Below are 54319 nucleotides of genomic sequence, written 5' to 3' on the forward strand. Positions count from 1 at the left end.
AGGATGTTCAAGCGTAGAATTCGTGCATTCGTCAGTGATATCGGCGGTAATTTCGGGATCATGACGGCGGTGCTGATGCCGGTTCTGATCGGATCGGCGGGCGTCGCCGTCGACTTCTCCAATATGCTGCTGACGAAGCAGAACCTGCAGAACTACGCCGATGGCGCGGCACTCGCGGCATCTTCGGCGCTGGCATCGAACGGCATTACCGAGGCGCAGGCGAAATCGCTGGCGACGGACTATCTGAAGGGCCAGATGACCGGCGAGGGCCTGACTGTCTCGCCGCAGATCACCGTCTCGACGGTCACCGGCGTCAACAACAGCAAAACCTATACCGTCGATCTTGCCTTCGATCTTTCCATGGCGCTGTCGCCGATGATGAGTGTCTTCAACCAGCAGACTGCGAAGATCTCGATCAGCAGCCGGTCCACCTCGTCGCGCGGCGCAAGCAATTCGCTGTCGATGTATCTGGTGCTCGACCGCTCCGGCTCGATGCAGACGAGCACGACCTCGATCAAGTCGACGACGCAGCCCTGCCACTATTACTACATGCCGAATGCCAGCACGATCAAAGACGGCGGGAGCAAGACGCCCTGCTACTATCAGCGCATCGAGGCGCTGAAGCTGGCGGCAGACACGCTGTTCAGCACCTTTGCGACCGCCGACCCGAGCGCCGGCCTGATCCGCACCGGCGCCGTGTCCTACAATTCCGCAAAGCAGACCGAGACGCCGCTCGCCTGGGGCTGGTCGGCAACCGACAATTATATCGATGCGTTGACCCCGACCGGAGGCACGAGCTCGACGGGCGCGTTCAAGGTGGCGCTGGATGCGCTGAACTCGACAAGTGAAGACACGATCCACAAGAACAAGAACGGCCTGACGCCGAACAAGGCGATCGTCTTCATGACCGACGGCGAAAACTCCTCGTCGTCCGACGACACGACGACGCTGACCCATTGCGCCACGGCAAAGAGCAAGGGGATCACCGTCTATACGGTTGCCTTCAGCGCCTCCGATCAGGGTAAGAACCTGCTGTCGAAATGCGCGACATCTGCGGCGACTTTCTTCTACGCCGAGAACGCCACCGACCTCACGGCGGCCTTCAAAACCATCGGCCAGGTGGCCGCAACAGGTCTGCCGCGCCTGACACAATAATTTGCTCCATACGCCCGTCTTGAGCCGGGCTCGGCGTGCTCCATTTTTAGCTCCGGCCGCCTTCGCAAGAAGGTGGCCGTTTGTGCAGGAATGTGAGACGTTGCTTTTGCGCCGGGCGGCTGCCCGGTTCGATGCCGTCTTCTGAAACGCGCGAGTTGCAGCGCAATGGGGAAAATAATGGCTGATGCAAAAATGATGTCTCAGATGGCTGACAAAGCGGGTTTCATCGCAGCGCTCGACCAGAGCGGCGGCTCGACGCCGGGGGCGTTGCGCCTCTACGGCATCGCCGATAGCGATTATAGCGGCGAAGACGAAATGTTCCGGCTGATGCACGAGATGCGCGTGCGCATCATGACGGCACCGGCATTTTCCGGCGACAAGGTGATCGGCGCGATCCTCTTCGAAAAGACCATGGATGGCGAGGCCAAGGGTAAGCCTGTGCCGACATTCCTCTGGGAAGAGCGCGGTGTCGTGCCGTTCCTCAAGGTCGACAAGGGACTGGCGGCCGAGGTCAATGGCGTCCAGGTGCTGAAGCCGATGCCGGAGCTCGACGGGCTGCTGGAGCGGGCGGTCAAGAAGGGCATCTTCGGCACCAAGATGCGCTCGGTCATCGCTGAAGCGAACCGGGCGGGCATTGCCGCCGTCGTGCATCAGCAGTTCACGGTCGGTCAGCGCATCCTCGAGCACGGTCTCGTGCCGATCATCGAGCCTGAAGTCTCGATCAAGAGCCCGACCAAGCGCGAGGCGGAGGTAATCCTGCGCGAGGAAATCCTGCGCGAGCTCGATGCGCTTCCGTCCGGCAAGAAGGTGATGCTGAAGCTTACGCTTCCGAGTGTCGCCGATTTCTATAAGCCGCTCAGCGACCACAAGTCGGTCATCCGCGTCGTGGCGCTCTCCGGCGGCTACACGCGCGCCGATGCCTGCGACAAGCTCAGCCATAATCACGGCATGATCGCCAGCTTCTCACGCGCGTTGACCGAAGACCTGCGGGTGACGATGGCGGATGCTGAATTCGACACCAGCCTCGGCAAGACGATCGACGAGATCTATACCGCGAGTACGACAAAGTCCTGAGCGGGTAGCGAGGTCAGCGGGCTCCTTCCGGGAGCCCGCATCCCCTGCGAAAACGCGAGCTTTTCTCCCGCGCAGCAAGGCCGGACGCTTTCTTTCCGGCTCCCGGAAATGATATAGCTAGCGCATGAAAATCCTCATCGTCGAAGACAACAGAGAGCTGGCCGACTGGCTCGCAAAGGCTCTCCGCCAGGCGCAATATGCAGTCGACATAGCCTTCGATGGCGAGGATGCCGAATTGATGCTGAAAGTGGCGAGCTATTCGGCGGTGATCCTCGATCTCTCGATCCCGAAAATCGACGGCATGACGCTTCTGAAGCGGCTCCGGCAGAGCGGCGAGAGGGTTCCCGTCATCATCCTGACGGCCAATGCCAGCCTCGACGGCCGCGTCGCCGGCCTGGATGGCGGTGCCGACGATTATCTCGCCAAGCCCTTCGAGATTGCCGAGCTGGAGGCGCGCATCAGGGCGATCGTCCGGCGCGGGCAGGATCGTGCGGCGCCCGAGGTGGTGGTCGGCGATCTCACCTTTGCAGGCGCGACGCGGCAATTTTCTATCAATGGCGAGCCGCTCGCCCTGACGCCTAGGGAACATGCGGTTCTCGAGCATCTGATCACCCGGGTCGGAACGACGGTGTCGAAGGCGGCGCTGTCGGAAAGCGTCTTCGGTTTCGATGATGAGGCGGACCCGAGCGCCATCGAGATCTACGTCCACCGGCTGCGGAAGAAACTTGAGACGAGCTCTGCCCAGATCGCGACGCTGCGCGGGCTTGGATATCTGCTGCGGGACGCGTCCTAGGATGAGCCGTCTGCGGAGTGTGTTGGCGGGTGTCTGGAGCTTGCGGCAAAGCCTGCGAGCCCAGCTGCTGGCCTGGGTCGTGCTGACGCTCGTCGGGGCGATCTGCTTCAATCTCTATGACAGCTATCGGACGGCCGACCAGACGGCGAAGCTGGTCTCTGACCGCACGCTGCTGAGTTCGGCGCGGGTGATCGCGGAAGCGGTTCGGGTTGATGAGGGCGGCAATATCGAGGCGGATATTCCGCCTGCAGCGCTCGAGATGTTCGATACCGGCTATGGCGATCAGGTCTTCTATCAGGTGATCACCGCCTGGGGAAACCTGGTCAGCGGCTTTCCCGATCTGCCGCTGCCAACCGTCGATCGCACTGGGCAGGACGTGACGTTCCGCAACTCGACCGTTCGCGCCTTGACGCTCAATCACCCGGTCGTCGGCCTGCCTGACGATGGCGATATCTCGGTCACCGTGGCGATTACCCACAACAGCCAATATGCGCTGCGCCGGCGGCTGTGGCTCGACGATTTTAGCAAGCAGTTCATTCTCGTGCTGCTCGCGGGCGCGGTCACCATCATCGGCCTGCAGCGGGGGCTGGCACCGGCGCTGCGCCTGCGCGATGCCGTGCGTGCCCGCGGGCGTGAGCGGCTCGATCCGCTGTCGCCGGCCATGGTCCAGACCGAATTCCAGCCGCTGGTGCGGGCGCTCAACGATCACATGGAGCGCGTCCAGAACCAGATGGCGGCGCAGCGGCGGTTCGTGTCGAATGCTGCGCATCAGCTGAGGACGCCGCTGGCGCTGATGTCGACGCAGGCGAGCGTGGCAGCGCGCGAGACGGATGAGATGAAGCGCGACGAGGCGCTGCAGGCGTTGCGCAGCAGCACGCGTCATATGTCCCGTCTGGCAAGTCAGCTTCTGACGCTGTCGCGTGCCGAGCCCGGAAGCCGGAGGCCGCGCAGCGATACGATCGATCTTTCCACTGCTGCCCGCGATATCGTCGCAGCCCATGCGGAGCAGGCCCTGCAGCGCGATATCGATCTCGGCCTGGAGGTTTCGGGCCCCGTGCCGGTGGAAGGCGACGGCACGATGCTGCGGGAAATGCTCGTCAATCTCGTCGACAATGCGATCCGCTATACCCGCCGCGGCGGCCGGGTGACGGTTTCGGTGAGCAGGGCAGGGGATCTTGCCGTTCTCGATGTCGAGGACAACGGTCCGGGCATTCCGGCCGATGAGCGCGAACAGGTGTTCGAGCGCTTCTACCGGGTGCTCGGCACCGAAGGCGACGGCAGCGGCCTGGGTCTGGCGATCGTCCGCGAGGTGGTCGACGGCGCCGGTGGCACGGTTGCCCTTGCCGAGGCCTATGGCGGCGGTCTCGTCGTCAGCGTCCGGCTTCCGGTCGCGGCTGCGGGATCGGCATGAAAAAGGCCGGATCTCTCGATCCGGCCTTCCGAAGCCTTGGGAGGATGGCCTCTTTTATTGCACGTCCATCTGCTGCTGCGGACGCCATTTGGCGAGACGGTTCTCGATGATGGTCATGATGTATTCGGCAACGAGCGTCACCACCATGACCAGCAGGATCGCGGCAAACATGCCGGCAGCGTCGAAGGTGCCCTTGGCGATCGAGATCAGCTGGCCGATGCCGAAGCGGGCGCCGACGAACTCGCCGACGATGGCGCCGATGATTGCAAAACCGAACGAGACGTGAAGGCTGGCGAAGATCCAGCTCATCGCCGAGGGAATGACGACGGTGCGCGTCACCTGCCAGTCGGAGGCGCCGAGAATGCGGGCATTGGCGATCATGTTGCGGTCGGCTTCGCGCACACCCTGGAAGGCGTTGGCGAAGACCACGAAGAACACCATGATGAAGGCGAGCGCTACCTTGGAGGGAAGGCCGAGACCCATGATCATGATGAAGATCGGCGCGAGAACGACGCGCGGGATCGAGTTGATCGCCTTGATATAGACCGAGAAGATATCCGAGAGGAAACGATTGCGGCCAAGGCCGATGCCGACGAAGACGCCGGTGATCGAGCCGGCGAAGAAGCCGATCAGCGCCTCTTCCATGGTGACCCACAGATTGTACCAGAGCGAGCCTTCGGTCGTGCCCTCGGTCGCCCATTCGTAGAGGCGCTCGATGACGCCGCTCGGGCTCGAGTAGAAGAACGGATCGATCCACTGCATGTTGGAGGACAGCTCCCACATGCCGATGACGAAGACGAGGATGGCGATCTGCCAGAAGCGGACAAGCGCGGTGCGCCGCTTCATCGCCTTCATCGCGGATGCCTCGATTTCCGCATCCGAGGTTCCCGGGCGAAACAGCGCGGCCGAGCCTGCGCCCATTGTCGTATCAGTCATTATCCCCTCCCTCAGGCGGCTTCGCTTGTGCGGCGGTAGCTGGTTTCCACCTCTTCGCGCAGGTCGTCCCAGATGGTCTTGCAATAGTCGATGAAGTTCTGCTCGTAGCGGATCTCGGACACCACGCGCGGCCGTGGCAGATCGATGGTGTAGACCGATTTCACCGTCGCCGGGCCTGCCGTCAGCACATAGACCTTGTCGGCGAGAGCCACGGCTTCCTCGAGGTCGTGGGTGACGAAGATCACCGATGCCTTGCGCTCGGCCCAGAGCTTCAGCAGCTCTTCATGCATGACGGTGCGGGTCTGGACGTCGAGCGCCGAGAAGGGCTCGTCCATCAGCAGGATTTCCGGTTCGTTGATGAAGGTCTGCGCCAGCGAGACGCGCTTGCGCATGCCGCCCGAAAGCTGATGCGGATAGTGATGCAGGAATTTCGACAGGCCGACGCGGGCCAGCCAGTCCTTGGCGCTCTTTTCGGCTTCCGCCTTCGACTTGCCGCGAAACAGCGGCCCGGCCATCACGTTGTCGATGACGTTCTTCCAGGGGAAGAGCGCATCGGTCTGGAAGGCGAAGCCGACGCGGCGGTCGATGCCGGTGATCGGGCCGCCCATCAGGCGAACTTCTCCAGCGCTCGGCCGGGCAAGCCCGGTCACGAGGTTGAGCGTCGTCGACTTGCCGCATCCCGTCGGGCCGACGACGGCAACGAACTCGCCGCGTTCGACGGTCATGTTGAAGTCGCGGAGAGCGGTGAGGGACTTGCCGGTCGGCGAGACAAAGCGGCGGCTGACATTGATCAGCTCCACCGCAGGCGTCTTCATGTTTTCCTGCTGCATGGCGATACCTATGCGTGCCTCTGCGGGCGTGCACGCAGTGCCCATAGCGCGCTGCGCTCCCGCCATCCGGCGGGAGCCGTCGCGACAGAAGTTACTTCGCGTTCTTGACGAACTCGGTCGTGTAGGTCTTGGAGAGGTCGATCTGCTTGCCCTTCACGTTCTTCGAGAACTCGGACAGCACGGCCAGAACCGTCTTCGGGCCATCTTCCGGCATCACGCCATCCGGCGTGAACATGCCTTTGCCTTCTTCAAGCGCCTTGATGTACCCATCCTTGTCGCCGACGTAGAAATCCTTCGGCATCTTGTCGGCGATTTCGGCCGCAGAATGCGTATTGATGAACTTCAGCGTCTTCACGAAGGCGTTGGCGAGCTTCTGGGTTTCTTCCTTGTGCTCGTCCACCCAGGAGCTTTCGAGATAGAGCGAGGCTGCCGGATAGGTGCCGCCGAGCGCCTGGCGCGTCGCATCGACCGTGCGCATGTCGACGAGAACCTTGGCTTCGCCGGTCTTCAGCATGCGCGAGATGGTGGGCTCGGTGGTCATGCCCGCCTGGATCTGGTCCTGCTGCATGGCGGCGATGAAGGTGCCGCCGGCGCCGACCGGAACCGTCACGACGTCGCCCGGCTGCAGACCGGCCTTGGATGCCATGAAGAGGGTGAGGAAATTGGTCGAGGAGCCGAGGCCGGTGACGCCGAGACTCTTGCCCTTGAAGTCGGCCGGCGACTTGATTTCGGGATGCTTGGTGGAAACGAGCTCCACTTCGCCCGGCGCCTGGCTGAACTGGACGATGGATTCGACGAACTTGCCCTTGGCCTGCAGGTCTACGCAGTGGTCGTAGAAGCCGACGACGCCCTGAACGGCGCCAGCCAGCAGCTGGTTTTCGGCATCGACGCCGGCGGCTTCGTTCAGAAGCTCGACATCCAGGCCTTCATCCTTGAAATAGCCGAGGCTCTCGGCAAGCTTGGCGGGCAGATAGATCTGCTTTTCGTAGCCACCGACCATGATGGTGATCTTGTCGGCAGCATGCGCGGCGGATGCGCCAAGCGATGCGGCGGTGACGACGGCAGAAAGGGCGATTCCATTGAATAGATTGCGTGTGAAACGCATGAAGGTCTCCTCCGGGATAAAATGGGCGCATCGCATTTCGCCACGAACATTGTGCCTCCTCCACGATGCGGCCTTGTAGGTATCCGGTCGAAGCTTTCAACCAGCTTTCAGTTGCAGAACCCGTTCGGCTGTTTCTGTGGAGCGCCGGATTTCGGCTTTCTCAGGGAATTTTTTTCTCACTTCACCGTGATAATCGCAACGATCGGGCCTGATGAAAGGTGAGGCTGCGCAGTAAGTTGCACTTGTTAGCGTGCGGCGCTCTGCCGGGTCCAACGCGCATATAAATATAATCAGGAGACGAAAATGTTGCTGCAATCTTGGCGGGGAGCGCTCCTTGGCGCCGTATTCAGCCTTGCGCTCGGTCCGCTTGCCGCCCACGCCGAAACCCCGAACGACACGCTCGTCGTTGCCCAGTCGATCGATGACGCGACGAGCTTCGATCCGGCCGAAGGTTTCGAGCTGACGACGGTGCAGTCCTTCAACAACCTCTACCAGCGCCTCGTGCAGTCCAACCGCGACGATGGCACGAAGATCGAGCCGGCGCTCGCCGCCTCCTGGGAAGCCGGCAGCGATGGCAAGAGCCTGACCTTTGCGCTCGCCGATGCAAAATTCGCCTCCGGCAATCCGGTTCGTCCCGAAGATGTGGTCTTCTCGCTGACGCGCGCCGTCAAGCTCAACAAGTCTCCGGCCTTCATCCTCAACGAACTCGGCTGGAAGCCCGAGACCGTCGACAGCGCCGTGACCAAGGTGGACGACAAGCATGTGAAGCTCACCTGGAGCGCCGATGTCGGTGCCGGTTTTGCGCTCTCGCTGCTGACCGCCCCGATTGCCTCCGTCGTCGACGAACAGACGGTGTCTGCCAACGTCAAGGATAACGACTTCGGCAATGGCTGGCTGAAGACCAACTCGGCCGGCAGCGGCGCCTTCTCGATCGCTGCCTACACGCCGCATGAAGCCCTCGTGCTGCAGGCGAATGCCAATTCGTCGGACAAGCCGAAGCTCGAAAACGTCATCATCCGCAACGTGCCTGACGTCGGCGCCCGCCGCCTGCTCGTCGAGCAGGGTGATGCCGATATCGCCCGGGGTCTCTCTGCGGACCAGATCGAAGCGTTGAAGGACAAGAGCGGCATCAAGGTTCTCTCTGTTCCTTCCGCCCGCACCGATTATATCCTGCTCAACACCAAGGCGAACCCGACGCTCGGCAATCCGGCCTTCTGGGAGGCGGCACGCTATCTCGTCGACTATGACGGTATCGCCAAGAACCTCCTGCGCGGCCAGAGCAGCGTCCACCAGTCCTTCCTTCCGGTCGGCTTTCCGGGCGCCCTGACGGATACGCCGTTCAAGCTCGACCCTGAGAAGGCGAAGAAGATCCTGGCCGACGCTGGCATCAAGACGCCGTTCAAGATCGAATTCATCGTCTTCAACGATCAGCCCTATCTCTCGATTGCCCAGTCGCTTCAGTCGACCTTTGCGCAAGCCGGCATCACGCTCGACATCCAGCCGGGTGTCGCGAGCGACATCTATGCCCGTGGCCGCTCCGGCAAGTTCGAGATGACGCTGCGCTACTGGATCCCGGATTATTTCGACCCGCATTCCAACGCCAGCGCCTTCGCGATCAACAAGGACAACTCGACCAACACCGCAGCGAAATATGCCGGCTGGGTTATCCCGGAACTGACGGACGAGACGCTTTCTGCCGTCAAGGAACAGGATCCGGCAAAGCGCATCGCGCTCTATCAGGATCTACAGAAGAAGATCCAGGCGAGCTCGCCCTTCATCTTTACGCTTCAAGGCAACGATCCGGTCGTGCTAAGCGACAAGGTGAAGAACTACGCGCAGGGTCTGAACGCAGACCAGGTCTATTACGACAAGGTAGAAAAATAAGTGCCGCAAACGGCAACGAACAATAATGCCGGCATGACCGACTCCCGTCAGCGAAACAGCTGGCGGGAGTTGTCTTTCATCTGGCCTCTTTTCAAGTGGTTCTGGTCATTCGCACTGACCCTGTTCGGCCTGGCGCTGGTGACGTTCGCGATGACGCGGCTTTCGCCGATCGACCCGGCGCTGCAGCTCGTCGGCGATCACGCAAGCAAGTCGACATACGAGCAGGCGCGCGTCGAGCTCGGGCTCGACCAGCCGCTGCCGCTGCAGTTCCTGCGTTATGTCGAGACGGCGCTGTCGGGCAATTTCGGGCAGTCGATCTCCACGGGCCAACCCGTCGCCAAGGATATCGCCCGTACCTTTCCCGCAACGATCGAGCTCGCCACAGCAGCGATCGTCATCGGCGCAATCGTCGGTTTGTCGCTCGGCATCGCCGCCGCGATGCGGCAGGGGACATGGGTGGATAGCCTGGCGCGGTTCGTTTCGCTCTTCGGCTATTCCGTGCCGATCTTCTGGCTGGGGCTGCTGATGCTGCTCCTGTTCTATGCCCGGCTGCATTGGGCGCCGGGACCCGGCCGGGCCGACGTCGTCTTTCAATTCACGGTCAAGCCGGTCACCGGCTTTGCGCTGATCGATACCTGGATGTCGGGCAAGGCGGGCGCCTTCCGCGATGCGCTGGCGCATCTCGTGCTGCCTGCGACGGTGCTTGCCTTCCATGCGCTTGCCGCCATTTCGCGCCTGACGCGCGCGGCAGTGCTCACCGAACTCGGGCAGGAATATGTGACGACGGCGCGTGCCAAGGGCGCGAGCCTGCGCCGCATCGTCTTCGTCCATATCCTCCCCAATATTTCAGGGACGCTGCTGACGGTGATCGCGCTTTCCTATGCCAGCCTTCTCGAAGGCGCGGTGCTGACCGAAACCGTCTTCGCCTGGCCCGGCATCGGCCGCTATCTGACGACGGCGATGTTTTCCGGCGACATGCCGGCCATTCTCGGCGCCACACTGATCGTCGGCGCCTCCTTCGTGCTGCTCAACGCGCTGACCGATCTCGGCGTCGCACGGCTGGAAGCGGGGAAGAAACGATGAGCGAGATCGTTCAGCCGCCGCTCGGCGGATCCGTCTTTCTGCAACGTCTCCTGCGCTCACCGGCCGCTGCCGTAGGATGTGTGGTCGTTACCGTCATCCTCGCGCTGGCGCTCTTCGCGCCCTGGATCGCGCCCTACGATCCGAATCTGCAGGAAACGGCCAATCGGCTGATGCCGCCGGATGCGGTCCATTGGCTGGGCACCGACGGTTTCGGCCGGGATATTCTCTCACGCATCATCTACGGCGCGCGCCCGACCCTGCTGCTCGTCCTCGTCGTCGTGCTGCTGATGGCGCCGCTTGGAATACTCGTCGGCATTCTCGCGGGCTTCTTCGGCGGCATCATCGAGCGCGTGCTGATGCGGCTGACCGATATCGTCATGTCCTTCCCGCGCCTGCTGCTTGCCTTTGCCTTCGTCGCGATCATGGGGCCTGGGCTGATCAACGGGGCGCTGGCTCTCGCGCTGACGAGCTGGCCCGCCTATGCGCGCCAGGCCCGGGTCGAGACGGCAGCGCTGAGACGCAGCGACTATCTGGCCGCCGCCGAAATGGTCGGCATTCGCGGCATCAGGCTGCTCTGGGGGCATATCCTGCCGCTCGTCCTGCCTTCGGCGATCATTCGCCTGGCGCTCGATCTCTCGGGCATCATCCTTGCCGCCGCGGGCCTCGGCTTCCTTGGCCTCGGCGTGCGTCCGCCGACGGCGGAATGGGGCTCGATGGTTTCGGAGGGCACGCAGGTGATCTTCGACCAGTGGTGGGTGGCCGCCGTTCCAGGCATCGCCATCCTGATCACGTCCTTTGCCTTCAATCTGCTGGCCGACGGCCTGCGCGACATTCTGGATCCCCGCCATGACTGATCCCTTGCTTCAGGTCGAGGATCTGTCGATCTCCTTTCCATCGGCGAACGGACCGGTGCGGATCGTCGACGGCGTATCCTTCTCGGTCGGCCGCGAGGTCGTGGCCCTCGTCGGAGAATCCGGTTCCGGCAAATCGATGACCGGCCGCGCCATCATGGGTCTGCTGCCGTCACGGGCACAGGTCGCGGCCGCGCGCCTTTCCTTCGACAGTCAGGATCTGACGGCCCTCCCCGAAAAGGGCTGGAACAGCCTTCGCGGCAGCGGCATGGGCCTGATCCTGCAGGATCCGAAATACTCGCTCAACCCGGCACACAGGATTGGACGTCAGGTGGAGGAGGCCCTGCTTCTTCACACCAAGCTCTCGGCCGCCGAGCGACGGGAGCGGGCGCTCGACATGCTCGACAAGGTCGGCCTGCCGGATGTCGGCCGTATCTATTCCAGCTATCCGGCAGTGCTGTCCGGTGGCATGGGGCAGCGCGTGATGATTGCCGCGATGCTAATCAACCGCCCGAAGCTTCTGATCGCCGACGAGCCGACCTCCGCGCTTGATCGCGGGCTGCAGGATCAGATCCTCACGCTGCTGCGCTCGCTGAGCGAGGAGCTTGGCATGGGCCTGCTGCTGATCAGCCACGACCTGCAGCAGGTCTCGCGTTACGCCGATCGTGTGATGGTGATGCGCCGCGGAAAGATCGACGAACAGATGGTGTCGGCCGATCTCGCAAATGCCAAGTCGGACTATACGCGTGCCCTCTGGGCCGCCCGTCCGTCGGCCGCGACTTACGGAACGAGATTGCCGGTCTATGGAGAGCAGCCATGAGCGCGCTGTCCGTCACCAATCTCTCCGTAACCTTTCAAGGGCGCGACAAGGGCTTCACCGCGTTGCGGGATGTCAGCTTCGATGTCGGCGCGGGCGAGACCTTCGGGCTGATCGGTCCATCGGGTTGCGGCAAGACGACAGTGCTTCGCGCCGTCGCCGGTCTCAACACCAACTGGCAGGGCTCGATTGCCGTTTCCGGTGAGCCGCTGCAGCCAGGACGGAAGATCACCGGAGCGCTACGCGCCAGCATCCAGATGGTGTTTCAGGATCCCTATTCCTCGCTCCACCCGCGCCATCGCATCTCCCGCATTCTCGGTGAGCCGCTGTCGCTGCGTGGCGAACGCGATGTGGAGGGTCAGGTGCGGACCGCGCTTGAGCGAGTCGGTCTTCCGGCAACTGTTACCGGCCGCTATCCGCATCAGCTTTCCGGCGGTCAGCGCCAGCGTGTGGCGATCGCCCGGGCACTGCTTTTGAAGCCGAAGCTGCTGCTGCTCGACGAGCCGACTTCGGCGCTCGACGTTTCCGTACAGGCCGGAATTCTCAATCTGCTGAACGATCTCAAGGCATCCGAGGGCATGACATTCGTCCTCGTCAGCCACGATCCCGGCGTTGTCGCGCATATGTGCGACCGCGCCGTCATCATGGATGCCGGGCGTATTGCCCGCTCGATGGACCGGGCGCAGATCGCCGCTTCCTGGAGCGACGCTGTGGCGATTGCCGGGTAGCTTTCAATATGGATTGCGCCGGCGCGACTAGCCGCCCCGGCGCCATTGTGCTCACGATCAGCCGATCGTCATCAGGCTGGCATTGCCGCCGGCCGCAGCCGTGTTGATCGATGTCGAGACTTCCTCGACCAGCCAGTTCAGGCAATAGGCCTCGACATCGTTCTCGATCTCCGCCGTCGTTGCCGATTGCACCAGAACGAGAGGACCGTCGAGCGCGGCGATCGCCTTGTTGATCTTGAGAATCCGCTCAGCATCGCCTTCGACGAGAGCCGAGGCGAAGGGGCCATCCTTGTTCCAGTCCGACGTCCAGCTGATGCGGTGCGCGACGCTGGCCGGCAGGTCTTTCAGCACCTGGCAAAGGCCGGAGGCCTCGTCGATGACGAGCTGGTTGCCGGTCGCGAGGCCCGCAGCGATCTGCCGGTAAAGCCCGCGTTCGCTGGACGGGGCGAGAAGCACGCGGCCGCGCGGATGGAGGGCGTAGAGATTGCGCTCGCCGACCGGGCCGACGAGCTCCTTCTGCAGGCCGACGGCCGAGAGGCTGCCGAGTTCGCGGGCGGCTTCGGCATCGTCCGTCTTGCCCTTGCCCGAAAGCCAGACGGCAAAATCGGCAAGCGCCGGATCGGTGTGGACCGAGCTGTGCTGCGGCGGCACCGGTGCCTTCTGCACGAGGCGGCCGATATAAAGCGGACCGCCCGCCTTCGGACCCGTGCCGGAAAGGCCGCGCCCGCCGAAGGGCTGGACGCCGACGACGGCGCCGATGATGTTGCGGTTCACATAGAGATTGCCTGCCTGCACCCGGCTCGTCACATGCGCGATCGTCTCGTCGAGGCGCGTGTGCAGGCCGAAGGTCAGGCCATAGCCGGAGCCGTTGATATCGTCGATGAGACGATCCAGATCGGCGCGGCGATAGCGGATGATGTGAAGCACCGGTCCGAACACTTCCTTCTCGAGATCGGAGAGCTTCTTCAGTTCGATGATCGTCGGCGGCACGAAGGTGCCGAGGTTGGCCGTCTCGGGAAGCGGCAACTGCTCGACCTTGCAGCCGAGCGCCTTCATCTTCTCGATATGGCCGTCGATGCCGGCCTTCGCCGCTGCGGTGATGACTGGGCCGACATCGACGCTCAGCCGGTCGGTGCGGCCGATCGACAGCTCCTGCAATGCGCCCTTCAGCATAGTCAGCGTGCGATCAGCGATATCGTCCTGCAGGCAGAGGACGCGAAGCGCCGAGCAGCGCTGTCCGGCGCTGTCGAAGGCCGAGGCGATGACATCACCGACGACCTGCTCGGCGAGAGCCGAGGAATCGACGATCATGCCATTCTGGCCACCAGTTTCGGCAATCAGCGGGATCGGCTTGCCCGAATTCGAAAGCCGGTTTGCGAGCTGCGCCTGGATGAGGCGGGCAACGCCGGTGGAGCCGGTGAACATGACACCAGCCGTTTCCGGCGCGTCGATCAGCGCGGCGCCGAGCGGGCCGTCGCCGGGCGTGAACTGCAGGGCATGACGGGGGATGCCTGCTTCGTGCAGGATCTTGACGCTTTCGAAAGCGACGATCGGCGTGACGCCGGCCGGCTTTGCGATGACCGAGTTACCCGCGACGAGGGCCGCAGCGACCTGGCCGGTGAAGATCGCCAGCGGGAAGTTCCACGGGCTGATGCAGACGATCGGGCCGAGCGGGGCGTGCGAGGGGCCGAGCGTGCGACGGGCCTGCTCGGCGTAATAGCGAAGGAAGTCGATCGCTTCACGCACTTCGCCGATCGAATTCGCCGCCGACTTGCCGGCTTCCCGCATGATCACGCCCATCAGCGTTTCGATGCGCGACTGCATGATATCGGCTGCGCGATCGAGGCAGGCTGCGCGGTCGGCCGGGGAGACCTGGGCCCATTCGGTGGCGCCGATCGCCGCAAGCTTGGCGATCTTCGCAACGGCTGCCGGTTCGACCTCGGTCACCTCCCCGACGGCATCGCCGTGATCGGCGGGGTTCAGGATCGGGCGCGTCACACCCTGCGTGTCGCCGTCTGCCAGAAGCGGCAAGGCATGCCAGGTCATCGTGACGGTCTTCGACAGGTTGCCGCCCAGGCGCGCCAGTTCCGCCTCGTTTGCCAGATCGATACCGGCGGAATTACGACGTTCCGCGCCGTAGAGATCGTCGGGCAGGGAGATCAGATCATGCGGCTTGCCGGGCGGCGTCATCGCCTCGACGAGGTCGACTGGATCCGCCGTCAGGTCGTCGACCGAGACCTTCGGGTCGGAAATGCGGTTGACGAAGGAGGAGTTTGCGCCGTTTTCGAGAAGGCGGCGGACCAGATAGGCGAGCAGCGTTTCATGCGTACCGACAGGTGCATAGATGCGGCAGGGGCGGTCGAGCTTGTCCTTGCCGACGACTTCGTCGTAGAGCGGCTCGCCCATGCCGTGCAGGCATTGGAACTCGTACTTGCCGACCTGGAAATCATTGCCGGCCAGATGATAGATCGTTGCCAGCGTCTGGGCGTTGTGCGTCGCAAATTGCGGGAAGACCGCATCGGTGGCCGCAAGCAGCTTGCGGGCGCAGGCGACATAGGCGACGTCGGTGTGGATCTTACGCGTATAGACCGGGAAATCCGAGAGACCATCGAGCTGCGAGCGCTTGATCTCGGCATCCCAATAGGCGCCCTTCACCAGACGCACCATCATCCGGCGGCCGGAGCGGCGCGACAGGTCGATAATATAGTCGATCACGAAGGGGCAGCGCTTGCCATATCCCTGGACGACGAAACCAAGGCCGTTCCAGCCCTTCAGCGCCGGATCGAAGCTGAGCTCTTCCAGGAGATCGAGCGAGAGCTCCAGGCGGTCGGCTTCTTCGGCGTCGATGTTCAGGCCGATATCGTATGTGCGGGCGAGCAGCGCCAGCTTTTGGACGCGGGGAAGCAGCTCTTCCATGACGCGCTTCGACTGCGCGCGCACATAGCGCGGATGCAGGGCGGAGAGCTTGATGGAAATGCCGGGGCCTTCATAGATGCCACGGCCGGCGGCCGCCTTGCCGATGGCGTTGATGGCGTTCTCGTAGTCGCGATAGTAGCGCTCGGCATCCTTCGCCGTGGTCGCGGCTTCGCCCAGCATGTCGTAGGAATAGCGGAAGCCGCGGGATTCCAGCGGGCGGGCGCGCTTCAGCGCCTCGTCGATGGTCTCGCCGGTGACGAACTGCTCACCCATCATGCGCATCGCCATGTCGACGCCGCGGCGGATTACCGGTTCGCCGCAGCGGGCGATCAGACGGGTCAGCGCCGCCGCCAGGCTGCGATCGTTGACCGTGGAGGTCAGCTTGCCTGTGACGACGAGGCCCCAGGTCGCGGCATTGACGAATAGCGAGCGACCTCCGCCGACGTGGGACTTCCAGTCGCCTTCGGAAATCTTGTCGCGGATCAACGCATCGCGGGTCGCGGTATCGGGAATGCGCAGCAGCGCTTCGGCAAGGCACATGAGGGCAACGCCCTCCTGGCTCGACAGCGAATATTCCTGAACCAGCCCTTCGACGCCGGTGCCCTTGTGCTTGGCGCGCAGCGCCTCGATCAGCTTGCGCGCGGTGCCGCGGATCGTCGTCTTCAGATCGTCGGGAACCTTGGCGGCCGCGACCAGCGGCGGCAGGCACTCGGTCTCAGGACGCCGGTAGGCCGCGGTGATCGCCTTGCGAAGCTCCGACTGCTCGCGGATCGGCGGGGCAAACTGGGCAAAGGGCGAATTCGGGTTCGATCCGGAGGCGTTGTCGGCGACGTCTTTGAGCATGGAAGGTCCTAGCGGCGAAGGTTGTTGAACGTCCAAAAGCCGGCGCCTTCGGGCTTCTCCAAAGCCCTCTGTCACCAGCAAGCGCAGCATAACATGACCGCTTCAGGTCGATCTAACTTGCTTTCGGCATCATCCAGTGGCAATCGTCTATTCTAGTCCCATTCGAGAAGGCGTCATGACTAGAGAAGCGGCAAATTTTAGTGAACTTGACCAGTTCGATAAGAAGATACTGGAGGCCCTCTCGGAAGACGGCCGAATGTCCATTACGGACCTTGCTGCCCGCGTCGGCCTGTCGAATACACCCTGCCAGATTCGCTTCAAGCGCTTGCTGGCGGAAGGCTATATCGAAGGTTTCAGGGCGGTGCTCAATCCTGCCAAGATGGAACTCGATCACGTCGCCTTTGTCGAGGTCAAACTCTCGAATACCACCGAAGGTGCGCTGAAGAGCTTCAACGATGCGGTCAAGAAGATCAAGGAGGTCGAGCAGTGCCACATGATCGCAGGCCGCTTCGATTATCTGCTGAAGGTCCGCACCCGCGACATCGCCAAATACCGCCGTGTCCTCGGCGAAAAGATCTCGACGCTGCCGCATGTCGCGAGCACATCGACCAACCCGGCCATGGAAACCGTCAAGGACGGCTGGGACCAAACTCACCTGTGATCGGCTCCGAAGGCTCTTGAGGCGCCGCTCTCATGTGTCCTGCTGGCTGCCTTCCAGCACCTTCGCGATCTCTTCGCCGCTTGCCCGGATGTGCTTGCTGAGGGCCGACGTTGCGACAGCGATGTCGCGCGTGCGGCAGGCTTCCAGAAGCCCGCGATGTTCCTCATCGGCGCGGCGCCGGTAATCCAGTGCGCCGACGTGAACATTCGAGTATCGCGCCAGCGCCACATACTGGCCGGCAATCAGCGTCTTCAGGCGCGGCGACGCCGTGCCAGCGTAGAGGCTGTTGTGGAACTGCTCGTTCAGCGCCGTCCACTTCGCGGCATCCTGGCATGCCTCCATCCGGTCGAGTATCGCTTCGGCCTCCTCGAACTGGCGGTCGGTGAGGAGGGGTAGCGACAGGCTGAGGGCAAGCGTTTCCAGCGCCGAGCGGATCTGGTCGATCTCGCGGACTTCGGCAGGCAGCAGCTCGGCAACAACGGCGCCGCGGTGAGGTGCCGAAAGCACCAGCCCCTCGGCTTCCAGCTGCCGCAGCGCCTCGCGGATCGGCATCCGGCTTACCCCGAAAACCTTTGCGAGCTCTTCTTGGCGAAGCGGAGAGTCGGCCTTGATCGCCCCTTCCAGAATCGCTTCGCGGAGGCCTTCGACGGCGATTTCCATCGCGGTCTTGAAGCGGGCGCGGGGTCGTGCGGCAATCTCGGCAAGGGTTGGCATTGGCTCGTATGTCGCCTCGGTCGGTGTCTGGATGGGTCTGTCTAACAATTTTCAAAAACGTTCTTGACACGCTCCGGCTACACTGTCAACATTGGATCCAATGTATCCGATCGTGGATTTTTAAGGAGATTGCCAGTGGAAAATTCGTCTAGAAAGCCTTCGGTTGCCGCTATCCAGGGCCGCATCTCCGACCGTAGCCCCGGTGGCATGATCGGCGCCGGCTTGCTGGCGAAGGCGCTGGAGCGCGAGCTTGGTGTTCCGGCTGCGCTGCACGGCACGCCGTCGAAGCCACTGGACGATCACTGGACTTTCGCGCTCGAACGGGCGCGGCCGCTGATCGCCAAGGCCGCTGCCCATATCGAGGACGGCCTCCTGGGCAACAAGTTTCCGATCCTGTGCCTCGGCGAGTGCGCCACCAGCCTCGGGACGATCCCCGTCGTTCACCGCCTGCACCCGGATGCGCGGATCGTCTGGTTCGACGCGCATGGCGATTTCAATACGCCGGAGACCACGACCACGCGCTATCTCGGCGGCATCACGCTGACCGGCGCGAGCGGCTACTGGCATACGGGTTTCGGCACGGAGATGCGCCCGGATCAGTTCGTGCTGGTGGGTGCCCGCGATCTCGATCCGCCCGAAGAAGAACTGCTGCGCGAAGCCGGCGCGACGATCATCCCGCCGGGTCCGGGTCTCATCGAGAAGCTGCAGAAGGCCATCGGTTCGCATCCGATCTGGGTTCATATCGATTGCGACGTCATGGATCCCTCGACCTTCCCGACCGAATACGTCGTTCCGGGCGGCCTCCAGCCGTCGGAACTGCGCGAGGCGCTTTCGGCGATCGGCGCGAGCAACCGCGTTCTTGGTCTCGAAGTCGCCGAGTTCGAGGCGCCGGAGAGCATCGACGCGCGCCAGGCGGCCGTCGCGACGGCGCTCGATGTTATCGAGCCCCTGATCTCCCCCTTCCGTCCGCAGGCTTGAAGCCATGTACATCCCCGATGAATACCGGTGTTCCGATCGCCAGAAGCTCGGACAGGTCATCCGCGACAACGGCTTCGGCACGCTGGTTACGGGTGGCGGGAGCGGGCTGTTTGCGACGCAGATCCCGTTCCTTGTCCTGTCGGAGGGGCCTGATACGCTGATCCTGGAATCGCATCTCGCCAAGGCCAATCTGCAATGGAGCGCTTCCGATGCGGACAAGCCGGCGATGGCGATCTTCAACGGTCCTCACGCCTATATCTCGCCGACATGGTACGGCGTGCGCCCCTTCGTCCCGACCTGGAACTACGTGACGGTGCAGGCGACCGGCAAGATCGAATGGATCCACGACGTCGGTGAGATCATCGGCGTCCTGATGCGCACGGTTCACTACTTCGAGGACCAGTATCAGACGGCGTGGGATCCGGGCCCGTCCGCTGAATATATCGACCGCATCGCCTCTGGGGTCGTTGCCTTCCGCATGGAAGTCACCGCCCTCGAAGGCGCCTTCAAGCTCGGGCAGGACAAGGCGCCCGAGCTGCAGGACAGGGTCATCTCAAATCTCAAGGCGTCCGGATCGACTGCGGCGGAGGGGGTCGCCCAGTTGATGGCGTCGGAGAACAATCGTCCGTTCTAAGGCGCTATGCCTTGAACGCATCCACGGGAGGTTAAACTACATGCGAAACTATATCGTTCTGGCCGCAATGCTCGGCCTGATCGCGTCGCCGGTCGTGGCGCAGGAGTGCAAGGAAATCCGCTTCGGAACCGATGCCGGATTTGCACCCTTCGCGTTTCGTGACGAGAGCGGCGAGCCCAAGGGCTTCGAGATCGACCTCATCAAGGCGATCTGCACCCAGCAGAACGCGACCTGCAGCTTCGTGATCAATGACTTCGACGCTCTGATCCCGAGCCTGGTGACGAGCCGTATCGACGCGATCTCGGCGGCGATGTCGATCACCGACGAGCGCAAGAAGCAGATCGCGTTCAGCCAGTCCTACGCCAATCCGCCGGCGCGCTTCGTCGGGCAGAAGGATGCCGAGTTCCAGCTGACGAAGGAATTCCTGTCCGGAAAGACCGTCGGCGTGCTGCGCGGCCAGACCGGCGAAACCTACATGAAGACGTCCTTCGGCGATGCGGTGACGCTGCAGCTCTACGACAGCCAGGACAGCATGACCCAGGACCTGGCGACAGGCCGTCTCGACTTTGCCCTGAACGATGCCCCTGGCCTTTCTGAAGGCTTCCTGAAACTCGCCGGCGGTGAAGACTACGCCTTCGTCGGACCGGAACTGCACGACAAGCTCTTCGGATACGGCTACGGCTTTGGCCTGCGCAAGGACGACGAATGCCGCCTGCGTGTCATCAATGACGGCCTGGCCGCCATCCGCAAAGACGGCACGTACGACAAGGTCCGGCAGCACTGGTTTGCCTATAACATCGAATAGGCCAGATCGCCGTGGTTGATATCCTCAAATATGCGCCGCTGCTTGCAGACGGTGCATTGGTAACGGTCAAGGTTTCGGTGACGAGTCTCGTCATCGGAACCGGCCTGGGCGTCGCGGCGGCAATTGCGGCCGTGTCGAACAATATCTGGCTGAAGCGCCTCGTCGGTGCCTATGCCGGCATCGTCAGAAGCTTTCCGGAACTGCTGATCATCTTCGTGCTGTTCTACGGCGGCACGGTTGCGCTCAGCCGCCTCTTCGGCGGCCATGTCGAGATCAGTGCTTTCTGGGCCGGCTCTGCTGCGCTTTCCATTGTCTTCGGCGCCTATGCCTCGGAGATCTTCCGCGGCGCGATCTCATCCATTCCCCGCGGCCAGTTCGAAGCGGCACAGATCCTCGGGCTCAGCAAAACGCAACTCTGGAAAAGCATCCTGTTGCCGCAGGTCGCCTATCGCGCCTTGCCCGGTATTGGAAACCAGTGGCTGATCCTTCTGAAGGACAGCTCTCTCGTCTCCATCGTCGGCATCGAGGACGTGATGCGCAGTGCGGCAGTGGCGGGCAACGCGACGCGCAGCCCGTTGACCTTCTATCTGGTCGCCGCCGCCATCTATCTCGTGATCACCGCGATATCGGTGCTGTCGATCGCCCTTCTCGAGCGATCCGTCAAAGCACGCTTCGTCTAGGGGATGCAGATGAATTTCGACATTTTCGCTTCCACATTCATGCCGCTCCTGGCAGCCTTCGGAACGACGATCGCGCTGACGATTTTCGGCTTCGCGTTCGGCCAGATCCTCGGATTGCCTGTCGGCATCGCACTCAGCTCAAATTCGACCACCGCCAAGACGCTGGCCCGCATCTACACGTTCGTCTGGCGCGGCACTCCGCTGCTGGTGCAGCTGCTGATCATCTACTACGGCCTTCCAAGGCTGACCTTCCTCAAGGGGACTGTCATATGGCCGTTCCTGATCGCTCCGCTGGTCTGTGCGACGATCGGCATCGCGCTGAATTCCGCGGCCTATACCGGCGCCCTCGTCGGTGGTGGCATCCAGCGCGTTGCGGCGGGACAACGCGAGGCCGCGCAGACGCTCGGTTTCAGCAAATGGCAGACGCTGCGTTACATCATTCTGCCGCAGGCCTACCGCTCCATCTTTCCGGCGATCGGCAACGAATTCATCCTCGTCATGAAGGCCAGCACGCTCGCCAGCGCGATCGCGGTGATGGATGTCACGGGCGCCGCCCGCTCGATCGTCGCGCAGACCTACGCGCCTTTCCAGGTCTTTGCCGTCGCCGGCCTTCTCTATTTCGTGTTCGGCTCGATTGCCGGACAGGTTTTCCGTTTCCTCGAAGCGCGCAGGCTCGGTCCCATCGGCCCCGGTGCGGCAAGCGCTTCATAATAAGCCCTATTGGGAGGCAAGATCATGAGCCCTGCTGCTCGGCAAGCAACCGATGCGCCCGTCGTCACCGTGCGCGACGTCAACAAGAAGTTCGGCACGTTCGATGCACTGTCCGATATCAATGTCGAGCTTGGCAAGGGCGAAAAGCTCGTCATCTGCGGGCCTTCTGGATCGGGCAAGTCGACCTTGATCCGCTGCATCGCCGGACTTGAGAAGCGGGTCTCGGGCGAGATTTCGATCGCTGGGCGCCGGTTGGACAGCGACTGTGCGAATGCCAGCGTTCTGGCCGGCGTGATCGGAATGGTCTTCCAGCAGTTCAACCTGTTTCCGCACCTGACCGTTCTCGAAAACCTGACGCTGGCACCGCGCAAGGTTCTGAAGACCAGCAAGACCGAGGCCGATGCATTGGCCCGCAAGATGCTCGAGCGCGTGCATCTTTCCGCTCATGGCGGCAAATATCCGGGGCAGCTTTCCGGCGGGCAGCAACAGCGCGTGGCGATCGCCCGCGCGCTTTGCATGAAGCCCCAGGTTCTGCTCTTCGACGAACCGACGTCGGCACTCGATCCGGAAATGGTTCACGAGGTTCTCGACGTCATGGCGTCGCTGGCGTCGGAGGGAATGACGATGATCGTGGTGACCCACGAAATGAGCTTCGCACGAAGCTTTGCCGATCGCGTCCTCTTCCTGGAAAGCGGCAAGATCGTCGAGGCGGCGTCTGCCGCCACCTTCTTCAACGCCCCGAGCCATGAGCGCTCGAAAGCCTTCCTGCGCAAGTCCTTCCCGGGATGGTTCATCAATGACCGGCATCGGTTCCAACGCGAATTCCGCGCCGCGGGCGAGCGTGCTTCTGGTCGGCTGCGGCAACATGGGCTTCGCCTTTCTGAAGCGATGGCTCGATCGCCGTGATGCTACGGGCAATGACTATCACGTCGTCGAGCCCAACGCGGATCTCGCTGAGCGCGCCAAACAGGCCGGAGCGACGGTTTATGCCGGGGCGTCGGAGCTGCCGGAGGGTTTCGACCCCATCGCGGTCTTCTTCGCCGTGAAGCCGGATATGCTGGCCGCCGTAGCGCCGCCTTACAGCGTGATGCGGTCTGCCGTCTTCGTCAGCTTTGCAGCCGGCGTCCCCGCCGCTTTCTTCGAGGAATGCCTCGGGCCTCGGCCGATCGTCCGCGCCATGCCGAATATTCCTGTTGTTGCCGGATGCGGGACGACGGTGTCGTTCTCGAACTCATTCGTCACGCCCGGGCAGAAGGCTTTGGTGCAGGACCTGCTGGCGCTCGGCGGTTTTTCGCATGCGGTCGACCGCGAAGAGTTGATCGACGTGGCAACGGCGGTCTCCGGATCCGGCCCTGCCTACATCTTCCTTATCGTCGATCTCATCGCCGAAGTTGCGATGCAGCTCGGGCTCTCCGAAGAGCTTGCCTTCGCGATGACGAAGGAGATGGTCGTCGGTGCCGGGGAACTCGCGCTGAAGGAGCCCGGCAGTCTTGCAGGGCTGCGCAAGCAGGTGACGAGCCGCGGCGGGACGACCGAAGCCGCGCTCGCCGTGCTCAACGGCGGCAACCGGCTTGCCGATGTCCTGCGCGAAGCGGTGACTGCCGCCCACGCGCGCGCCCTGGAATTGCGACCGGCATCGGCCGCTTCTTCGTGAGGCGGTCCACCCTGCTGGCGATTGCTGGGGAATCGCCAGCAGGGAATGCCGGTTTGGGCTGATTAAGGCGGGAGGCGAAGTGGTCTACCAGTGGGGTCATTCAGCCCCTGAGGACACAACCCATGAAAACCTGGTTCATCACCGGAGCATCGCGCGGCTTCGGATCGCTCTTCGTCAAGGAAGCGATTGAGCGCGGAGACAATGTCGTCGCCACGGCGCGCGATCCGAAGGCCATTCTCGATCGGTTCGGCGAGCGCCCGAACCTCCTGGCCGTCAAGCTCGACGTCACCGACGAAGAGCAGGCGAAGGACGCGGTCGCGCAGGCCGTTTCGCGGTTCGGCCGTATCGACGTGGTGGTCAACAATGCCGGCTTCGGCGTGATCGGCGCCATCGAGGAAATCTCCGGCAAGGAGGTCGAGGCCGTCTATCGCACCAATGTCTTCGGCCTGCTGGCCGTCACGCGTGCGGTTCTGCCGCAGCTGCGCCGCCAGCGCGCCGGCCATATCCTGAACGTGTCGTCGATCGGTGGATATCGCAGCTGGGCGGCCTGGGGCGTCTATGCTTCGACCAAGTTTGCAGTCGAGGCGATCAGCGAGGCGCTGGCGATGGAACTCAAGCCGCTCGGTATCAACGTCACGATCGTCGAGCCCGGCTATTTCCGCACCGACTTCCTCGACGCGCAGTCGCTGACGACAACCGAAAGCACGATTGCAGATTATGCCGAAACCGTCGGCGAAATCCGCAAGCTCGCGGTCTCGCTGAACCACAACCAGCCGGGAAATCCGGCGCTGCTGGCCAAGGCGCTGCTGACGATTGTCGATGCCCCGAACCCGCCGCTGCGCATTCCCTTCGGTTCCGATACCGTTGCGGCGATCGAAGCGAAGCATCAGCAGGTGAGCGCCGAGCTCGAGAGCTGGCGGGCGCTATCGGTTTCCACGGATTTCGCCGCCTCGCAATCGTAGCGCCGGCGCTGCCTCAGGCATGCCTCGATCTGCGCTGGACTTCCTTGATGAGGTCGACGAAGGCGCGCAGGCCGGGCGGAACCAGGCGATGGCTTGGATAATAGAGGCACTGCCCGGCAAAGGGCGGTGTCCAATCCGTGAGCACGGCGACGAGTTCGCCCTTTGCCAGGGCTTCCCGGGCGATGTCGGCCGAGACATAGGCGATGCCGACGCCCTGGATCGCTGCGCGCACCATCAATCCCATATGGTCGATGGTCACCGGCCCCGGCACATCGATCTTCAGCGAATGCTCATGCCGCTCGAATTCCCAGCGGTACATCTTGCCGCTCGGAAGGCGAAAGCGCACGCAGCGATGATTGTGCAGGTCGTCGGGGGTGCGGGGCACGCCGAATGTCTCGAGATAGGCCGGAGACGCCACCACGAGGAACTGCCCTTCGGTACCGAAGGGCACCGCGATCATGTCCTGCGGCACCGCTTCGGCAAGCCGGACCCCGGCATCGAAACCATCCGCCACGATATCCACCAGCTTGCCTTCGGTGACGAGGTCCAGATGCACGTCCGGATAACGCTCGACGAATGCCGGAACGATCTCCTGCATCATCATCTGCGTCGCCGATTCCGACGCGTTGATCCGCAGGTTTCCCGAGGGGCGCGAGCTGAACGTATCAACATCGGCGAGTGCGGCATCGAGTTCGCTGAGGATCGGCATGAGGCTGCGGAACAATCTGGTTCCCGCCTGGGTCGGCGCGACGCTGCGCGTCGTGCGGTTAAACAGGCGCACTGCCAGCCGCTCCTCCAGTCCGCGCATCATGTGGCTGAGGGTCGATGGCGACATGGCGAGCTCGTCGGCCGCGGCGCGAAAGCTCGCATGACGAACGATCGTCGTGAATGCCGTGAGTTCGGTGAGGGTCGCTCGCTTGCTATTCATGGGAAAAAGCCAGTATCCCATGCAGATATTGCTGCATAGACCCAGTAATCACCCCTCACTAAATTTCCTTTCACAGCAATGCGGATCCCACGGCAGCGGTGCCGCGCATTGCATCGACGGGATCTTCAACAACGGGGTATCGCATATGTCGAACTACTTCGCTCGAACCATCGCTGCCAGCGCGCTGGTGGCACTGATGGGGCTCGCTCCGGCAGCCGCTACCGAACCGGCAAAGACTTCAGCGGTGCAGACAAGGAACCTGGACATGGAAACGAAGAACAAGGCAGCGGTCGAAGCCGTCCTCACGGCCTGGAAGAACGGCGATGGCGGCGCCCTGCAGCCGCTGCTGTCCGACGACATCGAATGGACGATAACGGGCAACTCGGCGGCCTCAGGCACCACGAAGGGCCGGGCCGAGCTGATGCAGAAGGTGCTTGGCCCCTTCGGCGCCCGCTTCAACAAATCGAGCGACCGCTTCCGGCCAACCAAGATCTACGGCGTCTATGCCGACGGCGACATGGTCACCGCCTATTTCGACGGCGCCGGCACGGCCAATAACGGCTTCTCCTACGAGAACAGCTATGTCTGGCTGCTGACCCTGAAGGACGGCAAGGTGGTGAAGGCAACGGCATTCTTCGACAGCATCGCTTTCAACGAGCTCTGGGACAAGGTCGAGCCGGCGCAGAACTGAGGCATGTCTCTGGTGACCTCGGCTGCGGATTGCGGCCGGGTTTCGCTGGCGACGACTATCTGGTCCTTATCCGCCGTTTGGACAAGGCTTAGCATCGTTCAAAGCAGGATCGAGTTTACCGGCTTCGGCAGTTCTGGCAGGTCCTTTTCGCCGAGTGCTTCGCGCAGCGAAAGCTCGATGGCCTTGGCGATTGCGGCGATCGGCAGGTCGTTCGGCAGGGTGCCGAAGGGCTCTTCGAGCTCTTCGCTCAGCGCATCCAAGCCAAAGAACGTGTAGGCGACGACGCCGGCGGCGAGGGGTGTGACGTAGCCGAGCACGTCGGCGAAGCCGAAGGGCAGCATGAAGCAGAAGAGATAGGCTGTGCGGTGGAGCAGCAGCATGTAGCCGAACGGCACCGGCGTATTGCGCAGCCGCTCGCAGGCGGTCAGCACGCCGTTCATTTCGCTGACGGTGCGGTCGAGCAGCGTGAATTCGATATCGCTGATCCGCCCGGCATGGCGCTCGGCGGCGAGCAGGCCGCCCATCAGTCGCAGCAGATAATCCGGCTTATTCCGCTGCTTGCGAAGTTCGGCGGCCTCTTCCGCAGTCAGCCGTGTCGAGCCGGCCGGCTCCGCGCTGGTACGCAGGTGGCGCACGAGCTCTGCGGCGAATTCGATATTCAGATTGAGAAGATGCTGGCGCAGCTTGCTGCCGGTCTTGCTTCCTGAGAGCAGCAGGCTCTGTCTCGCGAAGTCGCGGCTGACGGCAAGGAGGTGGCCCCAGAGCTTGCGGGCCTCCCACCAGCGGTCGTAGCAGGCGCTGTTGCGAAAGCCGAGAAACACCGACAGCGAAATGCCGATCAGCGCGAAGGGGGCGCCGATCACCGATGGAATGATGCCCGGGTCGTTGTTGTGCCCCCAGACGATCACCGCCGACAGCAGCATGACCGCCAGGACCTGCGGATAGATGCGCTCGATCACCGATCCCCGGAAGATGAAGAACAGGACGAGGAAACTTGGCTTGTCACGAACAATCATCGGCGGATCGGGTCCAACGCGGGGTCTGGTGATTTCCCCTACGACGCGGTTTTCCGTCTCGCAAGGGACAAAAGGGCGCGGCCGGGCGACTGCTCGCGCTTCGAAAAACATGCGCAGGCGCCGTTGGTTCACATTTTGGTGTGATCACCGCGACGTGTGTAACAAACGGCAGGCTTCTCACGTAGATGCAGGCAGCGCTATATTCAGGAAAATATAGCGTAATGGAATGAGAACGCCCTCCAGCGTGTCTTATGTCTCGTTTGGTAGACCAGGTGAGGAGACTGAAACCATGGTCAGAAGACGTCATGTCCTTTTTGGCGCCGGGCTTGGCGCCCTTGCGCTCCGCTTCGGCTTTTCGGCCCGGCCGGCCGAAGCCGCCCAAGATTTTCCGCTGACCCATACGGATGCGGAGTGGCAGAAGCTGCTCACTGCCGACCAGTATCAGGTCCTCCGCAAGGAGGGGACGGAATATCCGTTCACCAGCCCGCTTCTCAACGAGCATGGGAAAGGCAAGTTTGCCTGCGCCGGCTGTGATCAGGATGCGTTCTCGTCGGATACGAAATTCGAGAGCGGAACCGGCTGGCCGAGCTTCTGGGCGCCGCTCGACGGCGCGGTCGGTACGACGAGAGACAGCTCGATGGGCATGGTCCGCACCGAGGTTCATTGCAGCCGCTGCGGCGGCCATCTCGGCCATGTCTTCGAAGATGGACCGAAGCCGACCGGGCTGCGCTACTGCATGAACGGCGTTGCCATGACATTCCATAGGGCTTCGGCCTGATCGACCAGAGACAGTTCCATGATCCTTTTCGTCCTTGCCTATCTCGGCGGCGTGTTGACGATCGTCAGCCCCTGCATTCTGCCCGTGCTCCCCTTCGTCTTCGCCCGCGCCGGGCAGCCCTTCATGCGCAGCACCCTGCCGATGCTCATCGGGATGGCGGCGACCTTCGCGGCGGTCGCCACACTTGCCGCCCTCGGAGGCGGCTGGGCGGTGCAGGCGAACGAGTATGGCCGCTATGCCGCGCTGGCCCTGCTTGCCGTCTTCGGCATCATCCTGTTGTTTCCCGCTTTGTCGGATCATCTGACGCGGCCGCTGGTTTCGCTCGGCGCGCGTCTGTCGCAGTCCGCCGACAAGGGAGCCCGCGCCGGCGGCTCCAGCGTCGTCGCCTCGCTGCTTCTCGGCGTTGCCACAGGCCTGCTCTGGGCGCCCTGTGCGGGACCGGTTCTCGGCCTCATCCTGACCGGGGCGGCACTTCAGGGTGCCAGCGTCGGCACCACGCTTCTGCTGCTTGCCTATGCGCTCGGCGCGGCGACCTCGCTTGCGCTGGCGCTGCTTGTCGGCGGCAAGGTCTATCAGACGATGAAGCGGTCGCTCGGCGTCGGCGAATGGCTGCGCCGCGGGGTCGGTGTGGCGGTTCTCGTTGCCGTCGCCGCAATCGGCCTCGGCCTCGATACCGGCTTCCTGACACAGGCGTCGGTCGCCAGCACCGCATCGCTGGAGCAGGGACTGATCGACAAGTTGCAGCCGCAGAAACCGTCTTCCGTCGTGATGAACGGCAATGATGGCGGCGCGATGATAATGAGTGGCGGCAGCAACCAGATGATGATGAGCGGCGCCAACACGATGATGCAGGCAAAGCCGCAAGCAGCCGCGGACACATTGCCGGTCGAAGGCAAGATGCCGCCGCTGGACGGTGCCATCCAATGGCTGAACTCGCCGCCGCTTTCGGCCGAAGCGCTGAGGGGCAAGGTGGTGCTCGTCGATTTCTGGACCTATTCCTGCATCAACTGCATTCGCGCCATCCCCTACGTCAAAGCCTGGGCGGAGAAATACAAGAATCAGGGGCTGGTGGTCATCGGCGTTCATGCGCCGGAATTCGCCTTCGAGAAGAATGTCGACAACGTCAAGAAGGCGATCGGCGATCTCGGCATTACCTACCCCGTTGCCATCGACAACGACTATGCCATCTGGCGCGCCTTCGACAATCAATACTGGCCGGCGCATTACTTCATCGATGCCGAAGGCCGCATACGCCATCACCATTTCGGCGAGGGCGAATATGATCAGTCCGAGCGGGTGATCCAAGAGCTGCTCGCCGAGGCCGGAAAGCAGAATGTCGCGGGCGGCATCGTCGATGTGAAGGCGACCGGCACGGAGGCGGCCTCGAACCAGAACGACATGCAGTCTCCCGAAACTTATGTCGGCTGGCAGCGTTCCGAGAATTTCGTCGATACCAAGGGTACCGTCAACGACGCGCCGCATGTCTATAGCGCGGCGGAGCCGAAGCTCAACGAATGGGGGCTGACGGGCAACTGGACGGTCGGGCCTGAAAATGCCGGGCTCAACGACAAGGATGGCAGCATCTACTACCGCTTCCATGCCCGCGACCTGCATCTCGTTCTCGGTCCGAATGCGGACGGAAAGCCGATCCGCTTCAAGGTCACGGTCGATGGCAAGCCGCCGGGGGATAGCCATGGTGTCGATACCGATGCCGACGGCAACGGCACGGTGACCGGCCAAAGGCTCTACCAGCTGGTGCGCGAGGCCGGCCCGGTCGGCGACCACACGTTCGAGATCCATTTCCTCGATCCCGGCGTGCAGGCCTACGCCTTCACCTTCGGTTGAGGGGATCGCCACGCGCATTGGACGTCTTGCCGCAACGCGCCGCAAGGCGTCCATGAAACCTTTTGATTTTTGCGCCGTTGTCGGCTCATGGCCGAAGCTCAATTGAAACCGAAATCGGTCGATGGCACCAAACCGGAAGGTGCCGCGAAGTCGCACCAAGGGGAGGGATCGACTGTTGAGGCCCCTCCGCCGCCGGATATTGCCGAACCCGATCCGGGCCTGACGCCGGAAGAAGCCGAGCATGCGCGCAAGCGATATTTGCTGCGGCGCTTCTGGATCAGCGCGCGCGGCTATTGGAGCCATCATGGCGACAGCTTTGCCTGGCCCTGCACGCTCGGGCTGCTGGCGATGATCGTCCTCAATGTCGGCTTCCAATACGGTATCAATCTCTGGAACCGGAAAATCTTCGACGCGATCGAGCGCCATGATGCCGGCACCGTCTATTATCTGAGCGCAGTGTTCTTGCCGCTGGTGCTCGGAAGCGTGGCACTCGTCACCGCGCAGGTGCTGGTCAGGATGATGATCCAGCGGCGCTGGCGCTCGTGGCTGACGAAGGCGGTCATCCAGCGCTGGCTGGCGAATGGCCGCTATTATCAGCTGAACCTGATCGGCGGCGACCACGCCAACCCCGAGGCCCGTATCTCCGAAGACCTCCGGATCGCCACGGAATCGCCGGTCGATTTCATCGCCGGTGTCATCGTCGCCTTCCTGTCTGCCTCCACCTTCATCGTTGTCCTCTGGACGATCGGCGGCGCTCTGACCTTGCCGGTCGGCGGCTCGATGATCACAATTCCGGGTTTTCTGGTGGTTGCCGCCGTTCTCTATGCCGGGATTACCTCGACCTCGATCGCTTTCATCGGCCGCAACTTCGTCGCGGTCTCCGAGGTCAAGAACCAGACCGAGGCCGAGTTCCGCTATACGCTGACGCATGTGCGCGAAAACGGCGAGAGCATTGCGCTGCTCGGCGGCGAGGAGGAGGAGCGCAACGACGTCGACCGGACATTTGGCAAGGTTATCCGGCAATGGGCGCTGCTGGCCGGCCAGCATATGCGCACGACGCTGGTCTCGCAGGGATCGAGCCTGATCGCGCCCGTCGTGCCGATCCTGCTCTGCGCGCCGAAATTTCTCGAAGGCGCCATGACGCTTGGCGAGGTCATGCAGGCCGCATCGGCCTTTACCATCGTCCAGGCCGCCTTCGGCTGGCTGGTCGACAACTATCCGCGCCTTGCCGACTGGAACGCCAGCGCGCGCCGTATCGCTTCGCTGATGATGTCGCTCGACGGGCTCGAGCGCGCCGAACACAATGACTCCTTCGGCCGTATCCAGCACGGCGAGACGGAAGGCGAGGCGATGCTCAGCCTCAACGATCTCTCGGTGTCGCTCGATGACGGCACTTCGGTCGTCAAGGAAACGCAGGTCGATATCGAACCCGGCGAGCGTGTGCTCGTCTCCGGTGAATCCGGCACGGGCAAGAGCACGCTGGTGCGCGCCATTGCCGGTCTCTGGCCCTGGGGCCAGGGCAGCGTCAACTTCCGGGCCGGCAGCCGGCTCTTCATGCTGCCGCAGCGCCCCTACATCCCCTCGGGCACGTTGCGCCGGGCAACGGCCTATCCCCGTGCCGCGGACGACTGGAGCGAAGAGGAGATCAAGGGCGCGCTGAAAGCCGTCGGGCTGGATTATCTGAGCGCCAGGATAGAGGAGGAGGCGCCCTGGGATCAGACCCTTTCCGGCGGCGAGAAACAGCGCCTCGCCTTCGCCCGCCTGCTTCTCCACGATCCCGATATCATCGTGCTCGACGAGGCAACCTCGGCGCTCGATGAGAAGAGCCAGGACCAAATGATGGAGACGATCATCCGCGAACTGCCGAAAGTCACCATCGTCAGCGTCGCCCACCGGGCCGAGCTCGAAGCGTTCCACAGCCGCAAGATCACCCTGGAACGCCGCGACGGCGGCGCAAAACTCGTCAGCGATATCGATCTCATCCCGCGAAAGCGGAAGTCGAAATCGCTCTTGCGGCGCATGGTGCCGCGGCACTCACGGTCGAAGCGCGGCGGGCGTTGAGAACAGCGGGCGTACGTTACACACCCGTTATCATCGAGACGATCTCGTTCTTGTCGGTTTCCGATGTCTTGCGGATGCCGATCTGCTTTCCACGTCTGAGAACACAGATGCGGTCGGAGAGCTTGAAGACCTGGTCGAGGCTGTGGCTGATGATCAGGACACCGATATTGCGCGATTTCAGCGACTGCACGATCGCCTCCACCTTCGCCGTTTCGGCAACGCCAAGTGCGGCGGTCGGCTCGTCGAGCAGGATCAGCTTCTTTGCCCAACGGGTGGCGCGGGCGATCGCGACGCCCTGACGCTGGCCGCCCGAAAGATCCTTGATCGTCGCGTGTGCCGAGGGGATGCGGACGTCGAGTTCCTTCACCAGCTTCTCGGTTTCGGCGATCATCGTCTTGCGGTCGAGCAGGCCGAGGCCGTTGGTCAGTTCGCGCCCGAGGAACATGTTCATGTACACGGTCTGCTGGTCGGCGAGCGCCAGATCCTGATAGACGACCTCGATGCCGTGCGAGCGCGCCATCGTTGCGCTCGACATGGAAACGGTGTCGCCCTCGATGGTGATCGTCCCCGACGAGGGGGCATAGACGCCGGAGATGATCTTGATCAGCGTCGATTTGCCGGCGCCGTTGTCGCCGACGAGGGCGACGATTTCACCGGGATGGATGTCGAGCGAGAAATTCTCGATCGCTACCACGGCGTCGAAGTTCTTCTTGATGTCCTTCAGCGACAGGACGGGAGCGGAAGCGTTCATCGGCAATACCTCAGACCGGCCAGGATTCGGCTTCGCCGAAGCCGTTCTCGATGCTCTCGACCTTCGGCTGTCCCCTGGAGATGCCTGAGACGCCGACGACATAGGCGCGGGTGACGAAGGCCTGGCCGCGGAAGCCGAATACGGCGGTGTCGCCTGGCTTCGGCGCCTTTGCGCCTTCGGCGTCGATCATCGCGTAATAGTCGATCATCGAGGGCGGTGGGATCTCGACGCTACGCAGTGCGGAAGCAGCAGTCGTCGGCTCGTCGGCGACGATCGCCTTGACGTCATAGTCGGGGAAGATCGGGTCGATATAGAAGCCGCCGCCGAGGCAATAGGCCTTGCCGCCAGAGAGGTGCGAGACCTCTGTCAGGTAGCAGACGGCAGGCAGTTCCGGCAGGTCTTCGACGGCGTGCAGCGCCGTCGTTCCGTGCAGGCCGTTGCCCGGCTCGCATTGCGTCGCGCCCGCATCGGCAAGCGCCTGCAGCAGGACGGAGGAAGTGGTGCCGGGGGCATTGACCTCGATATCCTTGCGGCCGGCCTTGGCCAGCGCTTCGGCGGCCTTGGTCAGCGTCGCCAGATTGTGGGTCGGGATGACCTTGCGCGTCTGGTGATCGAAAAGCAGTGCCGGGAAGGTGGTGATGCCGGCAAATCGGCCGCCATCGAGCCGGTCGAAATGCTCTGCCACTGCGGCGACATCGGCCGCATCGAAGCCGCCCTCGTGGCCGCGGTAGAAGGTGTCGCCTTCGGCGCGGATACGGGCGAGCAGGCTCTGCGTATAACCGGCGGCCTTGGCGCCAGCCGCGGCTTCAGCGGCCTTCTCATCGTTGAACACTGTCCAGTAATCCGGGCGGAAGGTCTTGGCGGCGGCCTTTGCCTCGTGCCGCGCGACCTGCTGCAGGTGACCGAGATGGCCGACCTTGAGACCGGCGCGATGGGTCGCGCGAGCGCAGGCCATGTCGACGGCCACCGAGCGGTTGATGCCGCCGCGCATGACGGCGTGGGCAAACGAGCTGGCGCGGCCGACCTGCTTGGTCATCGCGAAGATCTTCAGGCCCAGCCGGTCGGCCTCATTCTTCAGGATGCGGGCATTGGCTTCGACCGTATCGAGATCGAGCACGTAGGAATTGGCGGGGATCCGGCCTTCGCGATGGAGGGCGATGGCGGCTTCGATGAACTTCGGGTTACGGCGGCGGAGAACGTCGAGAAACATGGGAAAACCTCTCTTCAGCGTAGCTTTTCGCGCAGGGACACGGCCACTGCCGCAAGAATGATGAAGCCGCGAACGATCATCTGGTCGGAAACGGAAAGGCCCATCAGGATCAGGCCGTTGTTGAGCATGCCCATCATCAGCGAACCGACGAGGGCGCCGACGATCGAGCCTCTGCCGCCGTTGAGCAGCGTGCCGCCGACGATGACGGCGGCGATGACGGTCATCAGGTCGGTTTCGCCGAGCGTGTATTTGGCGGCCTGCAGGCGGCCGGAGTAGAGCAGCCCGGCAAGTCCGGCGAGACCGCCGCTCAGCATCATCACGGCCAGCCGGATGTGCGGAACCTTGATGCCCGAAACGCTGGCGGCCCGTGCATTGTCGCCGACAGCCAGCACATGCGCGCCGAACCGGGTCTCGCGATAGACGATATGCCCGGCGGCGATCGCCAGAATGGTCCACCAGATCAGCGACGGGATGCCGAGGAGCGAACCCGAGCCGAAGAAGCCGGTAAAGGTCTCGTCGGTGACAGGCACGGACCGCAGATTGGTCAGCGACCGGGCGACACCGGCAAACAGGCCCATGGTCGCAAGCGTGACGAGGAAGGACGGCAGTCTGACATAGGCGACCAGAACCCCGTTGGCGAAGCCGATTGCCAGCCCGGCGCCCAGTCCGGCGAGAACACCCGGCACCACGCCATAGCTCTCGATCACCACGGCGGCGCTGAGGGCGGCGACCGCAACGATCGAGCCGATCGAAAGGTCGATCTCGCCTGCCGAAAGCACGAAGACCAGGCCGATCGCCATGATCGTCACCGGTGCGGTCTGCAGCACGATATTGGAAAGGTTTCTGGTCGTCAGGAAGCCGCTATCCTGCAGCATCACCGCGAAGAAGATGAAGATCGCGACGAAGCCGAAATAGACGACATACTGCTGAAGATTGATGCGCATTTTCAGGGGCATGGCCGGTCTGCCTGTTTACTGGCGATAGACATGCCGTCCGCTGGAACGGCATGAATGCTAAAGGGGAGCGGCGGACCCGCCTCCCGGTTTCCGGAGAGCCGGCGGCCGCAGAGGCCGCCGGGGAGCGCAATCACTTTGCGGCGTCGAGAACCGACTTCGGCGCATCGCGGTTGAGCGATTCCTTCCATCCCTCGGCAACATTGGCCTTGGTGACCGTCAGCGCCGGGGCGACGATGAAGGGCGGGGTCTTTTCGCCGATCAGCGACTTCAGTCCGGCAGCCGCCATGGCGCGGCCGAGTTCATAGGCCTTGTCGGCGACAATAGCCGTAACGTTGCCGCCCTTGACCATGTCGAGGCCGACCGGTTCCGAGAGGTCGAGCGTGACGACCTTGGTCGTCTTGTTGCCGGCGCCGCGAAGGGCCGCGAGCACGCCATCGGCCGGTTCCGCCCAGGTCACGTAGATGCCGTCGAGATCGGGATGCTGGAGGAGCATCGCATTGGCCAGCTCCTCGGCGCGGGCCGGATCGGAGATGCCCTGCTCGGCAACGATCTTAATATCCGGGTAGTCCTTCTCGATCGTCGACTTGAACGCCTGGTCGCGCTGGTTGGTGACGTAGTAGGTGGCGTCGTGGAAGATGTAACCGACCTTGCCCTTCTTGCCGATTGCCGCAGCGAGCGCATCGGCTGCCTGCTTGCCCATCTGGTAGAGGTCGTCGGTGACGATCGCCGCATAGTCGGTATCGTGCTTGTAGCCGGCGGGCAGGTTGGAGAGGAAGACCAGCTTGGTGCCGTCCTTGACGGCCTGCTTGAAGGCTTCGGCCGACGTTGCCGGGTCGAGCGGCAGCGCCAGGATGACGTTCGGCTTGGCGGCGAGCGCGGTCTCGATGTCGCTGCGCTGCTTGGCAGCGTCGAAGCCGGCATCCGTCGTCACGGCGATGTCGACGCCGGCCTTGGCAAACTCATCCTTGGCGCCGGCAGAAACGGCATTGGTGAAATCTGACGATGTGTGCCAGAGCAGGGCGGCCTTGTAGCCCTTGCCCTTGAGCTTGGCGAGATCGGCGTCGGAGAGCTTGATTTCCTCGCTCTTGGTCGCGGCTTCGCCCGATGGGCCGACGGTCTCGGCCTGCGCCAGCATCGGCGCGGCGATCAGGGCGCTCGTCACAAGCGCGGCATTCAGAATCTTCCTCATCAGCATGGTCATGTTCCCTTTTTCGTCGTTGTTGGTTTGGCACTCTTTATTCCGCCACGCCGCAGTAGCGTGCCATGAAGCTGGCGAACGCGACTATCCCGGCGAGGTATTCCTCGATATCGACATGCTCTTCGAATGTGTGGCAGTTGCGGATATCGCCCGGCGCGCAGTAGACGGCGGGAATGCCCAGCCGGTTGACGAAGAACGGCGATTCCGACCAGAACGGCGCGCCCTCGATCGCGCCACGTCCGGCAAAGGATTGGGCGACCGATGCGCAGAGCATCGATACGGCAGGCAGGTTTGGATCGATCTCGGCTGCCGACCCGCCGACCCGGTGGTCGCGTCCGGCGGGATAGGCTATCTCGACCTTGATCTCGGGGTCGGCGATGGCGCCGCGAATGACCGCTTCCATCTCGGTCGCCGCATCGTCGACGGATTCGCCCGGAAGCAGCTTGCGGATCAGCGAAAGCTTGCATTCCTCGGGCACCGCAATGAAGCCGCCGCCCGTCAGGCCGGTGATCAGCAGGAAACCGCGGCCGATCAGCGGATGCTCGCCTCGGGCGGCGATCTCGTCCGAGTGTTTCCAAAGCGCCGACATCACGGCATGGCTTGCCTTCAGCGCGTCCTTGCCAAGTTCCGGCACGCCGAAATAGGCGGATTTGCCGGTGATGGTGATATCGGCGATGAAGAAGCCGATCTGCGCCGAATAGACCGCAAGCTGCGTCGGCTCGGTGTAGACGACGAAATCCGGCCGCTCGATTTCGCCGGCCTCGATGCGGGCGGCATAGTCCTTGATACCAGCGGAAATGCCTGTGCCCGGCTGGCCGCTCTCTTCGTCGCCGACAAAGGCAAAGGCGAGATCACCCTTCAGTCTGATGCCGGCCTTGTCGAGCAGCGACAGCGCCGCCAGCGACGCGCAGATCCCGGCCTTGAGATCGCCGGAGCCACGGCCCCAGATCTGGCCGTCGATGATCGGAGCGGCGAAGGGATCTTCACGCTCGGTACCGGCCCAATGCTCCCGCCAGCCATCGACGTGAACGGTGTCGGTGTGGCCGATGAACTGCAGCCGGTTGCCGCCACCGGCACCCTTGCGCTCGCCCCAGACATTCGGGCGGCCGGGAAGGAAATCGGCGGTCTTCACGTTCTCGACGCCGCGGGAGAGCATTTCGTCCCTCAGCAGCGAGACGACATTGGCCTCGTTGCCGGTGATGCTGTCGCGGCCGATCGCGGCGCGCAGCAGTCGGATGGCATCGTCGCGGTCGAGCGCTTCCCGCAGGCGCTTCGTCAGTTCGTCTGCGCTCATCGGGCGGCCTCCCTGAAATGCATGGTTTCCGCCGGCGGCAGAGACATCCGGCTATCGGGGGCATCAGCGCCGAACAGGGCATTGTGCAGATGGCCAAGACCGATCGCGATGGCGCCGACGATCGCCGCCTGCGCACCGAGCGCGCTCTTCTCGACCTCGACAGGGTAGGGGAAGCATTGCGGCAGGAATGTCCGCACGCGCTCGATCAGCTCGTCACGCAGGCCGATCGAGCCGCCAAGAATGACCTTCTGCGGGTTGGCGATCGCCGCGATGGCAGCAATGCCCTGCGCCACCAGCCTGGCGGTGTCGTCAAGCACGGTGGTGGCATCGCCGTCGCCGCCCGCTGCCTTCTCGAAAATCTCAGGCACCGTCGCGGCTTGGCCGGAAAGCGTCTGGTAGCGCTCGATAATGCCGAAGGAGGCCGCGACGCGCTCATAGGCGCCGGTCCGCAGCGATTCCGGCTCGAAGGGATTGGCACCGAAAGGCAGGAAGCCGAGCTCACCGGCAGCATTGCCGACGCCTCGCACCAGCTGGCCGTTGACCATCAAGCCGCCGCCGATGCCTGTGCCGACGGCGATATAGGCGAGATTGTCGATGCCCTGGCCCTGGCCGAGCCAGTTCTCGCCGATGACGCAGAGATTGACGTCGTTCTCAAGCGTCACATTGAAGCCGAGTGCCTTTTCGAGCGCGGACGCCACGTCCATGGCGTCGAAGCCGGGGATATTCGGAGCGAGAAGAATGCGGCCGGTCAATTTCTCCGGCGCCCCAGGCGCCCCGATCACCGCCATGCGAATCTTCTCTCTCGGGATATTTTGACGCGCAGCAGCCTGCCAGCAAAGATCGGCGATCTGATCGACGACAAACTGGCCGCCACGGCGATCGGTCGGTGCCACTTCTTCGGCGAAGACATGAAAGGCGAGATCGGCGATCGCCACCCGCACCTTGGTGCCGCCAAGGTCGACAGCTGCGATGAAGGCTGCATCGGGAATGAGTTCATAGGTCACGGCGCTGCGGCCGATATGGCCCGTCGTGCGTCCGGTCTCCTGGATCCAGCCATCGAGCTCAAGCTGACGGACGATCTCGGAGATCGTCTGCTTGGAAAGATTGGTCTGCTTGGCAATCGAAGCGCGCGAGATCGGCCCGCTCTGGATGATCGCTTCCATGACGGCGCGCTGGGAGAACTTTCTGGAGATGCGCTGAGTATCGCTCACGAGGTCCTCAATTAATTCGTTCTATGACCGAACAAAATCATAAAGGCAAAATGGAGTCAACGCGGCTGCGCGTGTATTTGCATGTTTGTTAAATCAGCGACGGCGCCGAGGCAGGGTGGAGGACTACCGGTTACGTTCGGCCTATAAGCTCTATCACCTGTTATCTCCGGCAAAATCGACCGATGAGATCTCCACCGACCAGTCGAGGTCGGCAGGCGACAGGTTGAGTGTGTCGAGGCCGCGATAGTGGTTGAGCGCGAAGCAGGTGCCGTAGACGGCCTTGGGCTCGATGATCTTGTAGCTGGTCAGGTAGTCGGCATAGGCCTCGACGCTGTAGCCAGGGCGTTTGGCGATGAGGCGGAAGCGGACGGCGTCCACCTGGCGGTCGGAGCCGTTGGTGATCTCGACGAAGACCGGCTTGGCGGGATCGGTGCAGCCTTGGGTTCCGGTGCTGGTGGCGCTCACCAGGCTCGCAGAGGTGTTGCGGCCGGACTGCTGGTAGTAGAGATAGGCTCCGATGCAGGCCACGGTGGCGATGATGATGGCAAGTGCCACGAGCGCGGGCCGGGGGAAGAGGAAGAAGAACACCACAAAAATCGCTATTGCGACTATCAGCAAGATCATCGGCCGCTCTCCCTTTCCCGTTGAGCTAATGCAGGCACCCTGCTTATGCAAGGCAGGGCGGCGGCGTCTGGTTTCGGGCGGATGGCAATTATGCGATATCATCGCGTGACGACGGAGGGATTCGATGAACGGTTTGGCCGACCTGATTGCCTGGATTATCGCGCAGGGACTTGCCGCCGATGATATCGATGCCTTGCTCGAAGGCCTTTCGCTGCGCCTGACTGAACAGGGATTTCCGCTGCTGCGCGCCTCGATCGCCATGCCATCCATCGATCCGAAGCATCGCGGCCTCTCGGTTGCCTGGTACCGGGACACCGGCATCTCCAAGGAGGCGCAGGAACATGGCGAAGAGGGTGAGGCGCTTTTCCGGCGCTCGCCGATTTCCTATCTGCTGCAGAACCAGCTGGAATTCATGCGCTGGAGCCTTCCGGCCAATGCCGAGACGCCGCCATTTCCGGTTCTGAAAGATCTCAGCGATCTCGGTGCCACCGATTTCGTCATCAAGATCACGCCCTTTCCTGGTGATACCGCTCTGGCAGGCGCCAGCTTCTCGATCGCCACCGATCAGCAAGGCGGCTTTACGGAGAGCCAGCTAGCCGGCGTCGAGGGCGTCATGCCCGCTTTGGCGCTCGCCTGCTGCCGCATCGCCATGACCCGCGTCGCGAAGGATGTGCTCGCCGTCTATACCGGCGAGCGGACGAGCGAGCTGATCCTGACCGGGCAGATCCAGCGCGGCGACGGCGCGTCGATCTATGCCGCGATCCTGTTTGCCGATCTCAAGGACTTCACGTCGCTTAACGAAAAGCATGAGCCGCACGATATCGTCGACTGGCTGAACGAGCATTTCGACGCGATCGGCAAGCCGGTTGTCGAGGAAGGTGGCGAGATCCTGAAATTCATGGGCGACAGCCTGCTGGCGATCTTCCCGGTGCAGGCTGCCGATACGGCGCAGGCCTGCCGTCTGGCGCTGTCGGCCGCGCAAAGGGCGCTTGCCACAAACGACGCGCTCAATCAGGGCAGGCGGGAACGCGGCGAACCTGAGCTCCTTGTCGATATCGTGCTGCATCTTGGCGAAATCTTCTACGGCAATGTCGGCACCGACCGGCGCCTCGATTTCACTGTCATCGGCCGGGCCGTCAACGAGGCGTCGCGGATGGAAAAGCTCGCCGATGCGCTGGAAACCAACCTGCTGGCCTCGGCGCAATTTGCGGCCCAGACCGGCCGCGCCTTCCGGGCGGCTGGGCATTTCAAGCTCCGCGGCGTCGAGGAACCGGCCGAGATCTATGCCTGGACGGGCGCGGTTTGACCGCCTGCGGTTTGTTCGGATTTTGTTAAACATAAACTAAAATCTTAATCATCGGCCGCGCTCCGATCCGCATTTTCGTGCGTTCCTCCATCATGCGACAACGGAGGGAAACCGGATGGCAGTCGTGATGATCGTGGAAGACGAAGCCCTGATCCGCTTTGCATTGGCCGATGAACTGATCGCCTGCGGGCATATGGTGATCGAGTGCTGCAATGTGCTGGAGGCGCTTGCGGTTCTCGGTAAAGACGGCGAGGTCGATGCCGTAGTCACTGACGTCGATATGCCCGGCGGGTTGAGCGGGCTGGACCTCAGCCGGCTGCTCGTGGCCACAAGGCCGTCGCTGCCGCTCTGGGTGACCTCGGGCCGGGAGGTTGATATCTCCGCTTTGGGTCCGGCAGCGGCTTTCCTGCCGAAGCCTTATGACATGAGGGCGCTCGCCTGCGAAATCGCGCGGCGGGAGGCGATGTCCGCCGAGCGCTCGGCCTCCTTCGGCTGAGCCTCAGGGGCTGGTCAGGTACTCCACCAGCTTGCGGGCATGGACGGGCAGGGCGGCGAAGCTGCGGGCGCAGAGCAGCAGATGGCGAAGCGCCCAGGCATCGGTGAGTGGGATCACACCGAGTACCATTTCGGCCTGATAGCGCCGTGCATAAACGTCTGGAACGATGGCGAGGCCGACGCCGCTGCTGGCCATGGCGCAGATGTCCTCGAAACTGTCGAGCCGCACGCGAAGCTTGAACTGCCGGCCCTCGCGGGCGGCATGGGCCGACAGGTGCCCCTGCAGCGCGCTGTCCGCCGGCAGGCCGACGAAGGGTTCGCAGAGGATATCGCGGAACGCCACCGACCCCTCTGCGACCAGCGGATGGTCCAGCGCGGCCACGACGACGAGGCGGTCGATCTCAAAGGGGCGGGTTTCGAGCGATCCTGTCTCGCTCGTATCGGCGGCAATGCCGAGATCGGCGAGGCCACCTGCGACAGCGGCGACGACATCCGGGCTCTGCTTTTCCTGCAGGTCGATATCGATCGCCGGGTGGTCGGCCAAGAAGTGGCGCAGTCTGGCCGGAAGATGCGCCATAGCGGCGCGGCCGGAAAACAGCCGGACCTGGCCGCGCAATCCTCCCGCGTAAAGCTGCAGGTCGCCGCGCATCTGCTCCATTTGCCCGAGGACGATGCGGGCGTGATGGGTCAGCGCCTCTCCCGCCGGCGTCGGCCGGACGCCGCGTGCCTCGCGCTCCAGCAGCGGGATGCCGCTCGTCTCCTCCATCCCGCGGATGCGGGCGCTCGCTGACGGCAGCGCCATGCCCGATCTCTCGGCGCCCTGTGTGATGCTTTGCGCTTCGACGACATGCAGGAAGAGACGAAGGTCGGTCAGATCGAAGCGCATAGTCCCTCCCGCGTCAGGCCTTCGTATTTTCCGAAGCCTTGCCTTGTATCTTCCGCATTGTGCGAAATCGCCGGCTGCCGATCATGCTTGATATGATCTTGGAGCCGGATTGGATATGGACGCTTCGGAAAAAATCTTGCGTGTCTTCGCTTTTCGCCTGGCACTTCTCGTGCTGGCCGTCACCGTGGCAAGGGGCCTGCCTGACAACAGGGCAGACGACGCTCTGGCGGGATCGATTGCGGTCGCCAGTCTTACGCCCGAATGTGGATCAGCCCCGCTGCAGGGCGGCGAGGCTGATCCAGACATAAGCGACATGTATCTGCATGACTGAGGCGCGGCTTCCCGCATCCTCAGGCGGTATCATTCCTCGTCGCCGAACATGTCCATTTCTTCTTCCGGGGCCTCCTGCTGAGGCTCGGCGGCCTGCGCCTCGTTGCCGCCCATCATGCCCATGACGGCATTGGTCAGCAGCATGCCGCCGGCGACACCCATTGCCGTCTGCGCGGCACCGGCGAGGAAGCCGCCACCGGCACGCGGTGCCATCGGAGCGGCATGACCGTATCCCTGGTTCGGAGCGCCACCCCAGGGGGAGGCGGGAGCGGCATCGTATCTCTGCGGGCGGGCGACCGCGCGCTGCGGCGGGTTGCTGCTGCCGAACATCGACGCGAAGAAGCCGCCGCGCTGCGGCTGCGCACTGGAGCTCAACATCTCCAGTTCCTCGATGCGGCGCTGGGCGGCCTCGAGCGCCTGTTCCTGCACGACGATCGTCTGCGCCATGTAATAGGGCGCGCCGGGCTGCTGGGTGATGCGCTCGTTGATGAACTGTTCGGATTGCGTGTCGCGCGGCGCCGATTGCCGCTCAACATTGGCGAGCTTGGTGAAAAGGCTGTCGATGGCCTGCTGATCGTTGCGATCCATGCATGTCTCCTTGGCGGTGGTATCCGCGGTGGTCAAATCAGGGTTTAGTTGGGTGCGCGCAGCGCAAATGCCGGCCGGGCCGGTGCAGCCGGGCTCTCGGGCGAGAAAACCGGCGGAGCCCATTTGCGGGCGGCCCGTGTTTCGGGCAGGGCGTAGCGCGAGAGTTGATTTCCGGAAGCGGAAAGTCGTGTGATGGTCCTCATACCTGCATGTACGAAGCAGGAGGCCGATAGCTTCCATCACAAAGATTTTATTCCGGCGCCGTCAAAACGCCGGATCTGGCGGCAGCGGTCAGTTCTCGATCTGCTGCTCGGCGACGACGCTGGCGACCACCTCGTCGGCGCCATTCGGATAGGTCGGCAGGTCGAGCGTCACGGCTTCCTTGAAACCCTCGCGTTCGATCGAGAAGAATTTGCGCACCCGCACTTCGCCATTCTGCTGGCCGGAGGCGGTGGCGCTTTTCGCCGCGATGAGATCGCGTTCGAATTGCGCGGCGTCGACCCCGGCAAAGGCCATGGTGCAGCTTTCGACCGGCTTCTCGCCGACGGTCGCCTTGGCGATGACGATCGCTTCGAACGGCTTGTCGCCACCCGTCTGGGTGATCCAGCCGTCGAAGGCGGTCGGCTCATCGAGCGGCAGGATGCCGAGGGTCATGTCCTGCGACAGCGCTCCCCACCCGCTTTCCTTCGCGAGCGCCGCCGTGCGGTCATAGCGCGGCCCTTCGTTCATGCACTTTTCAGCGAAATCGGCAAAGGGCGAGGGTGCCGCCGCCTCTTGGGCAGACGCGGAGCCAGCGGCGGCCAGAGCTGCGATTGCGAGCGCGGTTATCTTCAGGGTCGTCGTGGATTTGCTCATCGAATGTCCAGTTCCGCGCAGTCGTGCTCTGTGAACTACCAGATAGGCGATGCCGCGAGAAAACGCCACAGCAGGTCATGGCCCTCATCCGGAAACGGCGATCGAATGTCAATCCGGAGAGCCGCCCTCGATGTTCGGATCGTAATCGCCGAGCGCCTTCTGGACGGTCTTGTTCCGGGCATAGCGGTGCTTCAGCCGGGCCAGCTCTGTGTCGCTTCCGCTGCACAGCGTGCGCAGCTGCTGATCGATTTCTGCCTGCCGTTCTTCGTCGGGCGAGGCTTCGCCGCGGAAATGGTCGCAATCATCGCGGCGGCTGATGAAGGCCCTGACGTCGTCGGGCAGGGTGGCGTCATCTGCGAGACATGGCGCGGCGAGGCAGAACTGGACCAGGGCCGAGCCGGCATATGTCAGCCGCCGCCCGGCCATCATTCGATCTGCATGTCGAGTTGCTGGGCAATCTCCTCATAGTGGCGGGCCGACGCGGCGTTGCCCTCCTTGGCATAGTGGGTGCCAACTGCCCGCGCCGCCTTTGCCGCGGCATGGAAGGCGTCAAGGCGATCCTGCGGCTCAAGCTCGGGGCTGCCGCCGATATCGCCGTTGCTGAAGCGGCCGACGCGGTAGCCTTCGTTGTCAATCACGCCGATCACAGGCACGCCGTTCTGCATTTCGCCGTAGAAAGCCGGACCGGCCTGGGCTCCGTCACGGCGGCGCAGCATGCCGAGGCCGGAGGCTTTGTTGCCGGGGCACGCACCGGTCCAATAGGTCGGGCCTGTGGTCAACGAGATGGGAGAAACGAATTCGCAATGGCTGGCCGGATCCTTGGACCAGGTCGCACCGGCCGCCGCGTCCTGCGCCATGAGCGACGGCGCCCACAACAGGGAGGCGACTGTCGCGAGTGCTGATAGCGCGATGAATGCGTTTCGATGCAGCAAAGCTATCGTCCCCTCAGGAATTGGCCATCAGCGATGCGACGTCGATCATCCGGTTGGCAAAGCCCCATTCGTTGTCGTACCAGCCGAACACGCGCAGCAAGCCGCCGGCCGATACCGAGAGTTCTGGGCCTGAGACCACCAGCGATTCCGGCCGGGCGCGCAGGTCGACGGATACGAGCGGCTTCTCGATCCAGCCGATGACGGGCGATGCGGCGATCGCGCTTTTCAGCTTATCGCGTGCTTCTGAGAGGGACGGCGCTTTCTCCAGCGATACCGTCAGGTCGATCGCCGAAACGCTGGCGGTCGGAACGCGAATGGCGCGGGCCTCGATCTTTCCCGCAAGCGACGGCAGAACCTTGCCGACCAGCTTGTGGGCGCTGGTGCTGGTCGGAACCATGGAAAGGGCGGCGGCGCGGCTGCGGGCAAAATCGTCGCGCGGCTGGTCGACGGTCGGCTGGCTGCCTGTATAGCAGTGAACCGTTGTCATCTGTCCGCCGACAATACCGAAGAGGTCATCGACCGTTTTCAGGAGTGGCGCCAGCGCGTTTGTGGTGCAGGAGGCGTTGGATATGATCTTGTGGTCGGCGATCATCTGTTCGTTGGCGCCAAGCACGACCGTCACGTCGGCCGATTCAGCCGGACCCGAAATCAGCACGCGCTTTGCCCCGGCTTCCAGCGCCCGGGAGACATAATCGCGGGTATAGGGCTGGCCGGTGCATTCGAGGAAAATATCGACGCCGGAGAGATCGAGGGCGCGAATGTCGCGCTCGTTGTGGAAGGGGATGGAGCGCGAGCCGATCCGCAATGCACGGTCTTCGGCTGATACGTCTTCCGCCCAGGGGCCGAAGACGCTGTCATACTGGAAAAGGTAGGCGCAGCTTTCCAGCGGCGCAATGTCGTTGACGAGCACGACCTCGATATCGCGGCGCTCTTTCACCAAGATACGGAGAACGGAGCGGCCGATACGGCCAAAGCCATTGATAGCGATTTTCGGCTTCTGTTTTGTCATCCGGCGGGCTCCCTGCGATCGTCTGATGAGGCCTATGACAAGCGCGGAGTATTCGCAATATCAAAGCGGTGGCCGCTGCTGCTTCCAAGCGCCGCGGGCGCCGGGGAAGGGTGCGCAATTGCGCCCGGCACGTCGGACCATGGTCCGTGTCCGACCCGGCACCATGGTCCCGGGACCTTGCTTTTCGCAGCCGGTAGCGATCTCATACGTCCTGTCTTGCGTAGAGGCTGCAAGAAGCAGAGACGGAAACCATGAGCCAGTCGAAACGACGCTTTCTGAAGATCATCGCCGGAGCCGGGCTGGCCGCAGCCTTTCTGCCGCTCGGTGGCGCACGTCGTCTGAGCCTCGATGCCTTCGCCAAGAGCGGCAACAATGGCAATGGCGGTGGCAATAACGGCAATGGTGGCGGGAACGGCGGCGGAAATGGAAATTCCGGCGGCGGCACCGGAAATGGCAATGGCAATAACGGGAATGGCAAGGGCAATGGCGGTCCGGCAAGCTCCGCCGAGCCTGCCGACACCGGGACGGCCTCTACGGGCACTGGCGTCCAGGCGACGCGCGGCGCGGATGGCACAATCCGGATCCGCCACCGCAACGGCATCACCGAGACGATCGTCTCTAACCGCTACGTGATGAAGGATGCCAAGGGCCGGACGATCAGCAACAGGCTGGCGACGCAGGCCGATGTTACGCGCCTGTCGCGGTATCTCCGCTAGGACCGATCCTAGGCCAGATCCCGCCATTTGATGGCGGCCTCGGTACGGTTGGTGACGCCGAGCTTCAGCAAGATCTGCGTCATGTGATGCTTGACGGTCTTTTCCTGCAGATCGAGACGCAGGCCGATATGCTTGTTGGAGAGGCCTTCGGCGACGAGTTCCATCACCTCGAGCTCGCGCGGCGTCAGTGACGCCTTGGGCGAGGACTGAGCGCCCAGCGAGCGCTCCATCACCTTGGCAGACATCGCCGGAGAGATGAATTTCGAGCCTCGCACCACCGCCCGGATCGCTTCGGCAAGGCCGCGCGACCCGATCCCCTTCAGCACATATCCGGCTGCGCCGCGCTGCAGGGCTGCGGACAGTGTATCGACCTCCTCGGACGCGGTCAGCATCAGCACCCGTGTTTCCGGGCTTCGCGACAGAACGGAACTGATCGCCTCCAGGCCACCACCCGGCATGGAGACGTCGAGCAGCAGCACACTGGGCCGGTCGGAGGCCGCAAGCCGGATCGCGTCGTCGCTGCTGGCGCCTTCGCCGATCACCACGAAATCATCGACCTCAGAGAGGCTGCGGCTGACGCCCTCGCGAAAAAGCGGATGATCGTCCACGATGCCGATGGTGATCGCCGTCATTTTGCATCCTCCAGTTCCATCAGCTGAAGCGTCATTGACACCACTGTGCCGGCGCCGCTGGTCTTGATATCGAAGTCTCCGCCGAGACTGTCGACCCGTTCGCGAAGTCCCGCAAGACCGAGGCTTGTCGGCCGCACCTCGTTCGGATCGAAGCCATCGCCCTGGTCACGAACCTCGATCCTGACCTCGCCGTCGCGCACACGCGCCGTCACCGATTGCTCGATGCCGCCGCCATGGCGATAGGCATTGTTGAGCGCTTCCTGGACGAAGCGGTAGACGCAGATCTTCACCGCGGCCGAGAGGTCGGAGTGGTCGTCCTCGACGCTACGCGAAACCGTGCTCGCCGTCCGTGTCTCATGGGCGGAGACCACCCGCTCGATGATCTCTCCGAATGAGGCGCCCTCGATCTCCGGCAGGACGAGGCCCCGGCAGATCGTACGGATTTCCCGCATCGCCTCGGCAAGGCTCGAGCGGATCCACGACAGCTCCTTTTCCCGCATGTCGGGGCTTGTTTTGGCATCGACCAGCATCTCGCTGTCGAGCCGCAGCGAGGCATAGGCGATATGCTGGGCAGGTCCATCATGAAGGTCGGCGCCGACGCTGCGAAGATAGGTTTCGTTGAGAGCGGCGGCCCGCAGCGAGGACCGTTGCAGGCGCCGCTGCAGGGCAAGTTTTTCGGCAAGCAGGGACGAGAGTTCCGTCACCTTGTCGCGGAGATCGCTGCGTTGCGCCTCGATCAGCCGGCTGCCGCGGAAAACCAGAGCCGAAAGCGCCAGAAAGAAGATCGCCGTCAGTCCGGCGACAGAGGCCCAGCTCCAAAGTCTTGCGCGGGCAATGCTGTCGGCAAGCCCCTCAGCCGTCTCGTAGAACTCGACGACGGCGACCGGCTGGCCGGACCATGGCTGCAGCACCGGATTGTAGATTTCCATCAGCGGCTTGCCGAGCTGCCTCTCCTTCTCGCTCTCCGGATCGCTGGCGACCTCGTATCGCGCGACGAGCGCGCCTGAAAAGGCTTGGCGAAGCTTGTCGCTGACCGGGAATTTCCGGCCGATCAGCTCCTGTTCGTTGGAGTAGAGGATGGTGCCGTCGCTTCTCCAGAGCTTGAACGAGACGAGGCGCTTGCCGAGTGCGCCCTGCGACAGCGTCTCGTTGAGCGCCTGGGCGCTTCCTTCGTCGAGAAGGGTTTCCGTCTGCATATCGGGAAGCAGCGGGGCGACGACGCTATCGACATAGAGCGCGGTCGCGGCGCCGGAATTATGGATCACCGCGTCCTCTATCAGCCGCGTCAGCAGAATGCCGATCAGGAGCATCGCCATGATCGAGACGACCCCCCCGGTTATGAAGAACTGGGAGGCCAAAGAGCGGGCATTCCAACGGCTGAGCCAATGCATCTGCGACCTGTCGACTGCGTGTCCGACAGACATGGTACTACCCTAGAGGAATTCCAGATAGCTGCGCGATATCCCGGCGGCGCCTAGTTCGGGACATCGCGTGTATCGATGACATCCGCGCCGGCAACGCTCTTGGTGATCTGCGTATCGCCCGACATCGCCGCGCCGAAGAAATAGAGGACGCCGCACAGGAAGACGACCAGTGCAACGACCGACGCATTGATCGCAACCGGGCCGGCGGAAGGTCTATGGATGCTGCTCATGACTGGGCTCCTTTGGTCCCTGTAGCAACGAGCCGAAATGGCCGCAGTTCCAGACCCCCGACCATGGTCCGGGGTGCCCCGGACTGAGGTCCGATGCCCGGAACAGGCGGCGTCTCCGATGGTTGGGTAGGCAGCGGTCATTAAGGCCGCCTAGCGACAAAAGGAGGAGAAAATGCTCTCCAAGCTTATGGTAGGCGTGGCTGCGGCCGCGACCCTGATGTCGGGCGTTGCACTCGCCCAGTCTTCCACCGTCAATGGCGCTGCAGGTGGTGCCGTGACCGGCGCGATCGTCGGCGGTCCCGTCGGTGCTGCCGTCGGTGGCGTGACGGGTGCCGTTGTTGGCACGGTCATCGATCCGCCGCCGCAGAAGGTCGTCACCTATGTCCGTGAAGCACCGGCGCCTTCGGCCCGCGTCGTGGTCAAGGAAAAGATCGTCGTCGGCCAGCCTCTTCCGGAAACCGTCGTCGTCACGCCGGTTCCTGAAAATCCGAGATATGCCTTTGCGGTCGTGAACGATGAGCGCGTCATCGTCGAGCCGTCGTCCCGCAAGGTGATCCAGGTCATCAACTGACCGGATCCCGGACGCGGCCGAGGTCGCGTCCTCCATTCCTCAACACGAAACGAAATCCAGCCGCACATTGTGAGGCACGGCCTCGTGCGGCCCGAACTCAGAGAGATTGTCATGAAAACCAAGACCCTTGCCGTCCTGATGACGGCCCTGTCGATCGGTGTATCGCCCGTCGGCATCATGTCCGCCTCGGCCCAGGATGCCCCGATCATCAAAAAGAAGGGTGCAGCCCAGACCGATCAGTCCGGTGGCGCCACTCAGCAGCAGCCGGATGCCAGTGGCGGTGCTCAGGGCTCGCAGCCCGGTGCCGGTGCAGCAACCGGCGGCGAGCAGACACAGCAGCCGGCCGCGGGATCGGATGGTTCCACATCGACTGACGGTGCTGGCGGCAAGGCGCAGGTTCAGCCCGACACCTCGACAGAAGGCGGCACGGCGCCGGCCCAATCCGGCAGTGAGACGAAGCCGGACGCTTCTGGCAATGGTGCCGCGCAGGGCGGCGGCATGAAGCCCAGCGGCACCTCGGGCACTGACGGCTCCAAGCCATCGACCGAAACCCAGAAATCCGGTTCGCAGGAGAGTGGCACGTCATCCGAGACCCAAAAGTCCGGCAGCGATGCGCAGAAATCCGGTGATGCCACGAAGCCGTCCGGCTCGACCGAGACGCAGACCAACAGCAAGACCAATGTCGAAAACAATACGACCGTCAACAAGACGACCAACGTCAACATCTCGGTCGAACAGCAGACGGAGATCCGGCAGGTCGTCAAGGAAGTGCATGTCGAACCGGTTCGCGAAGTGAATTTCACGGTCTCGGTCGGTACCGCGATCCCGAAGAAGATCCGGCTGGAGCCGCTGCCGCCGCGGATCATCAAGATCGTACCGCAGTACGAAACCTACCGCTTCTTCATCCTGGCCGATGGACGGATCGTCATCGTCGATCCGACGGCCTACACGATTGTCTACATCATCACGGCCTGACGGCCTGAACCGGTGGCGTTCGCGCCACCGGTTTTTCTTAGGGAGAGACGGATGATCTACGGGGAACCAAAATCGGCAAGCGCCGTTCTTCCGATCGTCGCCATCCTGATGGCGATGGCCGGCTGCACCCTCGTTCTGCTTTCGAATGTCGATCGCGGCGATGAGAAGCAGGGCAGGGTATTCGTTCCGGTCGAACAGCGGGAGCTTGGCAAATGAACGCGGTCGCATCACTGACATTCGGTATCGTGACATCGGTCGCCGGCTGTATCGCGGCGGCATCCGTGGCTTCGATCGTCATGGCGGAATCGGAAACGCATCAGCTCGCCGATCTCTCGGCGCCGGATCTTTGGACGACGAGCCCGGTTCGCGTCGATCCTGGCAAGCAGAATTACCAGCGCGTTGCACCCGTCTATTCGAGCTATGTCACCGATGCGCCGAAGATCAGCGTCGCGTCGCGCAAGCCGGATTCCGCGCCGGTGGTGGCTGCAGCAGTGGAGCCGGCCTTGCCGGCAGAGCACCTCAACTGGTGCTCGCAGCGCTACCGTTCCTACGATCCCGCGACCAACAGCTACCGCGCCTTCAGCGGCGAGATGCGCAGTTGCACCTCGCCCTATTCGGAGCAGGCTGGCAGCGGAGAGGCTGTGACGCAGACTGCCGCGACAGCCAGCCCCAGCGCTGTCGAAGGCCAGGCGGCTGCATCCTGGTGCGCGGCGCGCTACCAGTCCTACCGTGCGGAAGACAACAGCTACCAACCTTTCGACGGGCCGCGCCGGCAATGTCAGCCGCCGTCTCAGGATGTGGTCACCGCGATAAATTGACCCGCATCAGACTTTGTGCCGTGGTGCCCATCCGGTCCGGCGAATACATCTGTGGCCCAACCACGGGAGTAGCAGATGTCGATTCCGGTCATTACCGCTATCCAGGCCGCCAGCGAAAGCGTGCCGTCGCTGACGCCAGCCGACAAGCGCATGCTGGTTGCGCATATCCACCGCTATCTGGAAGACTACCGCCGGGACGTGCTGGGCGATCTGCCCGACCGCCGCTGCGGCTGGATGCTGCGCCTCATCGAAGCTGTGTCCTCCCAGGCCCGCGGCATCGTCGAAGCTGATGCCAAGGAATTCCGATCGATCATGGTGGAATTCGAGAAGCTGCTGGTCGTGCTCGACGATCTCAGGCTGTCGCACAAATGGTCCGAGCAGCTGGTCGTCCTGCACTAGTGCCGGCAAAAAATAGGGCCATCCGTGGATGGCCCAAATGGGAGAGTTCGAAAACCTCCAGAGGGAACCGCCGACGAAGGCCGGGAGGAGTGGCCTCGATGCTTGTCGGCGAGTTCATAATCGCCGTTCAGCCGCTCTTTTGAAAACATTCAGGCTCCAATAACCGGCGCTTATTGAGCATTTTCTGTTATGAGATCGGCTGCCGCCGGAACCGCATTCTCCGGGAACTCCTGCCTGACCAAAATTGGTAGCATCAAGCGCTTGCAAAGCCGCTGCATCGGCATAGAGTAAGCCTATGAAATCGCTTCGCAGGTGACCACGGATGTACTGGCACCGGCTGACGGCGATGATGGGAGGTCGGTGCGAGAATTCGCCCGGCCTTTTCCCTTTTAGGGCTGCTGCGTCCGGTGCGCCCCTTTACAATCATCCCGAATTTCCCGACGAAGGCATCGGCACCCGGATCGAGGGTGCGCTGGAGTGCCTGCAATTTGCCCGATGATCAAAGTCAGACTGCCGCGCCGCGGCGCAATCCGGTTGTCAAAGCCGCCTATATTGGGCTTGGCCTGGTGATGGTGGCGCTCGGCATTATCGGCGCGTTTCTGCCGTTGATGCCGACGACGATCTTCCTGATCATTGCCGCCTGGTGCTTCGCCCGGTCCTCGCCGAGGCTCGAAGCAAAGCTGATCAACAGCCGGTTCGGCGCGCCGCTCAGGGACTGGCGCGACAGCGGCGCGATTTCACACTCGTCGAAGCTGCTCGCTGTTTTCGGCATGGCCTCGGGCTATGCGATCTTCTTTGCAACGTCGCACCCGTCGCCGATCCCTGCTGTCGCAGTCGGGCTTGCGCTGCTCGCCTGCGCCGCATTCGTCCTGTCCCGGCCGCGGCCGTGATCAGCCCGGCGAATGGCAGGTGACGTCCTTGCCCTGCGGACCCGTATAGGTGTTGTCGGTCGGGTTATAGGATGGGAAGCGCTGCGCGCACCATTTGATATGCGCGATCTCGGCAGGAGAGAGCAGCCAGCTCTCCGGCTCCGCCGCCTTGCTCGTCCCAGAGGAGTAAGCCGCTACCGCGGCGTTGTTGTCGGAACTGCCTGCCGTTGCCGGAGGAGAAATCCTGAAAGCAAAGGCGGAAGGCGCGCCCGACAGGGCAATGACCGCAGTCACGGCGCATGCTGTCAGAATTTTCCTTGCCGGCTTCATTTGCCACTCCATTCACCTATCGCAAATGAACGGAGAGGCTGGCGATTTTGTTCCAGCCACGATCGCGTGAGCGCTGCCGAGGGATAACGGGGCGTCAATGAATCTGTGTCAGGCTGTGCCAGACAATTGCGGATAGAGGAATGTGATGCTGCTGTCGTCCCTGGTGAAGAAGATCGGAAGCCGCTCGGACGATCGCAACATCAACAGGCTGGAACTGGCCAACGACGTTCATCACCTCAAGCAGGTCTTCGACCGCTGCTCGAAGGCCGCCCGCATCGGCGTATGGGAATGCAATCTCGCCGATGAGCGTCTCTCCTGGACCGACATGGTCTACGAACTCTTCGATATCGAACCGGGCACGCCGCTCGTGCGAAGCGAGATCGTTGCCATGTATTCTCCCGCCGCTCTCCTCGAACTTCAGCGGCTGCGCAGCGATGCGATCGAGCAGCAGGGCGGCTTCTCGCTCGATGCGGAGATCGTCACCCGCAAGGGTAACCGCCGCTGGATCAGGATTACCGCGACCGTCGAATGCGAGGACGGCCGGCCCGTCCGTGTCTCGGGCCTGAAACAGGATGTAACGGCAGAGGTGATGCTGCTCGAAGAAATCCGCCGCCGCGCGGATTTCGACCACCTGACCGGACTCGCGAACCGGTTCCGCTTTCATGAACGCCTTGGCGGTCTCTGCGCCTCGGAAACAGGCTGCGCGCTGCTGCTCGTCGATCTCGACGGCTTCAAACGCGTCAATGATATCCTCGGGCATCAGACGGGCGATGTCTGCCTGGTCGAAACGGCAAACCGGCTGAGCGCTGCGGCGGAGAACGCCGACCTGGTATCGCGGGTCGGCGGCGACGAGTTCGCCGTCATCTACAACGGCGCCTCCATCCACCAGATCGAAGCTGCCGCGGCACGCATCGTTGCCGCCCTGCAATGGGATACCGGCGACGGCATCATGCTCGGAGCATCCGTCGGTATCGCTTGGGCGAGCCCCGGATCGACGTCGGCTTCTCTCTACGAAGAGGCGGACAAGGCGATGTATCGCGCCAAGACCTCCGGCCGAAACCGCTTCGTCGCCCACCGCCCGGCGGGCGATCTCGACGCGGCGTAAATCCGGTCCTGTTCCAAGGAAGACATTCTAGACAATTGCCGAGAGGGCAGCGCCGCTCAGGCGGTGCGCTTTGCGGTGATCATGCCCCAGGCGAGGCGCAGCTTTTGCAGGCGGGATGCCGTGCGCTCATGGACCGGGGTGCTGATGCCATTGCGAAAATCGGCCAGGGCCTGCGCCTGTAATCTCGTTCTCGCCGGCTGCCCGGCGTGTTCGTCGATGGCGCGGCCATCCTTGCCGTCGATGACTGCCCAGCTTCCGTTCTCGAGATGTTGAACCTGATATCTCTGCATACGCCACCCACCCTATTGCTCTCCAAGAGAACGGGCTCCGGCAGCAAAAATCAATCCGTCTTGTCAGAATGTGCTGATATACTTTCGAACAGTGGTGAATGGCTGATTATCTTTCTGCCCCCACCGTTCATACATTAGCGAGAGTAGGCGCTTGTACGCCTGGCCAGCCTCCGGCGCGATCAAGCGGCCAGGGCGTCCTCGTCCTCGGCAAGATAATCCAGGAGGTCGTAGAGAACCTCTGTCTCGCTATCGTTGTCGGGTCTGCGTGTCGGCGGGACGTTCTTGACCGGGGCCTTCGGCCGCTGGCGGAACGTCGGTCTTGGAACACGCACGCTGTTTGCGCGTCTGTTTGCCATCTCTTCCTCACTCGCAACAAAAAAGAGGATCACTAGCTCTCTGGCATTATCCAACCACAAAGGGTCCGATGTGTCGCGTGACGCCGGCGTGACAGGGCTTCTCCGGCCGCCGTGAGGCTTACGTGAGCTGTTTCAAGGCGCGCAGTAGGGCCTCGGTTCTCTCGCTTGAGGAAAGCGCCAGGGATTGGTGCTCGGCCAGTTCCCGCAATCCGGCGAGCACTTCGGCTTCCTTCCAGCCGCTATCGACGGCGTGGTCCACCAGTTCGCGGAATGCAAGCTGCAAGGCATCCTGGCATCGGATGGGTCGGTCAGGATCGTCTTCGGTGACAAACGGCCTGGAAATATCGCTCAAAGGCGGCGCCGGCTACCGGTCGTCGGCTTCAATCGGGGCGATCGCCATGAAACACAACACGAC

Annotated in this window: 60 protein-coding genes; 33 read left to right on the forward strand and 27 right to left on the reverse strand. The window is 63.0% G+C overall.

Translation table 11 applies throughout. The annotated features are described in order from the left end of the window. Positions 1-3 precede the first annotated feature (3 nt). The 4 genes from F2982_RS27060 (at position 4) to F2982_RS27075 (ending at position 4433) form a co-directional block, all read left to right on the forward strand. Positions 4-1155 carry a TadE/TadG family type IV pilus assembly protein gene (locus tag F2982_RS27060; protein WP_199628296.1) on the forward strand — a complete coding sequence of 384 codons (1152 nt, stop codon included), beginning with the start codon at positions 4-6 and terminating at the stop codon, positions 1153-1155. Positions 1156-1332: 177 nt separating this feature from the next. Then, positions 1333-2229, forward strand: coding sequence for a fructose bisphosphate aldolase (locus tag F2982_RS27065; RefSeq protein WP_112711225.1), 897 nt, complete (start codon positions 1333-1335; stop codon positions 2227-2229). A gap of 124 nt (positions 2230-2353) precedes the next feature. Beyond that, the gene (locus tag F2982_RS27070; RefSeq protein ID WP_203430551.1) at positions 2354-3022 is read left to right on the forward strand and encodes a response regulator; all 669 of its coding nucleotides are present in this window, start codon (positions 2354-2356) and stop codon (positions 3020-3022) included. A 1-nt stretch (position 3023) separates the two neighbouring features. Beyond that, complete coding sequence (locus tag F2982_RS27075; RefSeq protein WP_203430552.1) at positions 3024-4433, forward strand: sensor histidine kinase; 1410 nt, start codon at positions 3024-3026, stop codon at positions 4431-4433. Positions 4434-4487: 54 nt separating this feature from the next. On the opposite strand, the gene F2982_RS27080 is transcribed toward F2982_RS27075, so the two are convergent. From F2982_RS27080 to F2982_RS27090, 3 genes are all read right to left on the reverse strand, one after another. Further along, entirely contained in the window at positions 4488-5369 is an 882-nt protein-coding gene (locus F2982_RS27080) for an ABC transporter permease (RefSeq protein WP_112711222.1), read from the reverse strand. 11 nt (positions 5370-5380) lie between these two features. Beyond that, positions 5381-6199, reverse strand: a complete 819-nt coding sequence (locus tag F2982_RS27085; RefSeq protein WP_203430553.1) for an ABC transporter ATP-binding protein — start codon at positions 6197-6199, stop codon at positions 5381-5383. Positions 6200-6290: 91 nt separating this feature from the next. Then, positions 6291-7304, reverse strand: coding sequence for an ABC transporter substrate-binding protein (locus tag F2982_RS27090; RefSeq protein ID WP_112711220.1), 1014 nt, complete (start codon positions 7302-7304; stop codon positions 6291-6293). 303 nt (positions 7305-7607) lie between these two features. Between F2982_RS27090 and F2982_RS27095 the strand changes: the two genes are divergently transcribed. From F2982_RS27095 to F2982_RS27115, 5 genes are read left to right on the forward strand one after another with little or no spacing between them, the layout of a single operon-like run. Further along, positions 7608-9188, forward strand: a complete 1581-nt coding sequence (locus F2982_RS27095) for an ABC transporter substrate-binding protein (protein ID WP_203430554.1) — start codon at positions 7608-7610, stop codon at positions 9186-9188. A 33-nt stretch (positions 9189-9221) separates the two neighbouring features. After that, positions 9222-10271, forward strand: a complete 1050-nt coding sequence (locus F2982_RS27100; RefSeq protein ID WP_203430555.1) for an ABC transporter permease — start codon at positions 9222-9224, stop codon at positions 10269-10271. Further along, positions 10268-11125, forward strand: a complete 858-nt coding sequence (locus tag F2982_RS27105; RefSeq protein ID WP_203430556.1) for an ABC transporter permease — start codon at positions 10268-10270, stop codon at positions 11123-11125. The genes F2982_RS27100 and F2982_RS27105 overlap by 4 nt, the downstream gene beginning before the upstream one ends. Then, positions 11118-11942, forward strand: coding sequence for an ABC transporter ATP-binding protein (locus tag F2982_RS27110; RefSeq protein ID WP_203430557.1), 825 nt, complete (start codon positions 11118-11120; stop codon positions 11940-11942). The genes F2982_RS27105 and F2982_RS27110 overlap by 8 nt, the downstream gene beginning before the upstream one ends. After that, positions 11939-12667: an ABC transporter ATP-binding protein gene (locus F2982_RS27115; protein WP_203430558.1), complete on the forward strand. Its 729-nt coding sequence runs from the start codon at positions 11939-11941 to the stop codon at positions 12665-12667. Before F2982_RS27110 ends, F2982_RS27115 begins: the two co-directional genes overlap by 4 nt. Positions 12668-12724: 57 nt before the next feature. Here F2982_RS27115 and putA read toward each other — a convergent pair whose 3' ends face one another. Continuing rightward, entirely contained in the window at positions 12725-16426 is a 3702-nt protein-coding gene (putA, locus tag F2982_RS27120) for a trifunctional transcriptional regulator/proline dehydrogenase/L-glutamate gamma-semialdehyde dehydrogenase (protein ID WP_203430559.1), read from the reverse strand. A gap of 175 nt (positions 16427-16601) precedes the next feature. On the opposite strand from putA, the gene F2982_RS27125 reads away from it, so the two are divergent. Next, a complete protein-coding gene (locus F2982_RS27125; protein ID WP_112711213.1) occupies positions 16602-17087 on the forward strand; it encodes an Lrp/AsnC family transcriptional regulator in 486 nt (161 codons plus the stop codon). 30 nt (positions 17088-17117) lie between these two features. On the opposite strand, the gene F2982_RS27130 is transcribed toward F2982_RS27125, so the two are convergent. Further along, positions 17118-17801 (reverse strand): GntR family transcriptional regulator, encoded by a 684-nt coding sequence (locus F2982_RS27130; RefSeq protein ID WP_246777617.1) that lies wholly within the window; start codon positions 17799-17801, stop codon positions 17118-17120. A 135-nt stretch (positions 17802-17936) separates the two neighbouring features. On the opposite strand from F2982_RS27130, the gene F2982_RS27135 reads away from it, so the two are divergent. The 8 genes from F2982_RS27135 to F2982_RS27170 all read left to right on the forward strand — a co-directional run bounded on the left by F2982_RS27135 (position 17937) and on the right by F2982_RS27170 (position 24225). Further along, on the forward strand, positions 17937-18779 hold the full coding sequence (locus tag F2982_RS27135; RefSeq protein ID WP_203430560.1) for an arginase family protein: 843 nt from the start codon (positions 17937-17939) through the stop codon (positions 18777-18779). A gap of 4 nt (positions 18780-18783) precedes the next feature. After that, a complete protein-coding gene (locus F2982_RS27140) occupies positions 18784-19413 on the forward strand; it encodes an FMN-binding negative transcriptional regulator (protein WP_199628283.1) in 630 nt (209 codons plus the stop codon). Between the two features lie 40 nt (positions 19414-19453). After that, complete coding sequence (locus tag F2982_RS27145) at positions 19454-20218, forward strand: transporter substrate-binding domain-containing protein (protein WP_203430561.1); 765 nt, start codon at positions 19454-19456, stop codon at positions 20216-20218. 11 nt (positions 20219-20229) lie between these two features. Next, the gene (locus F2982_RS27150) at positions 20230-20898 is read left to right on the forward strand and encodes an ABC transporter permease subunit (protein WP_203430562.1); all 669 of its coding nucleotides are present in this window, start codon (positions 20230-20232) and stop codon (positions 20896-20898) included. A 9-nt stretch (positions 20899-20907) separates the two neighbouring features. Then, positions 20908-21609, forward strand: coding sequence for an ABC transporter permease subunit (locus F2982_RS27155; protein WP_199628281.1), 702 nt, complete (start codon positions 20908-20910; stop codon positions 21607-21609). A 24-nt stretch (positions 21610-21633) separates the two neighbouring features. After that, complete coding sequence (locus F2982_RS27160) at positions 21634-22515, forward strand: amino acid ABC transporter ATP-binding protein (protein ID WP_203430563.1); 882 nt, start codon at positions 21634-21636, stop codon at positions 22513-22515. Then, positions 22475-23263: a pyrroline-5-carboxylate reductase gene (locus F2982_RS27165; RefSeq protein WP_203430564.1), complete on the forward strand. Its 789-nt coding sequence runs from the start codon at positions 22475-22477 to the stop codon at positions 23261-23263. The genes F2982_RS27160 and F2982_RS27165 overlap by 41 nt, the downstream gene beginning before the upstream one ends. Positions 23264-23385: 122 nt before the next feature. After that, positions 23386-24225 (forward strand): oxidoreductase, encoded by an 840-nt coding sequence (locus F2982_RS27170; protein ID WP_199628278.1) that lies wholly within the window; start codon positions 23386-23388, stop codon positions 24223-24225. Positions 24226-24238: 13 nt separating this feature from the next. On the opposite strand, the gene F2982_RS27175 is transcribed toward F2982_RS27170, so the two are convergent. Further along, on the reverse strand, positions 24239-25153 hold the full coding sequence (locus tag F2982_RS27175) for a LysR family transcriptional regulator (RefSeq protein WP_203430565.1): 915 nt from the start codon (positions 25151-25153) through the stop codon (positions 24239-24241). A 145-nt stretch (positions 25154-25298) separates the two neighbouring features. On the opposite strand from F2982_RS27175, the gene F2982_RS27180 reads away from it, so the two are divergent. Beyond that, positions 25299-25844, forward strand: a complete 546-nt coding sequence (locus F2982_RS27180; protein ID WP_203430566.1) for a nuclear transport factor 2 family protein — start codon at positions 25299-25301, stop codon at positions 25842-25844. A 98-nt stretch (positions 25845-25942) separates the two neighbouring features. Here the strand turns inward: F2982_RS27180 and F2982_RS27185 are convergent, their stop codons facing one another. Beyond that, a complete protein-coding gene (locus tag F2982_RS27185; RefSeq protein ID WP_203430567.1) occupies positions 25943-26860 on the reverse strand; it encodes a bestrophin family ion channel in 918 nt (305 codons plus the stop codon). Between the two features lie 289 nt (positions 26861-27149). On the opposite strand from F2982_RS27185, the gene msrB reads away from it, so the two are divergent. From msrB to F2982_RS27200, 3 genes are all read left to right on the forward strand, one after another. After that, positions 27150-27638 carry a peptide-methionine (R)-S-oxide reductase MsrB gene (msrB, locus tag F2982_RS27190; RefSeq protein ID WP_112711203.1) on the forward strand — a complete coding sequence of 163 codons (489 nt, stop codon included), beginning with the start codon at positions 27150-27152 and terminating at the stop codon, positions 27636-27638. A gap of 18 nt (positions 27639-27656) precedes the next feature. Further along, a complete protein-coding gene (locus F2982_RS27195; RefSeq protein ID WP_203430568.1) occupies positions 27657-29483 on the forward strand; it encodes a cytochrome c biogenesis protein DipZ in 1827 nt (608 codons plus the stop codon). 87 nt (positions 29484-29570) lie between these two features. Continuing rightward, positions 29571-31544 (forward strand): ABC transporter ATP-binding protein/permease, encoded by a 1974-nt coding sequence (locus tag F2982_RS27200; protein WP_203430569.1) that lies wholly within the window; start codon positions 29571-29573, stop codon positions 31542-31544. Between the two features lie 16 nt (positions 31545-31560). Here F2982_RS27200 and F2982_RS27205 read toward each other — a convergent pair whose 3' ends face one another. The 7 genes from F2982_RS27205 to F2982_RS27235 all read right to left on the reverse strand — a co-directional run bounded on the left by F2982_RS27205 (position 31561) and on the right by F2982_RS27235 (position 38788). Next, positions 31561-32295: an ATP-binding cassette domain-containing protein gene (locus tag F2982_RS27205; RefSeq protein WP_112711200.1), complete on the reverse strand. Its 735-nt coding sequence runs from the start codon at positions 32293-32295 to the stop codon at positions 31561-31563. Positions 32296-32305: 10 nt separating this feature from the next. Beyond that, entirely contained in the window at positions 32306-33505 is a 1200-nt protein-coding gene (locus F2982_RS27210; RefSeq protein WP_203430570.1) for an alanine racemase, read from the reverse strand. Between the two features lie 14 nt (positions 33506-33519). Then, the gene (locus F2982_RS27215; protein ID WP_203430571.1) at positions 33520-34461 is read right to left on the reverse strand and encodes an ABC transporter permease; all 942 of its coding nucleotides are present in this window, start codon (positions 34459-34461) and stop codon (positions 33520-33522) included. Positions 34462-34591: 130 nt separating this feature from the next. Beyond that, positions 34592-35656: a substrate-binding domain-containing protein gene (locus F2982_RS27220; RefSeq protein ID WP_112711329.1), complete on the reverse strand. Its 1065-nt coding sequence runs from the start codon at positions 35654-35656 to the stop codon at positions 34592-34594. Between the two features lie 40 nt (positions 35657-35696). Further along, positions 35697-36953 (reverse strand): M20/M25/M40 family metallo-hydrolase, encoded by a 1257-nt coding sequence (locus tag F2982_RS27225; RefSeq protein WP_203430572.1) that lies wholly within the window; start codon positions 36951-36953, stop codon positions 35697-35699. After that, positions 36950-38164 carry an ROK family transcriptional regulator gene (locus F2982_RS27230; RefSeq protein WP_203430573.1) on the reverse strand — a complete coding sequence of 405 codons (1215 nt, stop codon included), beginning with the start codon at positions 38162-38164 and terminating at the stop codon, positions 36950-36952. Before F2982_RS27230 ends, F2982_RS27225 begins: the two co-directional genes overlap by 4 nt. 153 nt (positions 38165-38317) lie before the next feature. Next, positions 38318-38788: a hypothetical protein gene (locus F2982_RS27235; RefSeq protein ID WP_203430574.1), complete on the reverse strand. Its 471-nt coding sequence runs from the start codon at positions 38786-38788 to the stop codon at positions 38318-38320. Positions 38789-38912: 124 nt separating this feature from the next. Here F2982_RS27235 and F2982_RS27240 point away from each other — a divergent pair, with 124 nt between their 5' ends. Continuing rightward, entirely contained in the window at positions 38913-40094 is a 1182-nt protein-coding gene (locus tag F2982_RS27240; protein WP_203430575.1) for an adenylate/guanylate cyclase domain-containing protein, read from the forward strand. Positions 40095-40209: 115 nt separating this feature from the next. Next, on the forward strand, positions 40210-40590 hold the full coding sequence (locus F2982_RS27245; protein WP_203430576.1) for a response regulator: 381 nt from the start codon (positions 40210-40212) through the stop codon (positions 40588-40590). 3 nt (positions 40591-40593) lie between these two features. Here the strand turns inward: F2982_RS27245 and F2982_RS27250 are convergent, their stop codons facing one another. Beyond that, the gene (locus F2982_RS27250) at positions 40594-41475 is read right to left on the reverse strand and encodes a LysR substrate-binding domain-containing protein (RefSeq protein ID WP_203430577.1); all 882 of its coding nucleotides are present in this window, start codon (positions 41473-41475) and stop codon (positions 40594-40596) included. Between the two features lie 109 nt (positions 41476-41584). On the opposite strand from F2982_RS27250, the gene F2982_RS27255 reads away from it, so the two are divergent. After that, positions 41585-41806, forward strand: a complete 222-nt coding sequence (locus F2982_RS27255) for a hypothetical protein (RefSeq protein ID WP_203430578.1) — start codon at positions 41585-41587, stop codon at positions 41804-41806. Between the two features lie 29 nt (positions 41807-41835). Here the strand turns inward: F2982_RS27255 and F2982_RS27260 are convergent, their stop codons facing one another. From F2982_RS27260 to F2982_RS27280, 5 genes are all read right to left on the reverse strand, one after another. Continuing rightward, entirely contained in the window at positions 41836-42393 is a 558-nt protein-coding gene (locus F2982_RS27260; protein WP_203430579.1) for a DUF2076 domain-containing protein, read from the reverse strand. Positions 42394-42684: 291 nt separating this feature from the next. After that, complete coding sequence (locus F2982_RS27265; RefSeq protein ID WP_203430580.1) at positions 42685-43248, reverse strand: hypothetical protein; 564 nt, start codon at positions 43246-43248, stop codon at positions 42685-42687. Between the two features lie 108 nt (positions 43249-43356). Then, positions 43357-43677, reverse strand: a complete 321-nt coding sequence (locus F2982_RS27270; RefSeq protein ID WP_203430581.1) for a hypothetical protein — start codon at positions 43675-43677, stop codon at positions 43357-43359. Beyond that, a complete protein-coding gene (locus F2982_RS27275; protein WP_246777668.1) occupies positions 43674-44105 on the reverse strand; it encodes a hypothetical protein in 432 nt (143 codons plus the stop codon). The genes F2982_RS27270 and F2982_RS27275 overlap by 4 nt, the downstream gene beginning before the upstream one ends. Before the next feature lie 88 nt (positions 44106-44193). Further along, positions 44194-45189 (reverse strand): glyceraldehyde 3-phosphate dehydrogenase NAD-binding domain-containing protein, encoded by a 996-nt coding sequence (locus F2982_RS27280; protein WP_203430583.1) that lies wholly within the window; start codon positions 45187-45189, stop codon positions 44194-44196. Between the two features lie 251 nt (positions 45190-45440). On the opposite strand from F2982_RS27280, the gene F2982_RS27285 reads away from it, so the two are divergent. Continuing rightward, a complete protein-coding gene (locus F2982_RS27285) occupies positions 45441-45905 on the forward strand; it encodes a hypothetical protein (RefSeq protein WP_203430584.1) in 465 nt (154 codons plus the stop codon). An 8-nt stretch (positions 45906-45913) separates the two neighbouring features. Here F2982_RS27285 and F2982_RS27290 read toward each other — a convergent pair whose 3' ends face one another. The 3 genes from F2982_RS27290 to F2982_RS27300 all read right to left on the reverse strand — a co-directional run bounded on the left by F2982_RS27290 (position 45914) and on the right by F2982_RS27300 (position 48191). Next, positions 45914-46537: a response regulator transcription factor gene (locus F2982_RS27290; protein WP_203430585.1), complete on the reverse strand. Its 624-nt coding sequence runs from the start codon at positions 46535-46537 to the stop codon at positions 45914-45916. Next, positions 46534-47928: a sensor histidine kinase gene (locus F2982_RS27295; protein ID WP_203431197.1), complete on the reverse strand. Its 1395-nt coding sequence runs from the start codon at positions 47926-47928 to the stop codon at positions 46534-46536. The genes F2982_RS27290 and F2982_RS27295 overlap by 4 nt, the downstream gene beginning before the upstream one ends. 83 nt (positions 47929-48011) lie before the next feature. Then, positions 48012-48191 (reverse strand): hypothetical protein, encoded by a 180-nt coding sequence (locus F2982_RS27300; protein ID WP_203430586.1) that lies wholly within the window; start codon positions 48189-48191, stop codon positions 48012-48014. A gap of 172 nt (positions 48192-48363) precedes the next feature. Between F2982_RS27300 and F2982_RS27305 the strand changes: the two genes are divergently transcribed. From F2982_RS27305 to F2982_RS27330, 6 genes are all read left to right on the forward strand, one after another. Continuing rightward, positions 48364-48762 carry a DUF1236 domain-containing protein gene (locus F2982_RS27305; protein ID WP_203430587.1) on the forward strand — a complete coding sequence of 133 codons (399 nt, stop codon included), beginning with the start codon at positions 48364-48366 and terminating at the stop codon, positions 48760-48762. Between the two features lie 111 nt (positions 48763-48873). Continuing rightward, entirely contained in the window at positions 48874-49737 is an 864-nt protein-coding gene (locus F2982_RS27310; RefSeq protein ID WP_203430588.1) for a DUF1236 domain-containing protein, read from the forward strand. Between the two features lie 51 nt (positions 49738-49788). After that, the gene (locus F2982_RS27315) at positions 49789-49953 is read left to right on the forward strand and encodes a hypothetical protein (protein ID WP_203430589.1); all 165 of its coding nucleotides are present in this window, start codon (positions 49789-49791) and stop codon (positions 49951-49953) included. Next, the gene (locus F2982_RS27320) at positions 49950-50555 is read left to right on the forward strand and encodes a BA14K family protein (RefSeq protein WP_203430590.1); all 606 of its coding nucleotides are present in this window, start codon (positions 49950-49952) and stop codon (positions 50553-50555) included. The genes F2982_RS27315 and F2982_RS27320 overlap by 4 nt, the downstream gene beginning before the upstream one ends. Before the next feature lie 75 nt (positions 50556-50630). Next, complete coding sequence (locus F2982_RS27325; protein ID WP_203430591.1) at positions 50631-50954, forward strand: hypothetical protein; 324 nt, start codon at positions 50631-50633, stop codon at positions 50952-50954. A 569-nt stretch (positions 50955-51523) separates the two neighbouring features. Then, positions 51524-51844, forward strand: a complete 321-nt coding sequence (locus F2982_RS27330; protein ID WP_203431198.1) for a YbaN family protein — start codon at positions 51524-51526, stop codon at positions 51842-51844. Here the strand turns inward: F2982_RS27330 and F2982_RS27335 are convergent, their stop codons facing one another. Then, positions 51845-52153 carry a BA14K family protein gene (locus F2982_RS27335; protein WP_203430592.1) on the reverse strand — a complete coding sequence of 103 codons (309 nt, stop codon included), beginning with the start codon at positions 52151-52153 and terminating at the stop codon, positions 51845-51847. Between the two features lie 145 nt (positions 52154-52298). Here F2982_RS27335 and F2982_RS27340 point away from each other — a divergent pair, with 145 nt between their 5' ends. Beyond that, positions 52299-53258, forward strand: a complete 960-nt coding sequence (locus F2982_RS27340; protein WP_246777618.1) for a GGDEF domain-containing protein — start codon at positions 52299-52301, stop codon at positions 53256-53258. Positions 53259-53314: 56 nt separating this feature from the next. Here the strand turns inward: F2982_RS27340 and F2982_RS27345 are convergent, their stop codons facing one another. From F2982_RS27345 to F2982_RS27355, 3 genes are all read right to left on the reverse strand, one after another. After that, on the reverse strand, positions 53315-53548 hold the full coding sequence (locus F2982_RS27345; protein WP_130281556.1) for a hypothetical protein: 234 nt from the start codon (positions 53546-53548) through the stop codon (positions 53315-53317). A 179-nt stretch (positions 53549-53727) separates the two neighbouring features. Next, the gene (locus tag F2982_RS27350) at positions 53728-53904 is read right to left on the reverse strand and encodes a hypothetical protein (RefSeq protein ID WP_162708575.1); all 177 of its coding nucleotides are present in this window, start codon (positions 53902-53904) and stop codon (positions 53728-53730) included. 118 nt (positions 53905-54022) lie between these two features. Beyond that, positions 54023-54256, reverse strand: coding sequence for a hypothetical protein (locus tag F2982_RS27355; protein ID WP_203430593.1), 234 nt, complete (start codon positions 54254-54256; stop codon positions 54023-54025). Between the last annotated feature and the right edge of the window lie 63 nt (positions 54257-54319).

Source organism: Rhizobium sp. BG4, from assembly GCF_016864575.1.
GTDB lineage: Bacteria > Pseudomonadota > Alphaproteobacteria > Rhizobiales > Rhizobiaceae > Rhizobium.

Excerpts from the sequence above, each read along its gene's own strand:
- F2982_RS27335 (WP_203430592.1), bottom strand. The coding sequence starts at position 52,153 with ATGAAGCCGGCAAGGAAAATTCTGACAGCATGCGCCGTGACTGCGGTC.
- F2982_RS27320 (WP_203430590.1), top strand. The coding sequence starts at position 49,950 with ATGAACGCGGTCGCATCACTGACATTCGGTATCGTGACATCGGTCGCC.
- F2982_RS27090 (WP_112711220.1), bottom strand. The coding sequence starts at position 7,304 with ATGCGTTTCACACGCAATCTATTCAATGGAATCGCCCTTTCTGCCGTC.
- F2982_RS27215 (WP_203430571.1), bottom strand. The coding sequence starts at position 34,461 with ATGCCCCTGAAAATGCGCATCAATCTTCAGCAGTATGTCGTCTATTTC.
- F2982_RS27185 (WP_203430567.1), bottom strand. The coding sequence starts at position 26,860 with ATGATTGTTCGTGACAAGCCAAGTTTCCTCGTCCTGTTCTTCATCTTC.
- F2982_RS27275 (WP_246777668.1), bottom strand. The coding sequence starts at position 44,105 with ATGGCGCAGGACGCGGCGGCCGGTGCGACCTGGTCCAAGGATCCGGCC.
- F2982_RS27105 (WP_203430556.1), top strand. The coding sequence starts at position 10,268 with ATGAGCGAGATCGTTCAGCCGCCGCTCGGCGGATCCGTCTTTCTGCAA.
- F2982_RS27100 (WP_203430555.1), top strand. The coding sequence starts at position 9,222 with ATGACCGACTCCCGTCAGCGAAACAGCTGGCGGGAGTTGTCTTTCATC.
- F2982_RS27235 (WP_203430574.1), bottom strand. The coding sequence starts at position 38,788 with ATGATCTTGCTGATAGTCGCAATAGCGATTTTTGTGGTGTTCTTCTTC.
- F2982_RS27295 (WP_203431197.1), bottom strand. The coding sequence starts at position 47,928 with ATGCATTGGCTCAGCCGTTGGAATGCCCGCTCTTTGGCCTCCCAGTTC.
- F2982_RS27345 (WP_130281556.1), bottom strand. The coding sequence starts at position 53,548 with ATGCAGAGATATCAGGTTCAACATCTCGAGAACGGAAGCTGGGCAGTC.
- F2982_RS27290 (WP_203430585.1), bottom strand. The coding sequence starts at position 46,537 with ATGACGGCGATCACCATCGGCATCGTGGACGATCATCCGCTTTTTCGC.
- F2982_RS27210 (WP_203430570.1), bottom strand. The coding sequence starts at position 33,505 with ATGTTTCTCGACGTTCTCCGCCGCCGTAACCCGAAGTTCATCGAAGCC.
- F2982_RS27245 (WP_203430576.1), top strand. The coding sequence starts at position 40,210 with ATGGCAGTCGTGATGATCGTGGAAGACGAAGCCCTGATCCGCTTTGCA.
- F2982_RS27170 (WP_199628278.1), top strand. The coding sequence starts at position 23,386 with ATGAAAACCTGGTTCATCACCGGAGCATCGCGCGGCTTCGGATCGCTC.
- F2982_RS27095 (WP_203430554.1), top strand. The coding sequence starts at position 7,608 with ATGTTGCTGCAATCTTGGCGGGGAGCGCTCCTTGGCGCCGTATTCAGC.
- F2982_RS27220 (WP_112711329.1), bottom strand. The coding sequence starts at position 35,656 with ATGCTGATGAGGAAGATTCTGAATGCCGCGCTTGTGACGAGCGCCCTG.
- F2982_RS27080 (WP_112711222.1), bottom strand. The coding sequence starts at position 5,369 with ATGACTGATACGACAATGGGCGCAGGCTCGGCCGCGCTGTTTCGCCCG.
- F2982_RS27250 (WP_203430577.1), bottom strand. The coding sequence starts at position 41,475 with ATGCGCTTCGATCTGACCGACCTTCGTCTCTTCCTGCATGTCGTCGAA.
- F2982_RS27160 (WP_203430563.1), top strand. The coding sequence starts at position 21,634 with ATGAGCCCTGCTGCTCGGCAAGCAACCGATGCGCCCGTCGTCACCGTG.
- putA (WP_203430559.1), bottom strand. The coding sequence starts at position 16,426 with ATGCTCAAAGACGTCGCCGACAACGCCTCCGGATCGAACCCGAATTCG.
- F2982_RS27305 (WP_203430587.1), top strand. The coding sequence starts at position 48,364 with ATGCTCTCCAAGCTTATGGTAGGCGTGGCTGCGGCCGCGACCCTGATG.
- F2982_RS27060 (WP_199628296.1), top strand. The coding sequence starts at position 4 with ATGTTCAAGCGTAGAATTCGTGCATTCGTCAGTGATATCGGCGGTAAT.
- F2982_RS27070 (WP_203430551.1), top strand. The coding sequence starts at position 2,354 with ATGAAAATCCTCATCGTCGAAGACAACAGAGAGCTGGCCGACTGGCTC.
- F2982_RS27205 (WP_112711200.1), bottom strand. The coding sequence starts at position 32,295 with ATGAACGCTTCCGCTCCCGTCCTGTCGCTGAAGGACATCAAGAAGAAC.
- F2982_RS27195 (WP_203430568.1), top strand. The coding sequence starts at position 27,657 with ATGATCCTTTTCGTCCTTGCCTATCTCGGCGGCGTGTTGACGATCGTC.
- F2982_RS27265 (WP_203430580.1), bottom strand. The coding sequence starts at position 43,248 with ATGAGCAAATCCACGACGACCCTGAAGATAACCGCGCTCGCAATCGCA.
- F2982_RS27315 (WP_203430589.1), top strand. The coding sequence starts at position 49,789 with ATGATCTACGGGGAACCAAAATCGGCAAGCGCCGTTCTTCCGATCGTC.
- F2982_RS27075 (WP_203430552.1), top strand. The coding sequence starts at position 3,024 with ATGAGCCGTCTGCGGAGTGTGTTGGCGGGTGTCTGGAGCTTGCGGCAA.
- F2982_RS27155 (WP_199628281.1), top strand. The coding sequence starts at position 20,908 with ATGAATTTCGACATTTTCGCTTCCACATTCATGCCGCTCCTGGCAGCC.
- F2982_RS27300 (WP_203430586.1), bottom strand. The coding sequence starts at position 48,191 with ATGAGCAGCATCCATAGACCTTCCGCCGGCCCGGTTGCGATCAATGCG.
- F2982_RS27285 (WP_203430584.1), top strand. The coding sequence starts at position 45,441 with ATGAGCCAGTCGAAACGACGCTTTCTGAAGATCATCGCCGGAGCCGGG.
- F2982_RS27270 (WP_203430581.1), bottom strand. The coding sequence starts at position 43,677 with ATGATGGCCGGGCGGCGGCTGACATATGCCGGCTCGGCCCTGGTCCAG.
- F2982_RS27280 (WP_203430583.1), bottom strand. The coding sequence starts at position 45,189 with ATGACAAAACAGAAGCCGAAAATCGCTATCAATGGCTTTGGCCGTATC.
- F2982_RS27330 (WP_203431198.1), top strand. The coding sequence starts at position 51,524 with ATGGTGGCGCTCGGCATTATCGGCGCGTTTCTGCCGTTGATGCCGACG.
- F2982_RS27065 (WP_112711225.1), top strand. The coding sequence starts at position 1,333 with ATGGCTGATGCAAAAATGATGTCTCAGATGGCTGACAAAGCGGGTTTC.
- F2982_RS27325 (WP_203430591.1), top strand. The coding sequence starts at position 50,631 with ATGTCGATTCCGGTCATTACCGCTATCCAGGCCGCCAGCGAAAGCGTG.
- F2982_RS27310 (WP_203430588.1), top strand. The coding sequence starts at position 48,874 with ATGAAAACCAAGACCCTTGCCGTCCTGATGACGGCCCTGTCGATCGGT.
- F2982_RS27200 (WP_203430569.1), top strand. The coding sequence starts at position 29,571 with ATGGCCGAAGCTCAATTGAAACCGAAATCGGTCGATGGCACCAAACCG.
- F2982_RS27225 (WP_203430572.1), bottom strand. The coding sequence starts at position 36,953 with ATGAGCGCAGACGAACTGACGAAGCGCCTGCGGGAAGCGCTCGACCGC.
- F2982_RS27085 (WP_203430553.1), bottom strand. The coding sequence starts at position 6,199 with ATGCAGCAGGAAAACATGAAGACGCCTGCGGTGGAGCTGATCAATGTC.
- F2982_RS27145 (WP_203430561.1), top strand. The coding sequence starts at position 19,454 with ATGCGAAACTATATCGTTCTGGCCGCAATGCTCGGCCTGATCGCGTCG.
- F2982_RS27350 (WP_162708575.1), bottom strand. The coding sequence starts at position 53,904 with ATGGCAAACAGACGCGCAAACAGCGTGCGTGTTCCAAGACCGACGTTC.
- F2982_RS27340 (WP_246777618.1), top strand. The coding sequence starts at position 52,299 with ATGCTGCTGTCGTCCCTGGTGAAGAAGATCGGAAGCCGCTCGGACGAT.
- F2982_RS27180 (WP_203430566.1), top strand. The coding sequence starts at position 25,299 with ATGTCGAACTACTTCGCTCGAACCATCGCTGCCAGCGCGCTGGTGGCA.
- F2982_RS27125 (WP_112711213.1), top strand. The coding sequence starts at position 16,602 with ATGACTAGAGAAGCGGCAAATTTTAGTGAACTTGACCAGTTCGATAAG.
- F2982_RS27110 (WP_203430557.1), top strand. The coding sequence starts at position 11,118 with ATGACTGATCCCTTGCTTCAGGTCGAGGATCTGTCGATCTCCTTTCCA.
- F2982_RS27165 (WP_203430564.1), top strand. The coding sequence starts at position 22,475 with ATGGGCTTCGCCTTTCTGAAGCGATGGCTCGATCGCCGTGATGCTACG.
- F2982_RS27175 (WP_203430565.1), bottom strand. The coding sequence starts at position 25,153 with ATGAATAGCAAGCGAGCGACCCTCACCGAACTCACGGCATTCACGACG.
- F2982_RS27260 (WP_203430579.1), bottom strand. The coding sequence starts at position 42,393 with ATGGATCGCAACGATCAGCAGGCCATCGACAGCCTTTTCACCAAGCTC.
- msrB (WP_112711203.1), top strand. The coding sequence starts at position 27,150 with ATGGTCAGAAGACGTCATGTCCTTTTTGGCGCCGGGCTTGGCGCCCTT.
- F2982_RS27130 (WP_246777617.1), bottom strand. The coding sequence starts at position 17,801 with ATGCCAACCCTTGCCGAGATTGCCGCACGACCCCGCGCCCGCTTCAAG.
- F2982_RS27115 (WP_203430558.1), top strand. The coding sequence starts at position 11,939 with ATGAGCGCGCTGTCCGTCACCAATCTCTCCGTAACCTTTCAAGGGCGC.
- F2982_RS27140 (WP_199628283.1), top strand. The coding sequence starts at position 18,784 with ATGTACATCCCCGATGAATACCGGTGTTCCGATCGCCAGAAGCTCGGA.
- F2982_RS27240 (WP_203430575.1), top strand. The coding sequence starts at position 38,913 with ATGAACGGTTTGGCCGACCTGATTGCCTGGATTATCGCGCAGGGACTT.